The following is a 57,671-nucleotide window of genomic DNA, read 5'->3' on the forward strand; positions in this document are numbered from 1 at the left end:
CGCCTGAGGGACGAAGGCGGCACCCGCCCGCAGCGGTGGCGAAGCCCAGCGCGACCACGAAAGCGAGCGGCTGAGCTGAGCCGTAGCGGAGGGTGGGCGGCCGCTTTCTCCATTCGCCGAGCGCGTCAACCACCCCGCGTCCAAGCCGTGACCGAATCTCCCCCAGGATGTGACATACATCCCGGGGGAGTTTGTTTTCGCAGGTCAGGGCCGTTACGGGACTAAACACCCGGCCAAAATACCTGTCCGTTTCGTGACGTAATGCACTGACAGGGGGTCCCGGGGCGCGACAAGCTGATGTAGGAAGTCGGGGGATCGTCTCGAATCGGGAGTACGTCAGTGAGCGCCATGTCTCTTGCCCTGCTGCTGACCACGGCCGCTGCCACGGCCGTGGGCGCTGCTGCCCTGCATCACGTGCGGGGTCTCCGCAAGGAGGTCACCGCCCTGCGCACCGAGCTCGCCGCGGACCGCGGCGTGACGGTCCCCGCGGCCCGCACCTCGCCCGCCGCCGAGATACGGGCCGCGGTCGCCGAGGCGCTGGCCGAGGAGCGCGAGCGCGAGCTCGCCGAGGCGCGGGCCTTCTGGGCGGCGCAGGAGGCCCGGGACGCGGCCGACGCGCCCTCCGCCCTCCTCGGCGGACTGGGCGGCGAGGAGCCCACCGGGCTCTTCGTGCCGCGCCAGACCGACTTCGTGGGCCTGGAGGCGATGGCCCTGGAGGCCATGGAGGCCGAGGCGGCGGCGCTCGACGGCATCGCCGACCCGGTGGACGACTTCCCCGAGTACCCCGAGGACTCCGCGGAGCTGGCCGCCGCCCGCCGGCGGCACCCCTCGCACCCGGACTTCGTGCCGGTGCAGACGCCGGTCGTCACGGACCACGAGCGCACGGTGGCGCGCCTGGAGGAGCTGGCCGACACGGCCACGGCCCTCACGGACGTCCGCCCCGGCCCGCTCGGGACGCTGGACGTGTACGTCTTCGCCGACGGCACGACGCTCTGCATGACCCCCGGTCACCGCGAGACCGCCGAGCGCCTCGCCGACGCCCTCCGTGCCGGCCGCACCCCGATCCTCCTCGGCGGCTCCGGCGTCTCCGGCGCCTTCGCCCTGACCTTCTCCTACGGCGACACGGACGAGGAGAACGTCTACATCCTCGCGGATCGCGTCATCGCGTCCCTCTGATCCACCGCGCCCCTCGCACGGTGAGGCCCCGGGGCCTCACAGGCTTCGGGGCGCCGCGGCGGCCTCCGGCCGCCGGACGGGGGCCGGGGTGGCGCCCCGGCCGCGGATCCCGAGCAGGCCCGCCCGCGGATCCCCCGCCGCCGCTACAGCCCCGAGCGCTCCAGCGCCTCCCGTACCAGCCTCACGGCCTCGTCCAGCTCCCGTTCCGGGGAGGGGGACGGGGCCGTTCGCAGTGCCTCGGCGAGGTCCGTGCCGGCCACCGCCAGCTGGTCGGCGACCGCGAAGACCCCCGCGTCGGGGATGACGCGCGGCTCGGCCCCGGGCGTCTCGACCCGCTGCGACCGCACCGCGAGTTCCCGTGCCAGGGCCAGCCCCTCCTCCGCCGCGCCCCGCTGGAGGCGGCTCTGGGGGGCGGCCCGCAGCCGGTCGGCGAAGCGTTCCACGGCGGCGGTCAGTTCACTCGTATCCAGCACCCGGCCGACCCTACCGCCCCCCGCGCACGCGGAAGGGCCCGCCCGGCGGGTGCCGGACGGGCCCTTCCCCCGAGTCACGGGGTGCGTCAGTCGTCGCCCTGGAGGATCGACAGCAGACGCAGCATCTCCAGGTAGATCCACACCAGGGTCATGGTGAGGCCGAAGGCGGCCAGCCAGGCCTCCTCGCGCGGCGCGCCGTAGGTCACGCCGTCCTCGACCTGCTTGAAGTCGAGGGCGAGGAAGCAGGCGCCCAGGATGATGCCGATGACACCGAAGAGGATGCCGAGGCCGCCGCTGCGGAAGCCGAGGCCGTCACCGCCCGCGAAGACCGAGAACAGCAGGTTGACCACCATGAGCAGCATGAAGCCCATGGCCGCGGCCATCACGAAGCCGGTGAAGCGGCGGTTGACCCGGATCCAGCCCATCTTGTAGGCGATGAGCACACCGGCGAAGACCGCCATCGTGCCGAGCACGGCCTGGATGACGACGCCGTCGGCGATGTACGTCGAGACGGCGGCCGAGATCACGCCGAGGAAGACGCCCTCGAAGGCCGCGTAGCCCAGGATCAGCGCCGGCGACGCCTTGCGCTTGAAGGACTGCACGAGCGCCAGGACCAGGGCGACCAGGGCGGCGCCGATGGCGATGCCGTAGGACTTGCCCAGGTTCGCCGGGTCGACCGGCAGCAGGAACCAGGACAGGACGGCGGTGAGCACGACCGTGCCGAGCGTCATGGCCGTACGGCTCACGACGTCGTCGATCGTCATCACATTGCCGCGCGCCTGCTGCGGGGCGCCCGCCTGGACGTCCTGCGGCGCGTAGGGGTTGGTGGCGTACGGGTTGGTCGCACCCTCGGCGTACGGGTTGCCGGTCGCGTACGGGTTCGTTCCGACGGCGGGGCCCCCGGCCTGCGGCTGCTGCGCGTTGAAGCCCGCGTAGCCGTTGTCGCGGCTGAACCCCCGTCGCGAGAAGACCGGGTTGCTGCTCCTCATCTCACTCCTCCATGGACGGCCGCACTGCGCGGCCTTGCGTCAAGGGTAATGCGTAGGCAAAAGAAACTCTCTAGTGCTCGGGGAGGATCTTTTCGAGGAGACGGGGAAGGCGGGCGGAGAGGGAGGCGGGAGGGCGGGAGGAGGGGCGGTGCGTCCGGCCGCAGGATCCCCTGGGGCCGGGTGGTGCCCGGAACCGGACTTGAACCGGTACGGCCCGAAGGCCAGCGAGGTTTAAGCTCGCCGTGTCTGCTATTCCACCATCCGGGCGTTGCCGCGGTTGCTCCGCGTTAGCACAGGAGCCTATCGGGGCCCTTCCCCCGTTCAGCGGTAACGAGGGAGCGATGTTGTCTTATTTTATTGACGTCTGAGGGTGCGTCAGCGCAGGTGAGCGGGGTTTTCGCGAACTGCGGCCGAGGTCGCGGGCGCAAAGCGGCCACCCCTGGATTGACCAGATCTCGCCGCAGGTGTGTCACCTCCCGCCGCGGCCCCCTCGTCGGGGTCGCCGTCATACCAGAGGAGGAGGCGGGAGGGGCGCGGTCCGACCCGAGAGGGCCCCGGGAACGGGCACGTGGGCGGACGACCGCGACACGAACGTTCGAAACGATGGAGGGGTTCCCGGAGCTCCGGGTTTCCGCTCATCCGAACGACCGTCGTGACAGGAGTCCCCTCGTGACCACCACTCCCACCGTGCCCCGCGCCACCGCGGTGGCCGCCCGCGCCACGGAACTCACGAAGGTCTACGGCCAGGGCGAGACCCAGGTGGTCGCGCTCGACCGGGTCAGCGTGGACTTCCGCCAGGGCGAGTTCACCGCGATCATGGGCCCCTCCGGCTCCGGCAAGTCGACGCTCATGCACTGCGTCGCCGGCCTCGACTCCTTCTCCTCCGGTTCGGTCCGGATCGGCGAGACCGAGCTGTCCACCCTCAAGGACAAGCAGCTCACCCAGCTCCGCCGGGACAAGATCGGCTTCATCTTCCAGGCGTTCAACCTGCTGCCGACCCTCACCGCCATGGAGAACATCACGCTCCCCATGGACATCGCCGGCCGCAAGGCGGACCAGGCGTGGGTCGAGAAGGTCATCGACATGCTCGGCCTCTCCGGCCGCCTCAAGCACCGCCCGACCGAGCTCTCCGGCGGCCAGCAGCAGCGCGTCGCCGTCGCCCGCGCCCTCGCCTCCCAGCCGGAGATCATCTTCGGTGACGAGCCCACCGGAAACCTGGACTCCCGCTCCGGCGCCGAGGTCCTCGGCTTCCTGCGGAACTCGGTGCGCGAGCTCGGCCAGACCGTCGTCATGGTCACCCACGACCCCGTCGCCGCCTCCTACGCCGACCGGGTGATCTTCCTGGCGGACGGCCGGATCGTCGACGAGATGCTGCGCCCCTCCGCCGACGGCGTGCTCGACCGCATGAAGGCCTTCGACGCCAAGGGCCGTACGAGCTGACGCGGACGCGCCGGCCCCGCACCTGACTTCCGTCCCGCCTTCCTCCAGGACCTCACCCATGTTCCGTACCGCCCTGCGCAACGTCCTCGCGCACAAGGCGCGGCTGCTGATGACCGTGCTCGCCGTGATGCTCGGCGTCGCCTTCGTCTCCGGCACCCTCGTCTTCACCGACACCCTCTCCCAGGCCTTCCGGGGCCAGGCCGCGAAGAGCTACGACGACGTCGCCGTCGCCGTCAGCATGCGGCCGGACCCGGAGGAGGCCGCGAAGAACCCGGGCCTCTCCCAGGCCGTCGTCGACAAGGTCGCGAAGCTCGACGGCGTCACCGGCGTCCGGCCCCGCGTCGACGGCTTCGCCGGCGTGCCGGACGCGAAGGGGAAGCTGATCGGCTCCGGCTGGTCCAACAAGGGCACCAACTTCGCCCCCGGCTCCGACGGCAAGGACCCCGCCCTCGCCTTCACGACCGGGAACGGCCCCGCCCGGCCGGACCAGATCGCCCTCGACGAGGAGACCGCCGACAAGGGCGGCTACCAGGTCGGCGAGCGGGTCCGCGTCGCCACCAACGGCCCGGTGAAGGAGTACACCCTCGCCGGCGTCTTCACCACGGAGGACGGCGCCGTCAACGCCGGCGGCAGCCTCGTCGTCTTCGACGCCCCGGTCGCCCAGAAGCTCTACCTGAAGCCCGGCTACTACTCGGACCTGAACGTCTCTGCCGCCGCCGGCGCCGACGACGAGAAGCTCCGTGACGAGGTCCTGAAGGTCGTCCCGAAGGCCGCCACCGCGCAGACCGGCCAGGCCCTCGCCGACCAGCAGGCCCGCGACATCGAGGCCGGCCTCGGCACGCTCAACCAGATGCTGCTCGCCTTCGCCGGCATCGCGCTCTTCGTCGGCGTCTTCCTGATCTCCAACACCTTCACCATGCTGGTCGCCCAGCGCACCAAGGAGCTCGCCCTGATGCGGGCCGTGGGTGCCTCGCGCAAGCAGATCACCCGCTCCGTCCTCGCCGAGGCCGGCATCGTCGGCCTGGTCGCCTCCGCCGTCGGCTACGTCCTCGGCATCGGGCTCGCCGTGGGCCTGCGCTCCGGCATGGCCGCCTTCGAGATGAAGGTCCCGGACGGCGAGCTGGTCCTCGGCGCCACCCCGCTCCTCGCCGCCTTCGGCGTCGGCGTCGTCATCACCATGCTGGCCGCCTGGCTGCCCGGCCGCCGCGCCGCGAAGATCCCGCCGGTCGCCGCCATGAACAGCGTCCACGCCACCCCGAACGCCAAGTCGCTCGTCGTGCGGAACGCGATCGGTGCCGCGATCACCGCCATCGGCGCCGTCCTGATCGTGCTCGGCGCCGACGCCGGCGGCGACGAGGGCCGGATGACCATCGCGGGCGGTGCCTTCACCACCCTCATCGGCGTCATCATCCTCATCCCCTTCCTCTCCCGGCCCGTGATCGCCCTGATCCGCCCCTTCTTCGTGAAGGCCTTCGGGATCGCCGGCAAGCTCGCCGGCCTCAACGCGGTCCGCAACCCGCGCCGCACCGGCGCCACCGCCTCCGCGCTCGCCATCGGCCTCACCCTGGTCACCGGCCTCACCGTGATCGGCGTCAGCGCCGGCCAGGCCCTCGACAAGATGACCGTCGACCAGATCAAGGCCGACTACATGGTCTCCATGGCCAGCGGCGACGGCCTGTCGCAGGAGGCCCTGACGGCCCTGGAGAAGGCCCCGGGCGTCACCGCGGTCTCCCCGCAGCAGGCCGGTGCCTTCGACATCGGGGGGAAGTACGTCTCCGCCTCCGGCGTCACCCCTGGCGACATCGAGAAGGTCCTCGCGGTCGACGTGCTGCAGGGCTCGCTCGCCGGGCTCGCCGACGGGCAGATCGCCGTCGCCGAGAAGACCGCCGCCGGCCGCGGCCTGAAGGTCGGCGCCTCCGTCCCGGTCGAGTACCTGGACAAGAAGAAGGGCGAGCTGAAGGTCACCGCGATCTACAAGGACAGCGAGTTCCTCTCCCCCGTCCTCGTCGACGCGAAGGTGCTCGACGCGCACGACCCGCAGAAGTACATCGGGCAGATCTTCGTCTCCACCGACGGCGGCCCGAGCGGTGCGCACGAGCAGGCCCTGATCAAGGCCCTGGGCGACAACCCGGCCATCACCGTCATGGACCACAAGGACATCCGCGACGAGTTCGGCGGGACCATCAACCTGATGCTGAACATCATGTACGGCCTGCTCGCGATGGCCCTGATCATCGCCGTCCTCGGCGTCGTCAACACCCTCGCGATGTCCGTCTTCGAGCGGCAGCAGGAGATCGGCATGATCCGGGCGATCGGTCTCGACCGCCGCCGGGTGAAGCGCATGGTCCGCCTGGAGGCCGTGGTCATCTCGGTCTTCGGCGCGATCGTCGGCATCGGCCTCGGCACCTTCCTCGCCTGGGCCATCGGCAAGACCTTCGAGTCGAGCCTGCCGGGCTACGCGCTGGTCGTGCCCTGGGACCGGGTCGGGATCTTCCTCCTCCTGGCCGCCCTGGTCGGCGTGCTCGCCTCGCTCTGGCCGGCCCGCAGCGCCGCCCGCCTGAACATGCTCACCGCCATCAAGGCCGAGTAGGCACCCGCGGTACGAGAAGGGAGGGCCGGTCCCCGTGCGGGGACCGGCCCTCCCTTCTCCTCCTCCTACCGCTCCGTCCACTCCCGCGACCGCAGCGGCAGCCCGCTCGTCCCCACCACGGGCGTCCTCACCGCCAGGAACTGGTTCACGCCGATCCGGTTGCGCTCGAAGGAGACCGCCGAGGCCGCCATGTAGAGCCGCCAGATCCGGGCCCGCCCGGGCGAGGTGAGCCGGACCGCCCGGTCCCAGTCCTTCTCCAGGTTCGCCACCCAGCGGCGCAGCGTCAGCCCGTAGTGCTCGCGGAGCGCCTCCACGTCGCGGACCTCGAAGCCGGCGTCCTCCAGGGCCGTCAGGGTGCGGCCCATCGGGGCGAGTTCGCCGTCGGGGAAGACGTACGCGTCGATGAAGGGGTCCACCCGGTACGCCTCCTCGTCGGGCTCCGGGCGGCGCGAGATCTGGTGGTTGAGGAGCCGTCCGCCGGGCTTCAGGAGGCCGTACAGGAGGTCGGTGTACTCCCGGTACCTCGCCGCTCCCACGTGCTCGGCCATGCCGATCGAGGAGATCGCGTCGAACGGCCCGTCCGGCACGTCCCGGTAGTCCTGGACCCGGATCTCGATCCGGTCGGTGAGCCCCTCCTCGGCGATCCGCTTGCGGGCGAAGGCGGCCTGCTCGCGGGAGAGGGTGATGCCGACGACCCGGGCGCCGTACTCGCGGGCCGCGTGGATCGCCATCGAACCCCAGCCGCAGCCGACGTCGAGGAGCCGGTCTCCCTCCTTCAGGGCCAGCTTGCGGGCGACGAGGTCCAGCTTGTCGCGCTGGGCCTCCTCCAGGGTGCCGCCGTCCGTCCAGTAGGCGCACGAGTAGACCATCGACGGGCCGAGCACCAGCGCGTAGAAGTCGTTGCCGACGTCGTAGTGGTGGCTGATCGCCTGCCGGTCGCTGCGCCTGCTGTGCCGGCCGCCCCCGCGGCCCTTCGCCTCCTCGGCCGGCGGCTTCGGCGGCGGCAGCGGCCCGGCGAGCCGCAGCAGCTCGGCGGCGGCGGCCCGCGCCCGCGGATCGCGTGCGGCGTCGAGCAGGCCCCGGGTCTCCCCGCCGCGCTCCCAGATCAGTCCGGAGAGCCGGTCCAGGGCCTCGTACAGATCGCCCTCGACGTCGATCTCGCCGGCCACCCAGGCGCGGGCCAGGCCCAGTTCGCCGGGCTTCCAGATCATGCGGCGCAGCGCCTTGCGGTCCCGGATCACGAGCACGGGTCCGTCTCCCGCCGGCCCTGCTTCGCTGCGGTCCCAGGCGCGCAGGCGCACCGGCAGGGGACTTCCCAGCAGATCCTCGGCGAGGGTCGCGAGCCGCGTCGCGGCGTCGGCCATGGTGAAACACCTCCGTGGTCCTTGCCCCAGATTGGTTCGTCACCCAGGGAACACCGTCCGTAGGGGTTTGCCATCCCGCCGCGACGCAAGGAGTCCGCAGAACACGCCGAAGGGCCGCCCGCACCACGGATGACGGACGGCCCTTCGGTACTGCGGGGGTGTTACGACGCCTTGGCCTTCTCCGGGGCCTTGGCCGCGGCGGGGGCCGGGGCGGGCTTGGCGGCCTCGTAGAACTCCTCGCGCGGCGTCTCCATGGCGCCGAGCGAGACGACCTCGCGCTTGAGGAACATGCCGAGGGTCCAGTCGGCGAAGACGCGGATCTTGCGGTTGAAGGTCGGCATCGCCATGCCGTGGTAGCCACGGTGCATGTACCAGGCGAGACGGCCCTTGAGCTTGATCTTGAACTTGCCCATGACGATCATGGCGACGCCCTTGTGCAGACCGAGGCCGGCCACGGCGCCCTTGTTGGCGTGGCTGTACTCCTTCTGCGGGAAGCCGCGCATGCCGGACACGACGTTGTCGCCGAGGATCTTGGCCTGGCGCAGGGCGTGCTGGGCGTTCGGCGGGCACCAGGCGCGCTCGGCCGGGACGCCGGCCTTGATGGCGGCCAGGTCCGGGACCTGGGCGTTGTCGCCCGCGGCCCAGACGTAGTCCATGCCGTTGACCTGGAGCTTCTCGTTGCAGTCCACGTGGCCGCGGGGGCCGAGCGGGAGGCCGAAGCGGGCGAGCGCCGGGTTGGGCTTGACGCCGGCGGTCCACACGATGGTGCTGGAGTCGACCTCGAGGCCGTTCTTGAGCACGACGTGGCCGTCCACGCAGGAGTCCATGGAGGTCTCCAGGTAGATCTCGATGCCGCGGCTCTCCAGGTGCTCCTTGCCGTACTGGCCGAGCTTGGGGCCCACCTCGGGGAGGATCTTGTCCGCGGCGTCGACCAGGATGAAGCGCATGTCCTCGCGCGACACGTTCTGGTAGTACTTCGCGGCGTCGCGGGCCATGTCCTCGACCTCGCCGATCGTCTCGGCGCCGGCGAAGCCACCGCCGACGAAGACGAAGGTCAGGGCCTTGCGGCGGACCTCCTCGTCGGTGGTCGAGTCGGCCTTGTCCAGCTGCTCGAGGACGTGGTTGCGCAGGCCGATGGCCTCCTCGATGCCCTTCATGCCGATGCCCTGCTCGGCGAGGCCGGGGATCGGGAAGGTGCGGGAGACGGCACCCATCGAGATGACCAGGTAGTCGAACGGCAGCTCGTACGCCTCGCCGACGAGCGGCGCGATCGTGGCGACCTTGCGGTCCTGGTCGATGGTGGTGACCCGGCCGGTGAGCACCTCGGCTCCGCGCACGACGCGTCGCAGCGGGACGACGACGTGGCGCGGCGAGATGCTGCCGGCGGCGGCTTCGGGGAGGAAGGGCTGGTAGGTCATGTACGACCGGGGGTCGACGACCGTGACGGTCGCCTCGGCGTAACGCATCTTCTTGAGGATGCGCCGCGCGGCGTACAGGCCAACGTACCCGCCGCCTACGATGAGGATCCTGGGACGCTCCGTGGTGCTCATGCCATCGAGTATCCACCCACTCGGCGGGGTCACCTCGTGCGCCCCTTCACAAGCTTCCGAGGGCACTCTGCTACACTCCGCCGCCCACGTGATCCAGGTCATGGTCGTGCAAAGGAACCGGAATGCACTGGTGAACGTTGTTCACCCCTACTGAACTGGCCCGGAGAGCGCCCGTTAACGCTGAACCAGCAGGTGCGTTCACACGATGGAAACGTCGAGCGAAGAGGCCTCCGCACCTACGAAAGGGCCCTGAGGGCCCCCTCGGAGGGTCCGAAGACCTTCCTCAGGTGCCATCAGGGCGCTTTTCCTTGTGAAGAACTTCACGAAGCTTTTCCGACAGGCTGTCGCCGAAGCCTCGATAGCTGCCCGCTATGCCACGGATAGGGCGATCCCATCGAGGATGTCGTGCTCGCTGACGACGACCTCGGCGGCTCCGACCCGCTCGACGATCTCCTGGAGGACGAGCGCGCCGGCCACGATGACGTCCACCCGGCCGGGGTGGACGACGGGGATCGAGGCCCGCTCGTCATGGGTGGAGGCGAGCAGCCGGGCGGTGACCTCGGCGACCTGTCCGGCGGTGATCCGGGAGTGGTGGATCTTCGTGGAGTCGTACTCCGGCAGCCCGAGCGCGAGAGCGGCGACGGTGGTCACCGAGCCTGCCAGGCCGACGAGGGTCCCGGTCCCGGCGATCGGCACGGTCTCGGCGGCGAGGTCGAGGGCGGCGCGGACGTCGGCGCGGATCGCCTCGGCCTCCTCTGCGGTCACCGGGTCGTGGCGGACGTGCCGCTCGGTGAGCCGGACGCAGCCGATGTCGACGGAGCGGGCGGCCTCGACCTCCCGCGTGCCGACGACGAACTCGGTGGAGCCGCCGCCGATGTCCACGACCAGGCGGCGGTCGTCGCCGGGCAGCGAGCCGGTGGCGCCGGTGAAGGAGAAGGCGGCCTCCTGGTCGCCGGAGATGACCTCGGGCTCGACGCCCAGGATCGCCACGACCCCGTCGACGAAGTCCTGCCGGTTCTCGGCGTCGCGGGAGGCGGAGGTGGCGACGAAGCGGATCCGCTCCGCGCCCAGCTCCCGGACGACCGCGGCGTACTCGCGGCAGGCGGCGAAGGTCCGCTCCAGGGCCTCGGGGGCGAGTCGGCCGGTCTTGTCGACGCCCTGGCCGAGCCGGACGATCGTCATCCGCCGGTCCAGCTCGATCAGCTCGCCGGTCTCCGGGTGGACGTCGGCGACGAGGAGGCGGATGGAGTTGGTGCCGCAGTCGATTCCGGCGACCCGGGTCACTTGACGGACTCCTCGTCGTCGGCGCGGCCGTCCGCGCACGGATTCACGCACGGGCCCTTGGCCCACCACTCGGGGAGCATCGCGAGGGCCTCGTCGCCGAAGGGGTTCACGCCGGGGCCCGCCACGAGGGAGTGGCCGACGAGGACGTGCAGGCACTTCACGCGGTCGGGCATGCCGCCGGCGCTGGGGAAGCCCTCCAGGACCTCGATGGCGTCGCGGCGGGCGAGGTAGTCCTCGTGCGCGGCGCGGTAGGCGGCGGCGAGCTCCGGGTCGGTGGCGAGCCGGGCCTGCATCTCCTTCATGACCCCGTTGGCCTCCAGGGTGCCGATGGCCGAGGCCGCCCGGGGGCAGGTGAGGTAGTACGTGGTCGGGAAGGGGGTGCCGTCGGGCAGCCGGGGCGCGGTCTCGACGACGTCCGGGTTGCCGCAGGGGCAGCGGTGCGCGATGGCGCGCAGACCGCGCGGGGGGCGGCCGAGCTGGGCCTCGAAGGCGGCGACGTCCGCCTCGGTGGGCTCGGTGCGTTCGGTCTGCGGAGGGGGCGTGTCCATGTCTCGGATCCTGGGTCGGTTCAGTTGCGGTCGGCGTCGTCGACGCCGTCCCAGAGGTTGTCGTACCAGGGCCGGTCGGCCGTGCCCTGGTCGGCGCGGGGGCGGTCGGCCGCCCCGGGGTCGTTCACGGTGAAGCCGGTCTCGCCGGGGAGCACGTAGTGCAGGTGCTCGCGGGCGAGGCGGCGGACGTAGGCCGGGTCCTGGAGGCGGGCCTTCTCGTCCCGCAGCTCCTCGACCCGCCGGGCCGCCTCGGCGGCCCGGCGCTCCTGTTCGGCGATCTCGCCCTGCTGGGAGACGTAGCTCCTTATCGGGTAGGCGAGGGCGACGACGAGGGAGCAGACCACGAGGGCGAGGAAGGCGGCGCGGCCGGTGAGCCGGGAGCGCCGGGCCTGGCGGCGGGTCTGGGAGCGGTAGACACGGGCCGCGGTCTGCTCGCCGAGCAGCCTGATCCGGGTCGCGGTGGAGAACCGGTCCCCGTTCTTCACGGCCATGCCGTCTCGCCTCCCCTGTCGCCGGTGTCCCTCAAACGTGCGTCCCCGCACACGGTACGGGACCGGGTGCGGGGACGGACGGAAGCTGCCTGCGGTGAGGCTCAGCCCTTGAAGCGGGGGAAGGCGCTGCGGCCGGCGTAGACGGCGGCGTCGTCGAGGATCTCCTCGATGCGCAGCAGCTGGTTGTACTTGGCGACGCGCTCGGAGCGGGCCGGGGCGCCGGTCTTGATCTGGCCGCAGTTGGTGGCGACGGCGAGGTCGGCGATGGTGACGTCCTCGGTCTCGCCGGAGCGGTGGGACATCATGCACTTGAAGCCGTTGCGCTGGGCGAGCTCGACGGCGTCGAGGGTCTCGGTCAGCGAGCCGATCTGGTTGACCTTCACCAGGAGGGCGTTGGCGGACTTCTCCTCGATGCCGCGGGCGAGGCGCTCGGGGTTGGTGACGAAGAGGTCGTCGCCGACGAGCTGGACCTTGTCGCCGAGCTTCTCGGTGATGACGTTCCAGCCGGCCCAGTCGTCCTCGAACAGCGGGTCCTCGATGGAGACGAGCGGGTACGCGGAGACGAGCTCCTCGTAGTACTCCGTCATCTCGGCGGCGGAGCGCTCCTTGCCCTCGAAGAGGTACTTGCCGTCCTTGTAGAACTCGGAGGCGGCGACGTCCAGGGCGAGGGCGACGTCCTTGCCGGGCACGTAGCCGGCCTGCTTGATGGCCTCCAGGATGAGGTCGAGCGCCTCGCGGTTGGAGCCGAGGTTCGGGGCGAAGCCGCCCTCGTCGCCGAGGCCGGTGGAGAGGCCCTTGGTCTTCAGGACGGACTTGAGGGTGTGGTAGACCTCGGTGCCCCAGCGCAGGGCCTCGGAGAAGGACTCCGCGCCGATCGGCGCGATCATGAACTCCTGGATGTCGACGTTGGAGTCGGCGTGCGACCCACCGTTGAGGATGTTCATCATCGGAACGGGCAGCAGGTGCGCGTTCGGGCCGCCGAGGTAGCGGAAGAGCGGGAGGTCGCTGGCCTCGGAGGCGGCGTGCGCGACGGCGAGGGAGACGCCGAGGATGGCGTTGGCGCCGAGCGACGACTTGTCCGGGGTCGCGTCCAGGTCGAACATGGCCTGGTCGATCAGGCGCTGCTCGGTGGCGTCGTAGCCGACGAGCTCCGGGCCGATCTGCTCGATGACGGCGAGGACGGCCTTCTCGACACCCTTGCCGAGGTAGCGGTTCTGGTCACCGTCGCGGAGCTCCAGGGCCTCGAACGCACCGGTGGAGGCACCGGACGGCACGGCAGCACGGCCGGTGCTGCCGTCGTCGAGGCCGACCTCGACCTCGACCGTGGGGTTGCCTCGGGAGTCCAGGATTTCCCGGGCTACGACGACGTCGATGGACGGCACGAGCATCTCCTTCTGGGATGTGACGCTAGGTGTGACGCATGGGTCGCAAGGTCTCGTTCGCCTTGCGACAAGAGCCTAACCGGCTCCGGCGCTCCGGCCAGCCGACCGCCCGTCCCCTGGGACGAAAAAGGACCCAAGAGCATGCAGGAGGGGACGAAAGGCCCGTGAACTACTGGACGGTAACGGCAGAACCCCGGTCCCGAGCCACGGGGGAAGGGGCTCGGGACCGGGGTGGTCACCGCGGGAGGGTCGTCGGGCGCCGGTGAGCCGCCGGACTCACCGGTGCCGCGGGGCTCACTTCAGGTGGAGCTGCTGACCCGGGTAGATCAGGTCGGCGTTCTCGACGACGTCCTTGTTGAGCTCGAAGAGCTCGGCCCAGCCGCCGTCGACGCCCTGCGCCGTGGCGATCTTGCTGAGGGTGTCGCCGGCCACGACCTTGTACTCGCCGTCGCCCTTCTTGACCTTCTTGCCGGTCGGGGTGGTGACGGTCTTCTTGGCGGCGGCCTGCGGGGCGGCCTGGGTGCGCGGCTTCGGGGCCTGGCGCTGCTCGCTGCGGGTGGCGGGCTGCTCGGCGGAGCGCTTCGGGGCGCTCTGCTGCTGGGTGCTCTGCTGCTGCGGGGCGGCGGCCTCGGCGGCGCCACCGTCGTAGGAGGCGGAGGAGAGGCCCACGCCGCAGCTCGGCCAGGCGCCCTTGCCCTGGCCCGCGAGGACCTTCTCGGCGACGGCGATCTGCTGCGACTTGCTGGCCTGGTTGGCGGTGGGGGCGTAGGCGGTGCCGCCGTACGCGGCCCAGGTGGAGGCCGAGAACTGGAGGCCGCCGTAGTAGCCGTTGCCGGTGTTGATCGACCAGTTGCCGCCGGACTCGCACTGGGCGACGCGGTCCCACTCGGAGGCGGTGGCGGCGGAAGCGGTGCCCGCGGCCATCAGCGGGGCGGCGACGGCCGCGCCGGTGACGCCGACGAGGGCGACGACGCGGGTGGCCTTGGAGGGACGACGACGCTTGCCCGTGCCGGAGAACAGCATGGAGTTTCCTCTTCACCGACGCCTGTGAGGTGAGCTGTCGGGTTCGGGCTTGAAGAGTTCGCCCGGCCACACGTCCTTGCGTGCGGCTTCACCCCTAGCCGGTCGTTCCGTCCGTCTGGTCGACGGCCGGGACCGGCACGAACCTTGGGTCCCCCACTCCTGCCTGCGGCGCTTTCGCGACGACAGTTCCCGACGGCCGACGGCAGGACTCGGCGTTTCGGTCGACGGGGCCCGCGGTGGCGAGCGGTGACGACCGTAGACACACAGGTGCTCGAAGTTCAAAGAGGCTCACAACGGACAAAACGCCCTTACTTGCACTCCGTCAGACCTCGTTTGCGCAGGTGAGGCCTGACGGAAGCAAAGTTTGCGGACGTGACACGCCAGTTGGGGTGAAGAGATCCATGTCTCATTTTCCCAAAAGCGGACATACATCCCTGAAACGCACTCAGTTCTCCGCGGCGGAGGCCTTCAGTTCAAGGCTCTGACCAGGGAGGATGAGGTCCGGATCGGCCCCGACCGTCTGGCGGTTGGCGTCGTAGAGGGCGTCCCAGCCGCCGGCGAGGTCGTTCTCCTGAGCAATCTCCGACAGGCTGTCACCCGGCCGCACGGTGTAAGCGTCACGTGCGTCCGAGTTGACGGGGGTTGAGGAAATCTTGTCCGCAGCTGCGGCATGTCGCCCGGATTCCTGCTCGGTGTCCGTTACGCCACTTTCCTCCGGGGCGGCCTCACCCCGGTGCTTGCCCGTGCCCGGCGTCGCCGACGGCGCGTCAGCCGTGCCCTCCGTGCCGGGGGTCACCGGGTCGGTGGGCGCGAGGGGGGCGTCCGGGGCCTCCGGGGTCGTGACCGGGGCGTCCGGCGTGCCCGGCGTGCCCGTGGAGGCGTCCGGAGCGGTCGGCGCGGTGCCGGTCGGCGCGTCCGGGACGGCGCTCGCGGGCGGCGGCGTGACGGCGCCGGTGGCCGGCGCGGTCACGGGCGCGGCGGGGGCGGTCGGCGTCGCGGGGGCGGTGGTGCCGCTCCCCTTCTCCTCCACGGCCTCCGGGGCCTCCTGCGTCGCCTTCGCCGTCTCCCTCGCCTCCGCCGGCCCCTCGGCCCCGGCGGGCGGGGTGGAGACGGCGGTGCCGCCGGTCCAGTTGGACTCCGGCGCCACGCCGCCCTCGTCCTCCTGCTGGACGGCGGGGCCCGGCCGCACGCCCGTGGGCTTGCCGTCGTTCTCCAGGCCCGCGATCGGGGCGCAGGTGTCCCAGGCGGTGCTGCCGGAGGAGAGCGCCACCTCGGCGACGGCGATCTGCTGGGCGCGGCTGGCGAGGTCGGGGCTGGGGGCGTAGTCGAGCCCGCCGTGCCGCTCCCACGCCTCCTGCGTCATCTGGAGGCCGCCGAACGCGCCGTTGCCGAAGTTGGCGCTCCACTGGCCGCCGGACTCGCAGGCGGCGACCCGGTCCCAGGTGGCCGCGTCGGCGGCGGAGGCGGAGCCGGTGGCGAGCAGCGGCAGGGCCAGGGCGGATCCGGTCACTCCGGCGGTGACGACGAGTGCGGGAGCCTGGCGGGGTCGACGGTGTCGTCCGTTTCCGGAAAGCATGTCGGGGCCTTTCGCGTGACGGCGGTACGGCGGGGACGGCCGTGGTGGGGCCGAACGTTGGCGCGAACGTAGCCGCATTCGAACGTCCGTCACAAGTCGATGGCTTCGCGATCACGCGAAGATCACATTTCTGACACGCCGTCATCCGCCGTACGGGGGTGCGGAAGGGGTGAACTCGACCGGAAGCGTGCGCAATCCCCTCATGATGAGCCCCCCGCGCCACCGCAGTTCGTCCGGATCGACCGCGAGTCGCAGGTCCGGCAGGCGGGTCAGGAGGGTGGCGAGCGCGGTCTGCCCCTCCAGGCGGGCGAGCGGCGCGCCCAGGCAGTAGTGGATGCCGTGTCCGTACCCGAGGTGCTGGTTGTCCTTGCGGGCGAGGTCGAGGGTGTCCGGGGCGCCGAAGCGGTCCGGGTCGCGGTCGGCGGCGGCGAGCACGACGAGGACCGGGTCGCCGGCGGGGATCGGCTGTCCGCCGATCGTCAGGGCGGTGGTCGCGTACCGCCAGGTGGCCAGCTCGACCGGCCCGTCGTAGCGCAGCAGCTCCTCGACGCCCGTCTCCAGGAGGCCGGTCCCGCCGGCGGCGAGCGAGGCCTGGAGGAGGGCGCGCTGCTCCGGGTTCCGCAGCAGGGCGTAGGTGCCGTTGCCGATGAGGTTGATGGTCGTCTCGAAGCCGGCGAAGAGGAGGACGAAGCACATGGCGACGGCCTCGGCCTCGGTGAGGTGGTCGCCGTGGTCGGAGGCCCGGATGAGCCCGGAGATGAGGTCGTCGGCGCCGTCCTGCCGCAGGCCTTCGCGCTTGCGGTGGATGAGCTCCGCCAGGTACCCGCGGATCTTCTTCACCGACCGGGCGACGCCGCCGCGCGGGCCGCCGCCGTGCCGGATCATCATCCCGGCCCAGTCCCGGAAGTCGTCCTGGTCCTCGGCGGGCACGCCGAGCATGTCGCAGATGGCGTAGATGGGCAGCGGGAAGGCGAACTCGTGGATGAGGTCCGCGCTCCCCCGCGCCGCGAAGTCGTCGATGAGCCGGTCGGTGAGCTCCTGCACGCGCGGCGCGAAGGCGGCGACGCGGCGCGGGGTGAACGCCTTCGACACCAGCCGGCGCAGCCGGGTGTGGTCCGGCGGGTCGATGTTGAGGAGATGGGTCATGAGCCCGGCGCTGCGCTCGCCCGGGATGCCGGTCTTGCCCGGCTCGGCGTGGTGCACCGGGTTCTTCGAGAGGCGCTGGTCGGCGAGGGCCTGCCGGGCGTCCGCGTACCGCGTGACGAGCCAGGCCTCGACCCCGCTGGGCAGCGTGGTCCGCCGCACGGGCGCGTGCTCCCGCAGCCAGGCGTACGCCGGGTAGGGGTCGGCCGCGAACTCCCAGCTGAACAGGGCGGGTACGGGCCCCTCGCCGGCACCGCCCGGCGCACCTCCGGAGACGGGACAGCCGCCGGGCGCGGCGGTCGCGCCGGCGGCGGCGGATGGATCGGACGCTCCGGCCGCGGCGCGGGCGGCGGTCGTGTCCGGATCGGAGGGCGTCCCGGGCGCTCCGGGCGCTCCAGGCGGATCGAATAGATCGGGTGCTCCGGACGCTCCGTGCACTCCGGCCGCGGCGGTCGCGGCGGTCGCGTCCGGCTCGGAGGGCGTTCCGGGCGCACCGGGGGTTCCGGGTGTTCCTGGCTTCCGGGGCGTACCGGGCGTCGGGGCGGGTCCTTCACTCACTCCCCGACCGTACAGTCCGGCCCGGCACGCCCCTCCGGCTGACCTGACGTGATCACCGGCCGGTGATCACGCCGTGACGGGCCGTGCCCTACATTTCCCGCGTGGACCTCGCCTTGCTCAGAAGCACGTTCGCGGTCGTCGAGAGACGGGCCGAACACGCCGTCACGTACTTCTACTCGCACCTCTTCTGGCGCAACCCCGGCGTGCGCGCGCTCTTCCCCGAGGACATGGTCCCGCAGCGCGACCGGCTGTTCGCCGCCCTCACCCACGTGGTGACCGGGCTCGACGACCCGGGCCTGGCCGCCTACCTGGAGCGGCTGGGCCGCGACCACCGGAAGTACCTCGCCACCCCCGCCCTGTACGCGGCGGTCGGCGAGAGCCTGCTCGCCGCCTTCGCGCACACCGCCGGCTCGTCGTGGACGATCGAGGCGGAGAAGGCGTGGTCGGAGGCGTACGGCCGCGTCGCGGACCTGATGCTGCGGGGCGCGGACGGGGCCGCCCGCGCCGGGGAGCCCGCCTGGTGGGACGCGGACGTCGTCGGCCACCGGCGGCACGACGAGGACCTCGCCGTCCTCACCCTCCGCCCCCGGCGGCCCTACCCCTTCCTCCCCGGCCAGTACGCCGGCGTCAGCTCGCCGCGGGTCCCGCGGGTGTGGCGCACGTACTCGCTCGGCAACGCCCCCCGCGCGGACGGCACCCTCGACCTGCACGTGAGCCGGATCCCCGGCGGGGCCGTGTCCACGGCCCTGGTGGACGAGGTCCGGCCGGGCGAGGCGCTGCGGCTGAGCGCGGCCGGCGGGGCGGCGACCCGCCGGACGGCGCCGGGCGGACTCCGTACCTACATATGCGCCGGTACGGGCTGGGCGCCGGTCAAGGCGCTCCTGGAGGAGGCCGCCGACGCCGACCCGGAGGCCACGGGCCGGATCTTCGCGGTGGCCCGCTCCCGCGAGTACCTGTACGGGCGGGAGGAGCTGGAGCGGCTCGCCGCCCGGCTGCCCGGCCTGAGCGTCACGTACATCACCTCGGCCCCCCGCCACCCGCGCGACCAGGCGACCGAACGCCTCCTCACCGCGCTGCGGGCCTGCGGCCGCTGGCCCGACCACGACGTCCACCTGGCCGGCCCGCCCGGCTTCGTCTCCGAGGTCGCCGAGGTCCTGGCGGAGCTGGGCGCCGACCCGGCCCGCACCCGCCACGACCTCCTCCCGCCGGTGGGGGACTTCGCCGCCCGGCCCGCCACCCGCGCCGAATGGCTCCTGGAGCGCCCCCCGGTCCGCTGGCACGACCCCGCGGCCCGGGCCCCGCGCTAGGGCTTCTCTTCGGGAGACGACGGGAGTTCGACGACAGGGCCCAGGGCCGACTCAGACGCCCTCCGCCGCCCGGATCGCGTCCCGGTACGCCCGGGCCGCCGCGCGCAGCGCCGCCTCCGGGTCCACGCCCTCGGCCTCCGCGCGGACCGCGAGCGCCAGGAGCTCGTACCCGACGCCCTCGCCGTGCGGCGGCGGCACGTCGAGGCCCGCGGTGCGGACGCGGCTCGCGAGCTTGGCCGCGAGGGCGAGGCCGGGCTGGCCGACGGGAACGCCGTCCGTCACCGACTCCCGGCGCTTCTCTGCGGCCTTGGTGCGCAGCCAGTGGGCGCGGACGTCCTCGGGGGTCTCGGCGGTCTCGTCGCCGAAGATGTGCGGGTGGCGCTGGATCAGCTTCTCGACGAGCCCGGCGGCCACGTCGTCGACGGAGAACGGCTCCTCGGCGTCCTCCTCGGCGATCCGCGCGTGGAAGACGACCTGGAGGAGGACGTCCCCCAGCTCCTCGCGCAGCTCGTGCCGGTCGCCGTCCTCGATCGCCTCGACGAGCTCGTACGCCTCCTCGATGGCGTACTTCGCGAGCCCTTGGTGGGTCTGGAGCGAGGACCAGGGGCACTGGCGCCGGATGACGTCCATGATCTGCACGAGGTCGAGGAGGCGGGCGCCGGGGAGGTCGTACGAGCCGGGCAGCAGCTCCAGGTCGGGCATGGCGATCCGGCCGGAGCCGGCGAGCCGGGCGAGTCCGTCGGTGAGCACCCGGTCGCCCTCGCCGGAGGGCAGCACGAGGACGGTGCGGCCGCCGGCGCAGGCGGCGACCAGCTCCTCGGCGGTGGGGCGGACGTGCTCGACGGCGACGCCCGCCTCCCGCAGGTACGGCAGCTGGGGGTGGTGCTCGTCGGGGCAGAGCACCCGGTCGGCGTCCCGCAGCGCCTGCCAGGCGGGCCAGGACAGCAGTCCGGGCGCCACCCGGTGGCTGGCGGTGAGCAGGACGACGCGGCCGGGGTTCTCGGAAGTCACCCTCCGAACCTACCCCGGGGACGGGCTCAGCCCGGAAGCTGCTCCGGTCCCGCGGCCGCCGGGTCCTTGGAGACCTTCAGGAGCCAGGGGGCCGTGTCGGCGCCGGTGTCGAGCTGGACCTTGGTGTCGTCCCAGGCGCCGTAGCGGGGGTTCACGTCGATGTCGAGGGAGGCGGAGGCGTCGGCGAAGAGCGCCTGGAGCTTCTGCTGGCCCTCGGGGGTCTCGGCGATCCCCTGCTTCTCGATGATCTTCGTCATGAGGACGTTGCGCCGGACGACGTCGTCGACCTGGCCGGGGGCGACGCCCTGCTGCTGGAGCAGGACGGCCTCCAGCCCCTCCTTGCCGCCGTTCTCGCGGACGAAGGCCTCGCGGGTCTCCTGGAGCTCGGCGCGGCTGGCGGTGACGCCCTGGTCGGCGGCGACCTTGTCGAGGATCCGGTCGAAGATCATGCCGTTGAGCTTCTGCCGGCCGAGGTCGCCGGTGGCGGCGATCAGCTCGGCGGACTGCGGGGACTTCGCCTGGGCGTCCCGGGCGGCCTTCACCTGGGCCTGGAGGGCGGAGACGTCGATCCGCTCGCCGCCGACGACGGCCGCGGCCCCCGGATGGGCCTCGCCGCCGCACGCGGTGAGCAGCGGGGCCGCGGCGAGGAACGCGGCGGAGACGGCGAGCGCGGTGCGGGGGCGTGCGGGGCGGTCGTGGCGGCGGTCGCGGCGGTGCAAAGGAGCCTCCCGGGCTGGTCGTGCGTCAGTTGGACGACCTTGCGGTGATCGATGGTAGGGAGTCGCCGGGACCGTAGCCACTACTTCGCGGGGACAACTTCGCCGTCACCGCGTCACGGGGGTCACTTCCGGGCGACCGTCTCCCACAACGAGGCACCCGCCGCGCGGGTGTCGGCCCGGGCCCCCTCCGTCTCCGGGCCCGTGTGCGTCTCGGCGACCAGGTAGTGCGGCCGGCGCTTCACCTCGTAGTAGATGCGGCCGACGTACTCGCCGATCAGGCCGACCATGACCATCTGGACCCCGGCGAGGGCGGTGACGGCGACGAGGAGGGTGACGTAGCCGGGCGTGTCGACGCCGTTGGCGAGCGCGTCGGCGACGATCCAGGCCGCGTAGGCGAAGGCGAGCGAGACGAGGAGCAGGCCGAGGTAGACGGCGGCGCGCAGCGGCTTGTTGTTGAAGGAGAGGAGGCCGTCGAGGCCGTAGTTGAGGAGCTTGCCGAAGGTCCACTTGGACCGGCCCTCCTCGCGCACCGCGTTCTCGTAGGCGAAGGTCGTGGTCCGGAAGCCGACCCAGGAGAACAGGCCCTTGGAGAAGCGGTTGTACTCGCCGAGGCCGAGGACCGCGTCGACGGCGCGCCGGGACAGCAGCCGGAAGTCGCCGACGCCGTCGACGAGTTCGACGTCGACGAGCCGGTTGATCGCCCGGTAGTAGAGGCGGGCGGTGAGGGTGCGGGTGACCCGGTCGCCCTCGCGGGTGCGGCGGGCGACGACCTGGTCGTACCCCTCGGCGTGCAGCGCGACCATGCGGTGCACCAGCTCGGGCGGGTGCTGGAGGTCCGCGTCCATGATGACGACGGCGTCACCGGCCGCGTGCCGGAGTCCGGCCAGCATGGCGGCCTCCTTGCCGAAGTTGCGGCTGAAGGAGACGAAGCGGACCCGGACGGGGTCGGCGGCGGCGAGGTCCCGCAGGATCGGGAGGGTCCGGTCGCGGCTTCCGTCGTCCACGTACACGAGCTCGAAGTCGCCCTCCAGGGCGTCGAGTTCCTTGATCACATGGTCGTGGAAACGGGCGAGGACGTCCTCCTCGTTGAAGCAGGGGACGACGAGAGAGAGCAGCACATCGGTCACCCAAAGGCAGACCGGTGACCCTCCCGCCCCGCAGGGGTGACGACGGGGCGACCATTGCGTGAACTGCCCCGCGCCCGCCGCCTCCCGCCCCTCCGGCGCTGCGATATTCGACCCGCCATGCGAACTGTCTTGCGAATCCCGTCCCGTGTCGTCCCGGCCCCCGCGCGCCGCGCCACGGCCCCCGCCGCCCCCGTCCCGGCCCCCGCGCGCCGCGCCACGGCCCGCGCCGCCGCCCTGGCCGGCGTCCTCGCCGTCGCCGCCGTCTGCGCCGGGGACGCGGCGGCCCGCGTCTTCCCCTTCGGCCCGCGCCACCGGTCCGTGAACGACCTGGCCAACCAGTTCGTCCCCTTCCACGCGCACCTGTGGGACCTGCTGCGCGGCCGCGCCGACGGCGGCCTCCTGCTCGACTGGCGGGCGGGCTGGGGCACGAGCTTCCTCCCCGATCACGGCACCTACCTGTCGAGCCCGCTGGCACCGCTGGTGGCGCTGGCCCCGCGCGCGGACGTCGAGTACGCCGTCTACGCCCTGACCGTCCTCAAGGCGGCCCTGGCGGCGGCCGCGACCGCCTTCCTCCTCCGCCGCCTCTCGACCGCCCCCGCCTGGTGGTGGCCCGCCCTCCTCGGCGCCGGATACGCCCTGTGCGGCTGGTCCCTGGTGGAGGGCACCTACAACCCGATGTGGCTGGACGGCCTGATCGCCTTCCCGCTCCTCTGCCTGGTCGCCGAGTGGGCCCGCGAGGGCGTCCGCCCGCTGCTGTCGGTGCTGACCGTGGCGGTCTGCTGGACGGCGAACTTCTACACGGCGTACATGGCGACCCTCGGCGCCGCCCTCTTCCTCCTCGCCCGGCTCGCCACGACGGACGGCTTCCGTCCCCGCCCACCGCTCCGGGCCGCCGTCTCCACCGTCCTCGGCGTGGGGCTCGCCGCGCCCGTCCTCGCCCCCGTCCTCCTCTCGACGCGGCAGGCGCACCCGGGCGTCGTACGGGACTTCGAGGCGGCGGGCGCGGCGGACGCGCTGGCGCGGCTGCTGCCGGGGACGTACGGCTTCTCCACGCCGGCCGCCTTCGTCGCCACCCCGGTGCTGCTCCTCGCGGCGGCGCTCGCCTTCCGGCGGGACGTGCCGGGCCGGGAAAGGTGGGTGTGGACCGGGCTCGTCCTCGCCGTCGCCCTCTCCTTCCAGTGGGGCCCCACGCACCTGGTGTGGCACCTCTTCGCCACCCCCAACGGCAGCCCGTACCGCCAGACCTTCGTCCTCGCCGGGCTCCTCGTGATCGCCGCGTACACCGGCCTCGCCCACGGCCTGCCGGGCCGCCGGGCCCTCGCCGCGGGGTCCGCGGCGGTCCTGGCCCTCACCGCCGCCGCCCTCCCCAGCGACCTCGCCACCCGCCCCGCGCTGCTCCTCGCCCTCGCCGGCCTGGCCGCGACCGCGGGCGCCCTCGCCCTGCCCCGCCGGCGCCGGTACGCCGCCCTCACCGCGCTGCTCGTCACCGGCGCGCTCCTCGGCCAGGCCGCCGCGACGACCGCGTACGCCGACCGCCGGCGCCTCGCCCACCTCGACGACTACCCGCCGTACGGCCCGGAGCAGGAACGCCGGGCGGCGGCCCTCGCGGCGGCCGACGGCTGGCCCGCGTACCGCACCGACTCCGGTCTCCCCCGCGTCGCCGGGAACGACCCGCTGCTCCTCGGCGGCCAGGGCGCCGCCTACTACAGCAGCCACACCCCCGCCGTCCTCACCGAACTGCTCACCGCCCTCGGCGGCGGCTGGACCTCCCGCGGCCGCAACCTCCAGAGCCTCGACAACCCGGTCGTGGACGCCCTGTTCGGCGTCGGCGCCCGCTGGCGGGACGGCGAGGTGGTGCGCACGGACACGGCACTGCCGCTGGTGACGGTACGGCCCCCGGGCCCGGCACCGGCCCTCGGACGGTCCCCCTTCCGCAACCAGGAACTCCTCCTGGGCGCCCGGGTGTACACCGCCCCGTCCGCCGGAGCCTGCCCGGTCGGCGCGGAGGTCTTCCTCTGGGCGCCCGAGCGCACCGGCCCGGCCCGCCTCGGCGGCGGCGCCCCCGTGCGGCTCCTCGGCGGCGGGCCCAAGCGCCGGGCCGCGCTCGCCTCCCTGGGCGTCCAGAACGCGCCCGGCGTCCGCCCGGAGGTGCCCGGCGGACGAGGCCCGGCGGAGCTCGGCTGCCTGGACCGGAACCGGCTGCGGACCGCCGTGGACGCGCTGCGGAGCTCGGCGGCGGTCTCCGTCGCCCCCACCACGACGGGCCTCACGGCCCGCTTCCCGCGCCCGGTGACCGGCACGGCGGTGGTCGCCGCCCCCGCGATTCCCGGCTGGAGCTGCGGGGGCCGGGCGGTGGAGCCGTACGCCGGTCTGCTCGCCGTCCCGGTCACCGGCGCCACCACCCTGAGCTGCGCTTTCCGCCCGCCGGGGCTGCTGTCCGGCCTCGCGGCGGCCGGCGTCTCCGCGCTGGTGCTCGCGGGTCTGGCGGTGGCGCGGCGGGGTCAGCGGCGGCGGGCCCTGCGGACCAGCAGCACGCCCCCGGCGGCGCAGAGCGCGGCGAGCGCGGCGGCGGCATAGCCGGCCGGGCCGGCGCCGCTGTCGGCCAGCTCACCGCCGCCGCCGTATCCGCCGTCGTCGTCGCCGTAACCCCCGGGCTCGGTGGTGGAGGGCTCCGGGGTCGGTTCGGTCGTGGGGTCGGTCGTGGGGTCGGTCGTGGGGTCGGTCGTGGGGTCGGTGGTCGGATCGGACGTGGACGGCTCGGGGGTGGGCTCCGGGGTCGGTTCCGTCGTCGGTTCGCTCGTCGAGGGCTCCGGGGTCGGTTCCGTCGTCGACGGGCTCGGGGTGGGGGTGGGCGAGCCGCCGTCCTCGCAGCTCAGCTCGGCCGCGAACGGGAAGTGGTGGATCTCGCCGGCGTTGACGTCGGCGGCGCGCGCGGCCTCCAGCGGCCCGGCGGTGAGGGCCTTGGCGATGACGTCGCCCTCGATGTTGGCGGGGTCGAGGTCGGTGACGTGGGCGCGCGGGGCGTAGACCGTGCCCTCGATCGAGTCGCCCGTGGCGATGGTGACCGCCGTCGCGTCGGAGAAGTTCCACAGGATGAAGGGGGCTTCCTCGCCGCTGACGCCCGCGAGGTTGGGGACGTCCCAGGTGAAGACGGAGCCGCTCGCACGGGTGTCGACGTCGATGACGAGGGGGCCCCCGGCGGTCGGGCGGTCGAGGAAGGTCAGCTCGGACAGGGCGTTCAGCTCCTCGCCGGTGAGGCGCAGGACGTTGGTGCGGGAGGCGTCCAGGCTGATGCGGCCGGGGTCCTCGACCTCGACCGTGGCGGCGCAGGAGGCGAGCGCGTCGGCGCGGTCCCGGTAGGCGGCGAAGAGGCCGGTGAAGTCCATGAGGCCGGGGTGGGGGCCGACGGAGAGGGCCGGCTGTTCGACGGTGAGCTCGATCCGCGGCGTCGAGCCGTGGCCCTGGCCGGCGGCGACGACCTGGGTCTTCACGGCGGCGTCGTTGGCGTCCCTGGTCACGACCTCGCTGCCGCCGAGGTCGCCGACCTTCACGTAGCCGTCCTGGAGGACCTTGAGGACGCCGGCCGGGCTGCCGGCGGCGTAGTCGATCCGGCCGCCGACGAGGAGCGCGGTGGGCCGGGCGTCGGTGCCGTCCCTGAAGGTGCCGGGGGTGTGCAGCGCGACGTTGTACCCGGCGCCGTAGGAGAGGTCGCCGCCGATCGCGACGGGCCCCTCGGACTCGGTGGAGCCGAGGAGCGCGTCGGTCTCGACGACGACGCCGAAGCCGTTGCTGCCGGAGACGGGATTGCCGACGTCGACGCCGGCGGCGACGGCGGGGTGGACACCGGTGGCCAGCGCGGCGGCGACGGCGCAGGCGGCGATCCCGAGGAGCGGGTACGGCTTCGTCATATGAGCAGATTGCGCCGGGCCCGCGCGCGGCCCCCGCTGACACGCCCGGGTCCGCCGCCGAATGCAGTAGCGGAGCGGCGGTGCGCGGCTACGGGCGGGCGTACGGCACCGTCATGATCTCCATGTTGTGGCCGTCCGGGTCGTCGAAGTACGCGCCCCGGCCGCCGAAGAGGCCGTTCACCTCGTGCGGCTGCCGGTGGGCCGGGTCCGCGTAGTAGGTGACGCCGGCCGCCTCCAGACGGCCGATCATCGCGTCGAAGTCCTCGTCCCGCACGAGGAAGGCGTAGTGCTGGCTCTGGATGGGGCCCTCGGGCGCCTGGTAGAAGTCGAGCGTCACGCCGTTGGCGAGGTCGACGGGGAGGAACGGGCCGAAGGGGGCGCCCACCCGGAGGCCGAGGATCCCGGCGAGGAAGTCGGCGGAGGCCGAGCGGTCGGAGGAGAAGACGACGGTGTGGTTCAGCTGGACGGAAGGCTGGTCGGAAGGAAGTGTCACGCCTCCGACCGTACGTGACGCCTTCCGTCCGCGCCCAGCGCTTATCCACCGGAACGGTCAGGCGTGGCGGTCCAGTTGGCGCTGGTGCTCCAGGGTGCGGCGCAGCTCCGCCGCGAGCGGGTGGTACGCCCCGTAGAGCCGTTCCGCGTCCGGCAGGAGCCGGCTCAGCTCCGCCTGCCCCTCCGCGTGCCGCCCGGTCGCCAGGAGCAGCAGCCCGGTGCGGCGCCGGATGTCGAGGGCCCGGCCCGGGTCCTGCGCCGCGCCCCGCTCGAAGGCCGGGAGGACCGCGCGGAAGGCGGCGAGGGCCTCGGCGGTCTCGCCGAGCTGCTCCAGGCAGAGCGCGATGTCGTAGCCGAACTGGGCGTTGCCCGGGTCGTCGGCGGCGAGCCGGCGCAGCTCGGGCAGGGCCCGCCGGTACTGGCCGTCGTCGAGGAGCGTGGAGGCGTACTGCTTGCGCAGGATGCGGACGACCGGGGAGCCCTCGCCGTGCTCGGCGGCGGCGGCCGGGAGGATCCCGCCGAGGACGTCGACGGCCTGGGTGAGGGCGCCCTCGCCGAGGAGCCGCTTCACCTCCTCCACGGCGCCCGCCACGTCCGCGCCCCGGGGCGCGTGGGCGGGGGCCGGGGGCCGGACGGGGACGGAGACCCGGGGGTCCGCGACGGCGGGCGGGGCGGACGGGGGCCGGGCCGGCGCCTGGACCGGCGACCGGACCTGCGGGGGCCTGGGGGTGGCGGGCCAGGGCGCGTGCGGGCGCAGGAAGGGGCGGGTGGGGTCCATGGGGCCGGAGGGGGTGCCGCGCGCGGGGAGCAGCGGCAGCAGCGCCTCGTACACCTCGTGCGCGCCGGACGGGCGGTCGGCCGGGTCCTTGGCGAGGAGCCGCAGGACGAGGGCTTCGAGGGCCTCGGGGACCTCGGGGCGGACCTGGCGGAGCGGGAGCGGCGGCTCGTGGAGGTGGCGGTGGAGGACGCCGAGGGCGGTGGAGCCGGCGAACGGCACGTTCCCGGAGAGGAGTTCGTGGAGCAGCACGCCGAGCGCGTAGAGGTCGGTGCGCGGGCCGACGGCGCCGCCCATGGCCTGCTCGGGCGCCATGTAGGCGGGGCTGCCGATGGGTTCGCCGGTGTGGGTGAGGCGGGTGGTGTCGGTGTCGAGGACGGAGGCGACGCCGAGGTCGAGGACGGTGAGGGAGCCGTCGGGGCGGATCATCACGTTCCGCGGCTTGAGGTCGCGGTGGACGATCGGCACGGCGTGGACGGCGGCGAGCACCGAGCACACCTGGGCGGCGACGCAGACCGCCCACTCCCAGGGGTACGGGTCGTGTTCGGCGAGGTGGTCCGCGAGGTCGGCGCCGTCGACGTACTGCATGACGAGGTACAGGTCGTCGCCGTCGCTGCCGGCGTCGTGGACGGTGACCAGGCCGGGGTGGTCGACGTGGGCGGTGACCCGGCACTCGCGGACGAAGCGGCGGCGCAGCTCGTCGGCGGCGGTGCGCGGGCCGGTGAGGGCGGCCGGGCTGAGGAGCTTGACCGCCACCCGGCGGTCGAGGCGGGTGTCGTACGCGGTCCACACCTGGCCCATGCCGCCCTGGCCGAGGACGGTGGCCAGCTCGTACCGCCCGCCGACGACCCGGCCGTTCACCTGTCCTCCTCCTTGCGGAGGAGGTCGCTCAGCTCGTCCAGTTCGGCGCGGACCTGGTCGATGCGGGGGGACGGCGGGGCGGCGGCCGGGGCCGGCGGGGTCTGCGCGTACGGGTTGACCACTTGTTGCGGCTGCTGCGGCTGCTGCGGCTGTGCGTACGGATTCGGGTGCGGGGGCGGGCCCGGGGCCGTGGTCGCCGTGCCCGGGTGCGCGGGCGGGTGGCCGTAGCCGTACCCGGGTACGGGCGCGGGCGCGGGCGGGACGAGGGCGGGGGCGTGGTGGTGGCGGGTGTCGACGATGAGGTAGTAGCAGACCACCGCGACCATCTGGACGAGCAGCACGATCATGCCCGTCGTGTTCATCCACGTGTCGGCGAAGCGCTGTTCGAGCGGGATCACGCACCCGACGTTGAGGACGAGCTGGGCCCAGAAGAGGGCCCAGTCCCGTCCCGTGCGGCGCATGATCGCGATCCGGAGCATCGCGACCCAGGCGAGGAGGCCGAGGGAGACGACGACGAGGACGGTGAGGAGCACGCGGACGGCGATGGCCCCGGCGGACGAACCGCCCGGTCTCGGCGCGGGAGCGGGCGACGGTCCGTACATGCGTTTCCCCCCAGGAAGCTGATCAGGCTACGAGGGTAAGGGACCGGGCGGAGGCCGTCACTCGAACCGGACGGGTCGTCACCCGGACCGGACGCTCCCGTCGGCGAGGCCGTCGTAGAGGCCCTGGACGAGCTGTTCGCCCAGGCGGGCGGCGAGCCGCAGGGCCTCCTCGAAGTCGGCGAGGGCGCGGTACTGGACGCCGTGCCGGCGCTGGTCCGCGAGCGGGAGCCGGGGCAGTTGGAGGCGGCGGACGTCGAGCCGGGTCGCGGTCGAGGCGAAGCTGCTGGCCTGCCGGTTGTTGGCGGTGCCGCGCAGGAAGCCGGCGAGGAACCAGGGGTCGAGGGCGGCCGGGTCGGGCCGGAGCAGCTGGAGGCTGCGGCCGAGGGCGGCGCCGGCGGTGGCGGCGTCGACGACCCGGGCGGACGGGCCGCCGCCGAGGACGGGCACGACGACGTCGCCCTCGGCGACGAGGACGGGTTCCTCGGCCTGGCCGTCGGCGGCCTCCGGGAGGGTGCCGGAGGGGGCGGCGCCGGTGAGGACGTCGTGCTCGGTGAGGACGGGGACCTCGCGTCCCGCGGGGGCGGTGCCCTGGCCGCCGGTGTGGAGCCGGAGGGCGCCGGTGCGGGCCAGTTCGCCGACGGTGGTGAGGGGGCGCGGCTCGGGAGGGGTGGGCACGGGCCGGGGCACGGCGCCCAGGGTGCGGCGCAGGGTCTCGTCCAGGCGGTCGCGGACGGCGGCGAGTTCGGTGGCGGAGCCGCCGGCGTCGGGGGCGGCGAGGTAGCGGGCCGGGGCCAGGTCGACCTCGTCGTCGAGGAGTTCGATGACGGGGACGGCGCGGGCGACGGACCCGTCGGCGGCGCGGCCGGCCCAGGCGTCGAGGACCGCGTTCTGCAGGGTGGTCCAGGGGAGCTTGTCGCGGCCCGCGTCGGGGGCGAGCCCGGCGGTGTCGACGAAGAGGGCCTCGGCGGGGGGCCGGCGGTCGGGGGCCGGTCGGACCAGGACCCACAGGTGCAGCGGGATGCCGTACGGGGGCGCGGCGCCGGCCGGGAGGGCGACGACGGCCCGCAGGGCGCCGCGGCGCAGCAGGTCGGCGCGGACGCGGCGGCCGGAGCGGCGGGAGGCGACGGCGGGCGGCATGAGGAGGACGGCGGTGCCGCCGTCGCGGAGCCGGGCCAGGGCGTGCTGGACCCAGGCGAGCTCGGACTCGGTGCGGGCCGGGAAGCCGTACTCCCAGCGGGGGTCGTAGGCGAGTTCGTCGTGGCCCCAGGCGCGCTCGTTGAACGGCGGGTGGGCGAGGACGGTGTCGGCGCGCAGGGCGGGGAAGGCGTCGCCGCGGAGGGTGTCGCCGGCGGCGGAGCGGATGTCGGCGTCGCCGTGGAGGGCGAGGCGGAGCGCGGAGAGCGCGGCCAGTTCGGGGTCGGCGTCCTGGAGGGCCAGTTCGGCCGGGTGGGCGGCGGCGCGGAGCAGGCCCCCGGTGCCGGAGGCGGGGTCGAGGAAGACGGTCGCGGGCGGGTCGCCGGCGTCGGCGGTCGCGGCGGCGGCGAGGGTGGCCATCAGCTCGGCGAGCGGCGGCGGGGTGAGCGTGTACTGGCGCGGGTTGGCGTCCAGGTGGCGGCCGAGGAGGAACTCGAAGCACTGGCGGGGTCCGCCGAGCTCGGCTGCGAGCTCGGCTGCGGCGCGCAGCAGGGGCACGGCGGGGGCCAGTTCGGCGGCGGTGGGGGTGCGCACGGCCCGCGGAACGCCGAGGCGGACGGTGAGGACCTCTTCGAGGGCGCCGGGCAGGGCGTCGGCGAGGCGCTCGTCGGGCAGGGCGGTCAGGGCGGCGAGGCCGGGGGCGCGCTCGCGCAGGAGCAGCAGGACGCAGCCGGTGTGGACGAGGCCGGCGACCGTGCCGGCGGGGTGACCGGCGAGCTGCTGCCAGACGCGCTCGCGGAGCGGGACCTCGGCGAGCTTCCCCTGGTCGCGGAGCCACCGCTCGACCTCGGCGAGGGAGAAGGAGGGGCTGGTGTCGGTGCCGCCCACCGGCTTGGGGAAGTCGGCGTGGCGGCGGCGCCAGTTGCTGACGGCGGCCCTGCCGACGCCCGCGAGCCGGGCGATGCCGGCGGCGGTGACCTCTGTAGCGCTGTCCTCGGGCACCTGCACCCTCCGTCCTGTGGGAACACCGAGCACACCGAGCATACCGACGAACCCCGTTCACGGTGTGAGTCGATTCGAAAATCGCGAACATGGTTGACTCGGTTCACAAGCTCTGCTGTGATTACGTCATCGCAGCACGGAGTTCACAGGAACCCTCCTCGACACCTGAAAGGTGTTCACAGCCATGTCGAAGTCGCAGACGCAGCAGCGCAACTGGTTCGCCCGCCACAAGGTCCTCACCGCGGCCGGCGCGGTCGTGGTCGTCGTCGCCATCGGCGCGGCGATGGGCGGGGGCGGCGAGGACGCCAAGGCCCCCGAGGCGAAGTCCTCCGCCCCGGCGGCCTCCGGCGACAAGGCCCCGGAGTCCAAGGCCCCGGAGAAGCCGAAGGCCGCCACCGTGGACGGCGACGGCGACTTCGAGGTCGGCTCCGACGTGAAGCCCGGCCTCTACCGCTCGACGGGCAACAAGGACGCCGAGTGCTACTGGGAGCGGGCCAAGGACGCGAGCGGCGAGGTCGACTCGATCCTCGCGAACGACAACGTGACCGGCACGGCCTACGTCGAGATCAAGGCCTCCGACAAGCTCTTCACGTCCACGGGCTGCGGCACCTGGGAGGCCGTCGACCCCAAGGCCGCGGGCACCCCCTCCGGCACCACCCTCAAGGGCTCCGCCGGCATGCTCAAGGTCGGCGTCGACATCGCCCCCGGCACCTACAAGTCCACCGGCAACAAGGACGCCGCGTGCTACTGGGAGCGCGCCAAGGACGCCACCCACGGCGTCGACTCGATCCTCGCCAACGACAACGTCACGGGCACGGCCGTCGTCAAGATCACCGCGAAGGACGCCTACTTCAAGACGGCGGGCTGCGCCGACTGGACAAAGACGGGCTGACGCCGGCCCGGCACGGTCCGCACCCCCGGAAAGCTTCCGAGGGCCGCGATAGCGTGACACGCACCGGCGCGGACCTGCGGGAGGACGAACGATGGCGCTGACCCTGACAGAGGCGGTCGCTCAGTTGGGCGACAAGGCTTCGGCGAAGCGCCGTTCGGCCGCGAAGCGACTCGGCGCACTGGCCGACGCGGCGGCGGGGCCCGCCCTGCTCGACGCGCTCCGGCGCGAGGTCGGCATGCGCCGGACGTGGGAGACCCAGTACGAAATGATCATGGCTCTCGGGGCCTGCGGTCACCTCCCCGCCGCGGACTTCCTGGCCGAACTGGCCTTGCGCCCCACCGAGGACGACGCGGTGCACCTGGCCCTGGGCGACGCCGTCGTGCGGCTGCGGAGCCCCGAGGACGGCTTCGCGGCTCCCCTGGAGTGGTGCCTCGACCAGGGGGATCCGTCACTGACCGACGGCGCCCTGCGGGCCGTCGCCACCCTGGACGGGGTTCCCGACGCCAGGACGGTCGACCGGGTCCTGGACCTCCTGGAGCCGCTGGATCCCTACGACGGGCTGCGCTACTGGGCCGCGGTCGCGGGCGCGAAGTGGCCCGGTGAGCGGGTCCGCGCGTTCCTGGAAGCCTGCGCGGCCGGCCCCCGGGCGGACGTGGCCGAGGCCGCGGCCACATCGCTGGAGGGCCGGTGACCCAGGACCTGATGATCAGGCCCTGAGTCACCGGCCCCGGTCACTCATATGTCAGGCGATCCCCACCCACCAGGAGAGGGGCTCACCCTGTTCATCGAACACGTTTCCGTATTCCCATTCCACTCCCTCGTCGGGGAGCTCGGCTAGGACCGATTCGATCGTCGGAAAGCCGATCTCGATCGGGAAGGTCAGGACGACGAGCGTCTCCAGCTCACCGTCGACCCGTCCGCCGACGCCCACCGCTCTTCGCTTCAGGGACGCGACGGCCTCGGCCGGGATTCCGCTGTGGAACACCTGCACCGCGACGTTTCCGCCCCTCGCGACGACCTCCGCGTTCTTGGCGCGCTCGTCGTAGGCGATCACGTCACCGGCCGCGATCCCCCGGAAGAACCCGGGGGACAGCCGGACGAGGTAGTGACCGTCGCTCATCGGGGTGACCGCGACGACCTCGTCGGCAGTGGCTCCCTGCTGGGACTCGACCCTCAGCCGAATCCCGGTGAAGCCGTCGCCGTCAGTCCCATCTCTTGTATCCGGCACCGCAGCCTCCCCTCTCCGCACAGGACTTGCCCTTCGTCGGAGCCCCTCGGTTCTGGGCGCTGCTGTTGCACGCCGCACCCTCGATGCAGAGGTTCTCCGGTTCCAGGTTGCCACCCTTGCTCCGGGCGACGTTGACATGGCCGATCTGGACGTTGTCCGGGTTCGTGGTGGTCATGCCACAACGCCAGCACTGGAGCACGCCGTCCCCGTCGGCCTGGGCCTTGGCGACCATGGCGTCCCGGATCGAGGTGGGAACGGTCTTCTTCGCCGTCTTTCCACCGCGACTCGCGGCCATCTGCCGCGGCGAAGCGGTCTCGCCGTCCCGCAGCACGAAGAGCGGAAGCTGGCAGAACTCCGCCGGTCCCGCATTGTCGTTGTGGACCAGGATGGCGATCGAACCGGCCAGCACGAAGTACGTGTGCAGGCCCTCGATGCTCAGGTCGTACGTGGTCCGGTCGGCCTTGTACGACTTGACCTCGACGATCGCGGTCGGGGCGCCCTCGCCGTTCTGGAGCTTCTGGCCGACCTGGAGGTCGCCCGCCTGCGTCCAGGCGTTGCGGGTGGACTCGTAGAACTGGTGGTGCTCGGTGGTCTCGATCGTCTTCCGGCCGGACTTCGTCGCGATGGAGACGTCGACGTAGTCGCGGTCGGTCTTGGTGACGATCACCTCCTTGACCTCGTGGACCTCCTTGGTCTTCTTGCCGGGCTCGGCCGTGAGGACCTTGTCGCCCTTCTTGACCTCGGAGATCTTCTTGGTCGTGCCGTCGGCCATGAGGACCGGCGTCGCCGCGGTGAAGCTGTGCGGCGTGCTGCCACGACGGACCGGGCAGCCACCGCCCGAACCGCCGTCCGGAGACGGGGAGTCCTTCGTCTTCGGACCGTTGCCCTTGCCCTTCGCTCCGAACGCGCCGCCCATGACCGCGCCGATCGTCGCCGCCTTCGCGGCGCCGGCGACCGAGCAGCCCTCCTCGCTGTTGACGCAGGAGGTGCCGTATTCGACCGCGCCCGTGAGGGCCTCCGAGCCTGCTTCCTCCGCGGCACCGGTCGCGATCTTGCCGGCCGTGCCGGAGAGCAGCTTGCCCGCGGCGCTCGCCGCGAGGCGGCCGCCGACGCCGCCGGCCGCGCCGGTCACGGCGCCGATGGCGACCGCGCCGAGGAAGCCGCCGACCGACTTCGGACCGTCGCTCATCATGTAGCCGACGCCGTTGGCCGCCGCGCCCGCGAGGGCGGCGCAGCCGATGGCACCCACACCGGCCGTGATCGCGGTGCAGCCCGCGAAGACGGCGATGCCGGTGGCCACCGAGGCGATGGTCGAGGCGTGTTGCTTGACGAAGTTGGCTGTCGCCTTCGCCGCCTTCTTGACGGCCCGGCCGACCTTCTTGGCTGCCTTGACCACCTTCTTGGCGACGTGCTTGACGGCCTTCGCTACCTTTCGGACCGCCTTCTTGACGTGCTTGACGACCTTGTGGGCGACACGTTTGACGCGCTTGTAGACGCGTTTGACGTATCTCTTGACCTTCTTGACGCTGTCGGCGACGTACCGGACGGCCTTCCGTACCGCCCGCTTGGCGCGCTTGACCGCCTTCTTGACGGCGCGCTTGACCTTCTTGGCGGCCTTCTTGACGACCTTGGCGACCTTCTTGACGGCCTTCTTGACCTTCTTGTAGGCCGACTTGACGGTCTTCTTGACCTTCTTCTTGACCTTCTTGACGATCTTGTCGGCCCAGTCCGGCCAGTGGCCGGTCGGGTCCATGCCCGTCATCGGGTTGCCGTCCGCGTACGCGTACCGGTTCGCCGAGATGGAGCTCGGGATGCCGCTGAGGCCGACGGTGTCACGGCTGTTGAACTGGCCGGTCTCCGGCGAGTACCAGCGCGCGGCCATGTTGACCTTCGCCGTCGCCGGGTCGGTCCAGCCGGACTGGTAGCCGAGCGCACCGGCCATTCCGGCGGTCTGGAGGACCTTGCCGAAGGGGCTGTACGTCGTCGAACCGGTCAGCGCCTCGCCCGTTGTGGTGAACTGCGCCACCACGTCGGTGTGCAGGTCCGTGAGGGCCAGCACCGCCGAGGCCGCCGTCTTCACGCCGACCAGACCGCCCGCCGCGTCGCGGCTGTAGGACGTCACGCCGTCCGAGGCCACGTCGTTGCCGGCGCCCGCGTACTGGAACGAGTAGAGCGCGCTGCCCGTCTCGTCCTTGGCGTTCAGGACCCGGTCGAGACCGTCGTAGGTGTAGGTGCGGTTTCCTTCCTGGATGACCCGGTTGAAGGCGTCGACCTTCATGTTCGTGACGCGGCTGGCCTCGTCCGTCACCGAGCTCAGCGTGCCGCGCGCGGTGTAGGTGTAGGCGCTGTGACCGTCCGACGTGAGCCGGTTCCGGGCGTCGTAGGTGTAGGTGTCGCCGCCCACCCGGGTCCGGTTGCCGGACGCGTCGTAGCCGTAGACCTCGGTCGTCGTCCCGTTGTTCCAGGACGTGACGCGGTCGGCCCAGTCGTACGTGTACGTGTTGGCCGTCGAGCCGGTGAGCCCCGTCGTCGTCTTCGACGTCAGGTTGTCGTTCGCGTCCCACCCGTAGGTGAAGGACGCGAGCGTCTTCCCGGTCGGCGAGGTCAGCGTGTCGGTGGTCGGGCGCTGGAGCTTGTCGTACCCGAAGGTGCGCTTCGCCTTGCCCGTGCCGTAGTCGATCGACGTCACGTTGCTGTTGACGTCGTAGCCGTACGTCGCCGTCGAACCGGTGACACCGTCGTTCAGCGTCTTGAGGCGCCCGGCGGTGTCGTAGCCGAAGGTCGACGTGCCCGAGGCGTCGGTGCGGGAGGTCATCCCGCCGTCGCCGTCGTACGCGAAGGACGAGGCGCCCGACGGGCCGTTCGCCGCCAGCAGCAGACCGCGGTCGTCGTAGGAGAAGGTGTTCTTCTCCGTGCCGAGCCCCGCGACCTCGATGATGCGGTCGTCGGCGTCGTACGCGTACGTGTGGTCGGCCGTGGCGGCCTCCGCACCCGTGCCCGACTGGCGGACCAGCCGGCTCTTCACGTCGTACTCGAAGGAGATCGCCACCCCGCCCGGGGAACGCGACTCCTTGATCCGGCCGGCGCCGTCGTAGACGGCCGTGAACGTCCGGTCCGCGAGGTTCGGATGCGCCGGCGTCGACGGCTCGATCTGGTTCTCCGGCAGCCCCCACGTGTTGTACGTCGTCAGGAACGGGTTGCCCCGCCCGTCGGTGAAGCGGGTCTGGTTGCCCGCCGCGTCGTACCCGTAGGTCGTGGTGATCGACTCGGTCGCGGAGACCGGCTCGACGACCTTGGTGATCTGCCCGGCGGCGTCGTACGCGAAGGTCTTGGTGTGACCGCGGTGATCGGTCGCCGAGACCATGTTCCCGGCCCGGTCGTAACCGGTCCGGGCCGTGCGCAGCACGGCACCCGTCTCGTCCAGGTCCTCCGTCGCCACCAGCTGCCCGTAACCGTCGTACGTGTTGCGGGTGCCGGTGCCGTCGGGCTCGGTGGACGTGAGGGGCTGGCCGTCCATGTCGTAGGTGAAGCGCGAGACCTTGCCCGCGCTGTCCGTGACCTCGGTGACCTCGCCCACGGCGTTGTACTTGTACGACTCCGAGACGCCCTGCGGCGAGACCACGCGGGACAGCTCGCCGCCCGGCGCGTTGTACTCGTTGATCGCCGTGTAGGCCCGTGCCGTGGGCTGGCGCACGATGTCCGTGCTGGTCAGCTCGCGGCCCAGGTAGTCGTAGGTCGACTCCTGGCGGGCGCCGTTCGGCCGGGTGGCCGACAGCTGGTCTCCGTTGGCGTCGTACGTGTACCTCGTCGTGCCGCCGCCGGGTTCGGTGACCGAGGCCAGGTCGCCCAGCTGCGTGTACGCGTACGTGGTGCGGTTGCCGAGCGGGTCGACCTCGGCCGTGACCTGCCCGAGCTTGTTGTACTCGTTGTAGGCCGTGGCCCGGATCGGCGTGGTGGCGCCCGGCGCGAGGTAATCCGGCATGGTCGTCGAGGACTCCTGGCCCTCGGCGTCGTACGCCGTCGTCACCACGTTGCCGAGCGGGTCCGAGGACTCGGTCTGCTCGCCGAAGGTGTTGTACCCGGCCATCGTGACGGGCCGGACGGAGACCGCGGTCCCGCCGTTCTGCTCCGCCATCACGGCCGGCTCGGTGACCGAGGTCTGCTGGCCGATCTCGTCGTAGCCGTAGTCGGTGACGTTGCCCGCGGTGTCCGTCTGGGACAGCGGGAGGCCCCGCTGGTCCAGCTTCCAGGACGTGGTGCGGACCGAGCTGCCCGCGGCCGGCAGGGTGCCGCCCTTGAGCGCGGTGATCTGCGCCGGGGTGAGGGCCTCGGAGTAGACCTGGACGTCGTCCAGGCCGCCGAGGTGGTTCTCCGCGTAGGCACCCTTGTACCAGCGGCGGCCGAGCTGGAGCGGGCCGGTGGCCTCCCACGGGGTGCCGAAGGTGGCGGCTGTTCCGGTCTCGACGCCGTTCACGTACAGGCGCAGCTTGGAGCTCGCCTGGTCGTACACGCCGACCAGGTGGGTCCAGGTGTTGACCGCGACCGCGGCCGTGCCCGAGGACACCCGGACGATCGCCGGGTCGTACGTGTCGGTCGCGTGCCGGTTGAAGGTCCAGCCGAACCCGGTCGAGTAGTACAGCTGGAAGCCGGAGGCCTCCTGGCCGTCCTGCGCGAGGAAGGTCCGGTTGGCGGCCGTCGACGTCAGCTTGACCCAGGCGGAGACGGTGAAGCTGCCCGCGGTGTTCACCACGGGGCCGTTCGTCTGCGCCCACGACTCGGCGTTGCCGTCGAAGACGGCGCTGCCGCCCCGGTCGGTGTTCCAGTGCATGCCGGTGCCGTGGCTGCCGGTGTTGTTGGCGCCGGAGGAGTCCGCGAGGCCGAAGCCCGTGGTCTCGTCCAGCTTGTAGCGGGCCACCGGGGCCGTGGTGCCGTCGTGGACGGTGGTGCCGGTGATGTTGCCCAGGGCGTCGTACCGGGTGTCCGTGGTGGACACGTCACCCGTCGCCGGGTCGCGGTCCGTCTCGGTCACCACGTTGTCGTCCGGGTCGTAGCCGACCGTCGTCGTCCGGGCGAGCCCGTTCGGGTCGAGGACCTCGGAGACGGTGCGGTCGGCCGCGTCCACCGTGAAGGTGGTGCGGGTCTGCCCGTCGTTGGTGACCTGCTCGATCAGGTTGCCCGCGGCGTCGTAGGTGTTCGCCTGCTCCGTGAAGGACTTGCCGGTCGCGGGGTCCTTGCGGACCACGGTGGCCGACAGGCCGTCGTCGGTGTAGGTGTACGCGGTCACCCAGCCCATCGGGTCGGTGATCGACGCGAGGCGGCCGGCCGGGTCGTAGGCCCGGGACTCCTGGACGAGCGTGGTCGCCGGCGAGGGGTCGTACGGGTCGCCGGTGTAGTTCAGCAGGCTGGTGGTGAGCGGTCGCTGCTCACCGTCGTAGGTGTAGACGTTGACCGTCCCCGCGGGGTCGGTCTCCTTCACCTTGTTGCCGTAGGCGTCGTACTCGAACGACGTGGTGTCGCCGCCCGGGTCCGTCCGGCTCGCCAGCTGGTTGTGGGCGTCGTACGTCATCGACGTGACGCGGGCCGTGTCACCGCCGGTGAGGTCCTCGACCGACTGCGACAGGATGTTGCCGTCGGGGTCGTAGGCCGTCGTGGTCCTCGCCTGGTGCTTCGCGCCGGTGACCCGGTTGGTGACCGCCGGAGTGGTCTCGGTGAGGACCTGGTCGTTCTTGTCGTACGTCTGGGTCGTGACGAGCCCGGCCGGGTTCGCGTCCGAGATCTCCTTCTTGGAGATCTCGCGGCCCAGGTTGTCGTACGTGTACTCGACCTTGGCGCCGTTGGCGTCGGTGATCCGGGCCAGGTCGCCGTTGGCGTAGTAGGTGTACGTGGTCTTCCGGCCGCCCGGGGTCACGACCTGCGCCACCAGGCCCGCCGGAGCGACCGCCGTGCCGCCCTCCGCCGCCGGGGTGGTGGCGGTGGTGTACGTGGTCGTCGCGGTCCGGCCGTTCGGGTGGCCGGCCACCGGGGGCGTGGTCACCGACAGCAGGTTGCCGCCGGCGTCGTAGCTGTAGCTGGTCAGGTACGCGTTGTCCGTCGGGCCCGAGGAACGGCCGTCGCGCTCGGTGAGCATCAGGTCGTTGCGCAGGTCCATCGGCGGGAAGGCCGTGGTCGCGTCCGGGTAGTAGGTGAAGTACTCCGTCGAGCACTTGTTGGCCGCGGTGTTCTGGCAGGTGGTCTGGGAGACCGCGTTGCCGCGCACGTCGTGGCCGGTGATCGAGCGGTTGCCGTTGGCGTCCGTGACGGTGTGCAGGAAGCCGCCGGTGTCGTACCCGTAGGTGGTGCGGGCGCCCTCGGTGTCGATCGCGGCGAGCAGGCGGTTGCCCATCTCGGCGTCGTACACGTAGGTGAGGGTCTTGTCCGTCGGGTCGGTCAGCTTGACCGTCTTGACCGGGGCGACGCCGGAGGAGGCCTTGTAGGCCGACCAGTGGGCGGCCACGTCCGCGTCGGCCAGTCCCTTGGCGTAGACCGCGACGTCCGCGAGGGAGCCGGTGAAGTAGCCGATGCCCGTCGGAGCGTTCGTCCAGTTGCTGGAGAAGCCGGCGCCCACGTAGGTGCGGCCGGTCGTCTGGCTGTTGGCGGCGCCGGTGCAGGTGCCCTGCTTCACGCCGTCCAGGTAGAGCGTCTGCGTGGTGCCGGTGGCGGACAGCACGGCGTGGTGCCACTTGTCGTCCGTCACGACGCCCGTGGACGCCATCGTGGTGTTGTTGCTGCCGCAGGTGCTGGCCCACCAGTGGCCGCGCAGCTTGCCGTCGGTTCCGACGTACAGCAGGTCGCTGTACGCGCCGCCGACGCCCAGCGGATCGTTGATCGCGCGGGCCTGCTCGGCCATGATCACGCCGGCCTCGGTGGTCTTGAACCAGGCCTCGACCGAGCGGTCCTGCGTGTGGTGCCACGTGCTGTGCGGCACCTCCAGGTAGGAGCTGGTGCCGTCGAAGAGCGCCGCCGGGGCGTCGTCCGCGCCGAAGGGGCCCTCCGCGCCCTGGATCACCGAGTTGTAGGTGCCGAACCCGGTGTTCACCTGGTTCGCGGCCTGCGCCGCGCCCTGGGTGTCGTCCAGGCGCCAGTAGCCGGCCGGGGCGGAGCCCATGACGGCGGAGCGGTAGACCTGGGACGAGCCGGTGATGGTCGGCGGGTTGAGCTTCCAGGTGCCGCCGTTGCCGTCGGTGGCCTGGAGGACGCGGTCGTCGGTGGTGTCGTAGACGACCGACGCCTGGGTCTTCAGGTTGGGCGTGGTGATCTTCTGGAGCAGTCCGGCGGACCGCTTGGCGGCCTGGAACTGCGCGGAGATCACGTCGGCCGGCAGCGGCTCGGCGTGGATGGCGACCTCGCCCAGCTGTCCGGCGAAGTGGCCGAGCTGGTCGGCGGTGTTCATCGCCGGCCAGCCGCGGTTGTTCACACCGGCACCGAGCGAGATGTAGGTGCTGTCCATGGACTTGATCTCGCCGGCCTTGCTGCCCTGCGCCACACCGTCCAGGTAGAGCGTCTGGGTGCTGCCCGCGCCCGTCAGCACCGCCTGGTGCCACTGGCCGTCGTTGACCGAGGCGGCGGACGTGATGGTGGTGCCGCAGGCGCCCGTCATCAGGCAGCCGCGCAGCTTGCCGTCCGTGCCCACGTACAGCGCCGGCGTGTTCTTGGTGGTGTTGACGACCGGGTTCGGGTCGCTCAGCGGCTTGTCACCGTAGTAGAAGAGGACGCCGCCGGCCTGGGTGGTCTTGAACCACAGCGAGACCGTCGTGTACGACGGCATCGCTCCCGGTGCCACCGGCATCTCCACGTACGAGGTGGTGCCGTTGAAGGTGGCCGTCTTCTGCGTGGAGCCGGCCAGCACGGAGCTGCCGCCCAGCGTCACGTTCTTGTACGTGCCGTTGTACCGGCCCTGGTTGGCGTCGATGGCGTCCTTCGTCACCGTGCCGGAGGTCTCGCCGAGGCGCCAGTACGCGAACGGGTCGGCGTCCAGGACCGTGGTGCGGTAGTGGTTGCCGGTCGCGTAGGCGTAGGTGGTGCACTTCGACCAGTCGGCCGGCGGGCACACCTTGGTGAGCTGGTCACCGGTGTAGGTGTACTGCCAGGTCTGGACGGAGTTGGCGTCGCCGACGGTGGCCTGGTCGGTGAAGACCGTCTGGACGTGCCAGGCCGACGTGGGGGTGGGCTGGTACCAGGTGAGGCCCAGGCTCCGCTTGGACGTGACGTTGGTGATCTTCGTCAGGCGCTTGTTCGCGTCGTAGGTGAAGTTCTCCGTGCGTCCCGCGTAGTCCTTGATGGTGCTCAGCGCGTAGGTGCCGGCCTTCGCGGTCGCCTGCTTGAAGGCGTACTCCGTGAAGTCCTTGTCCGTGAGCGTGTAGCCGCCGGTGACCGCCGCGAGGCGGGCGTAGCGGCCCAGCGGGGGCACGAAGGTGCCGTCGGAGTTGCGGCCGAAGGCGACCTGCTCACCACCCGGGTAGGTGATGATCACGCTGGTGACGGCACCGGCGCTGTCCTTGACCTCGACGGCCTTCATGTCGGCGATCGTCGACCAGCCGGCGCCGAACGCGGAGTCCACGCGCGGGTCGAGGCTGTTGTAGGAGCGGTCGATCTCCAGGGACGGGCCGATGACCGGCACGTCGGCGTCGGTGTCCTCGGTGGTGTAGTTGCCGTCCGAGGGGTCGAACTCGTGGCCGTCGGTGTTCATCGACAGGCCCGAGGTGACCGGCGGCTGCGGCACGGCCGTGGTGAGGCTGCTGGCCTCCACGACCTCCGTCATGCCGTCGGCGGCGGCCGCGTACCAGGTGTAGCTCTTCGCCCACTTCAGCTTGCCGGCGGGCACCTTCCAGCTGTTCTTGGCGATGGCGCCGGAGCTGACGACCAGGGCGTTGGTCTCGCCGTCGTAGACCTCGAAGGTGTACGAGAGCGGGCTCGGGCCGTTGTCGGCGTCGCTGGCGTAGACCAGCAGCTCCGGCTGGAGGGTGTTGGCCTGGAAGTTCGCCGGCGGGTACTGGGCGTTGATCTGCGGCGCCGTGTTCGGCGTGTAGGTCAGGACCAGGGCCGGGCGGAAGCCGGCGGTCGCCGAGTTGTCCGAGTGGAACTTCTTCCAGTGGAGCATGTCGTTGGTCGGCGCGGTGAGCGCGAGGCCGTGGTTGGCCGCGCCCGCGGCGACGTTGTTGAACCAGGTGGTCGACAGCGTCACCGGCATCTTGACGCCGACGCTCGCCGAGCCCGAGCTGTTGGAGCAGGAGGCTCCGGGCGCCGGGGTGGCCGAGCCGATCGCGGCGCCGAAGGCCGGGCCGGGGTACGACGTGACGCCGGACGGCGTCCACGCCTGCGTGATCGGGTGGACCGAGAACGACTGGGCCGAGCAGGTCGAGGACCACAGGGCGTACACGTTCAGGCTGGCGGCGGTGACCCGCTGCCCGGCGAGCGTGGTGCCCAGGGTGTTGAACTGCAGGAACGAGTTGGTCTTGTTCGTGCCCGAGTCGTACGAGCCGACCTTGATCTGGGTCTCGGTGGAGTGGTCCCCGCCGATGGTGTTCTGCGCGTACGTGGAGTTCGACGCGGTGATGGTCGGGTCGACGGTCACCGGGTAGACGCGCGCCGGGTCGTCGAGCCAGGCGCGGTCGGCGGTCATCCGCAGGGCGGGCCGCCCGTCGGCCTTGCCGTCGACGGTGGTGAGCTCGTAGGTGACGTTCCGCGACTGGGCGGCGTCGCCGGAGCGCGGGTCGACCTTGGAGTCCTCCATGTACGCGTGCGGGATGGTCGCGGTGACCTTCCCGTCGGCGTCGGTGAACTCGACGTCGCCGTCGGCGGTGACGCGCGGGGTGAGGCCCTTCACGTCGAGCGGGAAGGTCCAGGAGTTCGCGGCCCGCGGCGAGCGCAGGACGACGTTCTCCTTGAAGCCCTCGGCGAGCGGCACGAGCTGCACGTCGGTGTCGGGGAGGACGCCGGCGTAGGTGACCGTGCCGTTCCCGTCGACGACGGGCTCGCTCTTGGCCGCGTCCCGCAGGGCGTAGGCCAGGGTGCGGCCCTTGCCGAAGTCGACGGAGGCGAGGGCCTTGTCGGCGGCGGTCGGCGCGAACTCGACGTCGAGGGAGTTGGCCGTCTGCTGGAGGCGGCCGTCCTTGTCCTCGGTCAGGGTCGTGTCGATCGGCTTCCAGGTGCCGTCGGCGGTCTTGAAGTTGGTCCGGCCGGTGTAGTGGCGGACGCTGGTGGAGCCGTCGGCGTTGACGTAGTAGTCCGAGGTGGCCGTGGACTTCTTGGCGTCCCGCTTGCTGGTGCGCTCGTCGAAGCTCTTGGCGTTGCCCGGCGCCTTGCCGGTGCGGGTCTCGGCGGGGTCGTCGGTCTCGCGCTGGAAGGGCGCGAGCTGGCCCTTGCCCTTGCCGGGCTTGCGTCCGGCGCCGCCGTCGGCGCTGGTGGCGTCCGCGGAGGCGTCGTGGCTCTTGCCGCGGGCGGTGCCGCCCTGCTGGTCGGGGGTGTCGAGGGGATCGTCGCTCTTCAGCCACTTCCACAGGCCCGAGAGGGACATCTCGGGCATGCGCACCGGTTCGAGGACGGCTCCGGTGGCCATCGCCGTCTCGGTGGTGAGCATGAGGAAGAACGCTATGAGCGTGGAAAGAGCCGTAGCCCTCAGCCTGCGTCTGCCAGTTCTGCCTGGCGGAAAGAGGCGAGGGCCACGGACCCGGCGTGTCTTCATGGGTCGGCCTTTACTTACGCGTTGCTTACAAAGCCTCGCGAGCTTTCCCGATGGCCGATCGCAGGCGCGAACCAGGGGCGCCTTTTTTACCTTCCCTTTAGGAAACGGAGAGGGAACGTCCGCTTGGTGCGGATCCGTCCCCGCCACCGCCCCCTCCCCGCCGGGTCAGTCCTCCCGCGCGAACCGCGCCACGACCGCCTCGACCTCGCCGCCGGCCTTCTCGCCGGCCGCGATCCGCGTCACGTTCTCCGGCAGCCCGCCGGAACCGGGACCCTCGTCGACCACGACGAACCGGACGCCGCCGTTCGCCGCCGCGGCCTCCGTCGCCGCCGCCACCTGGGCCGGGCCCGAGGCCACGACGACCTCGCAGTCGCGCTGCACCAGACCGTTGAGGAACGGGCGCGCGTTCGCCGCCGTCCGCTCCCCCATCACCGGCACGTACGTCACCCGCACCCGCCCGTCCGCCGACGCGCGCTGCATGCCCTCCCACAGGGGCGCCGCGGGCCCGCCCGACACGATGCCCCGCTCGTCCGTCAGGAGGCAGGCGTCCCGGTCCGCGTAGGCCCGGGCCCGGGTGTCCGGGGGCGTGCCCCCGCCGTCGCCGAGGGCGTCCGAGACCAGCCGGGCCGCGACCAGCCCCACCAGCACGAGGAGGACCGAGCCGACCGCCCAGCCGGCCCGGCCGCGCAGCAGCCGGGCGGCCGCCGCGAGCACGTCGGGCGTGGCGGAGCGGGCCTCCGCCTTCCGCGCGCGGGCGCGCCACGTACGCCTGGTCTTCACGCGACCCGCCCCTTCCCGCGCGCCAGCAGGACGTGGACGGCCGCGCCCACCGTGGAGAGGGCGAGCAGGGCCACGTCGAGGAGGAAGGCACTGCCGGAGGTGTCGACGGGGGTCAGCGCGACCTGGAAGCACCAGCCGACCGAGACGGCGGTGAAGAGCAGCGCGGCCAGCCAGTCCGCGCGGGTCCCCCGGTACAGGGCGAGCGCCAGCGCGGGCACCCAGCCGAGGACGCCGAGGCTGCACACCGGCACGGCGGCCAGCGCCGCCCGGGCGGGCAGCCGGGGCGGCCCCTCGCGGCGCGGGACGGCGCCCTTCTCCAGGACGACGGACTGGTTCACGGTCGGGACCTCTCACGGTTGCGGGCGCGGCGCGTTGCACACGCGTACGACGGGGACGCCGTACGGTACAGCGCCCGCCCCGAAGATCACCCCGCGGGGGCGGCTCGGCCGCCCCGGGTCAGGAGGCGGCGACCGCGTGCCGCACCCACACGTTGGGCTCGACGTAGACCGCGTAGTCGCGGGCGGCCTCGCAGTGCACGGGCACGAGCGCGCCCGGCACCTCGACCGGGCCGTCCGCGTCGAAGGGGAGCCCCGTCCACGCCCGCCACTGCTCCAGGGAGCCCGAGACCGTCATCGACGCGGGCGCGACCGCCTCGATCCGGCCACCGGCGCGGACGTGGACCCGCAGCCACGGGTCGTGCGGCAGCCCGTCGGCCTCCCGGGTGCGGAGGGCGTACTCGTGGATGGAGGCCCCGGCCTCCAGGTGCTTGCCGTTGGGCCGGACCGGCGCGACCAGCTCGGAGAAGCCGAGCCGGCGCACGTTCTCCCGCATCGCGGCGAGCATCCGGTGCGAGATCCCGCGCCCGAGGGCGCCGGTGTCGACGGTGATCTCGATGGCGCTCACCGTGTCGGGGGCCTTCCCGTGCCGCAGGTCGGAGAAGGCCCACAGCAGCACCTCGTCCCAGCCCCGCTCGGGCAGCGCCCGCCGCCCGTCGGCGTCGAGGCGGAACGGCACGCTGAAGCCGCGGGCGACGACCGTGCCGGCCGGATCGGTGGCCACGAGCACGTACGCGGGGAACTCCCGCACGATCCGGCCCATGTGGGACCAGCCGACCGGGTCGTACATCATGAACTCGGGCCAGAGATCCTTCATGGACCACATCGGCCCTTCGAGTTCGGGGCGCTCCGCGAGCGTGGTGATCGTCAGTTCCTGGTCCATGACCCGCAGGCTAGAGACCTGCCGGGGCCGCGCCAACCGATTGTCGGACCGGCCGGTTCAACCGCCGCACTGCCGCAGCATCGCCGTCCGGTCCGGGCCGGTCACCGCCAGCTCGTACTTCTCCGCCACCTGCGCGAACCGGACCGCGTAGGCGCAGCGCACGCCCTTGGCCGGCGGCAGCCAGGAGGCCGGACCGGAGTCGCCCTTGGCGGAGTTGGCGCGGCCCTGGACCGGGAGGAGGTTCAACGGGTCGTTGGCGAGCCGCTTCCGCTTCGCGTCCGTCCAGCGGGAGGCGCCCATCTGCCAGGCGTACGAGAGCGGCACGACGTGGTCGATCTGGACCTCGGCGGCCTTCTGCTTGCGCCAGTCGATGGTGGTGCCGGTGTACGGGTCGTCCAGCGTCATCGCCACGACCACGCAGTTCGACCCGTCCCGGAAGCGGAGGTCGCGGCCGTCGCGGCGGAGCAGGTCGTTGCGGGTGTCGCAGCCGTTGCGCGCGAACGGCACGCCGTCCGCCTTGTCCAGCCACGCGTGCCCGAACTCGTCCCGCGCGTACCCCGTGCGCGGCCCCCGCCCCTGGGTGGCGAGCCCCCCGATGAGCACCCGGGCCCGCGCCCGCTCCCCCTCCGCCACCGGCGCGAGCCCCGGCTTCGTCCCGTCCGGGTTCCCGAAGGGACTCGCGGCCCGGGCGGACGCGGACCCGCCGGAGGACTCCCGCCCCCCGGACGGCTCCTGCCCGCCGGTCCCGGACGGGGCGCACCCGGAGAGGAGGACGAGCCCGGACAGCACGACGGCGGAAGCGGGGGCGCGACGGAGCCTTCGACGTATCAGCACCCGGGAATCCTAGGCACGAAAACCGCCGATAGCGCTCCTTTCGTACTGCCCGGGTGCCGTCAGTCCAGGATCGTCGTCAGGAACTCACCCGTCCACGCCAGGAGTTCGCGGCCGACGAGCGGCTTGCCGCCGATGGGCCGGGGGGCCGGCCGGGGGACCAGGATCTGGTGGACGGCCGGCTTGATGACGGACTTGGGGTGGAGGCGCTTCAGGCGGAGCTCCTGGGACTCGCGGAGTTCCACGGGCGCGAAGCGGATGTTGGGGCCCTGGAGGACGATCTCGCCGACGCCGCAGGCACGGGCCAGCATGCGCAGGCCGGCGACGAGGAGGAGGTTCTCGACCGGCTCGGGCAGCTTGCCGTAGCGGTCGGTGAGCTCCTCCCGCACGGCCTTGACGTCCTCCTCCGAGTTCGCGGAGGCGATGGCGCGGTAGGCCTGGAGGCGGAGGCGCTCGCCGGGCGCGTAGTCGTGCGGGACGTGGGCGTCGACCGGCAGCTCGATCTTGACCTCCAGCGGCGGCTCCTCCTGCGCACCGCCCTCCAGGGAGGCGCGGTAGTCCGCGACGGCCTCGCCGACCATGCGGACGTACAGGTCGAAGCCGACGCCCGCGATGTGGCCGGACTGCTCGCCGCCGAGGAGGTTGCCCGCGCCGCGGATCTCCAGGTCCTTCATCGCCACGTACATGCCGGCGCCCATCTCGGTGTGCTGCGCGATGGTCGCGAGCCGCTCGTGGGCGGTCTCCGTGAGGGGCTTCTCCGGCGGGTAGAGGAAGTAGGCGTAGCCGCGCTCGCGGCCCCGGCCGACGCGGCCGCGCAGCTGGTGGAGCTGGGAGAGGCCGAAGTTGTCGCCGCGCTCCACGATGAGGGTGTTGGCGTTGGAGATGTCGATGCCGGACTCGACGATCGTCGTCGAGACGAGCACGTCGAACTTCTTCTCCCAGAAGTCGACGACGACCTGCTCCAGGGCGCTCTCGCCCATCTGGCCGTGGGCCGTCGCGATCCGCGCCTCGGGGACGATCTCGCGCAGCCGGGCCGCCGCGCGGTCGATGGAGTCGACCCGGTTGTGGATGTAGAAGACCTGCCCCTCGCGGAGCAGTTCGCGGCGGATCGCCGCACCGATCTGCTTCTCCTCGTACGGGCCGACGAAGGTGAGGACCGGGTGCCGCTCCTCCGGCGGGGTGGTGATCGTCGACATCTCGCGGATGCCGGTGACCGCCATCTCCAGCGTACGGGGGATGGGGGTGGCCGACATGGTGAGGACGTCGACGTTGGCGCGGAGCTTCTTCAGCTGCTCCTTGTGCTCGACGCCGAAGCGCTGCTCCTCGTCGACGATGACCAGGCCGAGGTCCTTGAACCTCGTCTCGGACGAGAACAGGCGGTGGGTGCCGATGACGACGTCGACGGAGCCTTCCTTCAGCCCCTCCAGGGTCGCCTTCGACTCGGCGTCCGTCTGGAAGCGGGACAGGGCGCGGACGTTCACCGGGAACTGCCCGTACCGCTCGCTGAAGGTGCCGAAGTGCTGCTGCACCAGGAGGGTCGTCGGCACCAGGACGGCGACCTGCTTGCCGTCCTGGACCGCCTTGAAGGCGGCCCGCACCGCGATCTCCGTCTTGCCGTAGCCGACGTCGCCGCAGATCAGCCGGTCCATCGGGACCGTCTTCTCCATGTCCTCCTTCACCTCGGCGATCGTCGACAGCTGGTCGGGCGTCTCCGCGTACGGGAAGGCGTCCTCCAGCTCCCGCTGCCACGGGGTGTCGGGGCCGAAGGCGTGCCCGGGGGCCGCCATCCGGGCGCTGTACAGCTTGATCAGGTCGGCGGCGATCTCCTTGACCGCCTTCTTCGCCCGCTGCTTCGTCTTCGTCCAGTCCGCGCCGCCCAGCCGGTGCAGGGTCGGCGCCTCGCCGCCGACGTACTTGGTGACCTGCTCCAGCTGGTCCGTCGGGATGTACAGGCGGTCGCCGGGCTGGCCGCGCTTGGCGGGGGCGTACTCGACGAGGAGGTACTCGCGGGTCGCGCCCTGCACGGTCCGCTGCACCATCTCCAGGTAGCGGCCGACGCCGTGCTGCTCGTGCACGATGTAGTCGCCGACCTCCAGGGTCAGCGGGTCGATGGTCTTGCGGCGCTTGGCCGGCATCCGCTGGCCGTCCTTGCCGGCCGCCTTCTGACCGGAGAGATCGGTCTCGGTGAGGACGGCGAGCTTCAGCGCCGGGTCGACGAAGCCGAAGTCGATCGAGCCGCAGGCCACGTGCACGACGGCCGGGTCCACCTGGGTCAGGTCGGCCGTCAGACGGGCCGCGATGCCCTCGCCGCCCAGCACCTCGACGGTGCGGGACGCCGGGCCGTGGGCCTCCGTGACGTACACCGTCCGCCAGCCGTCGGCCAGCCAGCCCTTGGTGTCGGCGAGCGCGCGGGCGGTGTCGCCGCGGTACGACTCCGGGGCGCGCATGCCCAGCGCGAGGGTGTCGCCGTCGGTCTCGGCGTCCGCCGCGAACGGCGACACCGACCACCACATCATGCCGAGCTCCCGCGCCCGGTCGCGGACGTCCGCGATCCCCCACAGGGAGGCCGCGCCGACGTCGATCGGCGCCTCGCCGCCGCCGGCCGTCGCCGCCCACGAGGCCTGCAGGAACTCCTGGCTGGTGGCGACCAGGTCGGCGGCGCGCGTCCGCACCCGCTCGGGGTCGCAGACGACGGCCATCGCCCCGGCCGGCAGGACGTCGAGGAGCAGCTCCATGTCGTCGACGAGGACCGGCGCGAGGGACTCCATGCCCTCGACGGCGATGCCCTCGGCGATCTTGTTCAGCATCTCGCCGAGCTCCGGGTGCTCCTCGGCGAGGGCCGCGGCCCGGCCGCGCACCTCGTCCGTCAGCAGCAGCTCGCGGCAGGGCGGCGCCCACAGGCCGTGCGCGGCGACCTCCAGCGACCGCTGGTCGGCGACCTTGAAGTAACGGATCTCCTCGACGTCGTCGCCCCAGAACTCGATCCGGAGCGGGTGCTCCTCGGTCGGCGGGAAGACGTCCAGGATGCCGCCGCGGACGGCGAACTCGCCGCGCTTCTCGACCAGCTCGACCCGGGAGTACGCGGCGGCGGCCAGCCCCTCGACGACGTCGTTCAGGTCCGCGGTCTGCCCGGTCCTGAGCGCCACCGGCTCCAGGTCCCCCAGCCCCTTCACCTGCGGCTGGAGCACGGAACGGATCGGCGCGACGACGACGGAGACGGGGCCCGCGGCCGGGTCGTCCGGGCTCGGGTGGGCGAGCCGCCGCAGCACGGCGAGGCGGCGTCCGACGGTGTCCGAACGGGGCGAGAGCCGCTCGTGCGGCAGCGTCTCCCAGGACGGGTACTCGGCGACGGTGTCCGGGTCGAGGAGCGACCGCAGCGCCGCCGCCAGGTCCTCGGCCTCGCGGCCGGTCGCCGTCACCGCGAGCACCGGGCGCCCCGAGTCCCTGGCCAGCGCGGCCACGGCGAAGGGGCGGGCGGCGGCGGGGCCGACCAGGTCCACGTGCGGACGCTTCCCGTCCGACGCGGCCGCCACCGCCTCCGCGAGGGCCGCGTCCTTGACGACGAGGTCGAGCAGACCGTGCAGGCTCATGGAGCTTCCATCCCGGTACGTACGAGGGTGAACGGACAAGCGGCAACGCGAACCACCCGACACGTGAACGGGCCGGGGCCTCCACCCTACGACGCGCCGCGCCGTTCCGTTGCGGGCGATCGTTCCGCCGGGCGGTGCCGCCTGCCGTTCCGTTGCGGGCAGGCGCTCCGTCGGGGCGGCGGGGGTCCGCCCGCGGGGACGGCGGGTGGGCCTCACCCGATGGGGTGAGGCCCAGGGGGGCGTGCCGCCGCGTCCGGCCTAGTCGCTCGCGATCGCGTTCAGGACGTTCATGCGGCCCGCCCGGAACGCCGGGACCAGCGCCGCGAAGAGCCCCACGAAGGCCGAGCCCACGAAGACCGTGAGGATCGTCGGCCAGGGGATCTCCAGGACCCCGAAGCCCTCCAGGGCGAGGAGCCGCTGCGCGGCCGTGCCCCAGCCCATGCCGAGCCCGAGGCCGAGCAGCGCGCCGAAGAGGGCGATCACCACCGACTCCAGGCGGATCATCCTCCGCAGCTGCCGGCGGGAGAGGCCGATGGCCCGCATGAGGCCGATCTCGCGGGTGCGTTCGACCACGGACAGGGCCAGCGTGTTCACCACGCCGAGGATCGCGACGACGATCGCGAGCGCGAGGAGCCCGTAGACGATGTTGAGGAGCTGCCCGACCTGGTCCTGGAGGTCCTTCTTGTAGTCGGCCTGGTCGGAGACCGTGTACTGGGGGTACGGGGCCAGCGCCTCCTTCAGCGCGGCGTACGCCGCCTCCTCCTGCCCGTCCTCCGCGCTGGCGAGCAGCAGCCCGCTGGCCGGCAGCCGCTCGGCCGGCAGGTGCGCCCGGGCGGTGGTGACGTTCGTGTACATCGCGCCGTTGTCGACGTTCCCGGTGTCCGCCGTGATCGCCGCGACCTTCAGCTTCGCCGTCGAGCCGTGCGCGAAGGCGACGGTGAGGGTGTCGCCGACCTCCACGCCGTGCGCGGCGGCGTAGTCGCTGCCGACGGACATCGCGCCGGGGGCGTACGCGGCCGCCAGGTCGCCGGCGGTCACCTCGCGCCTGAGGTCGCCGGTGTACGAGGGTTCGGTCGCCGCCAGCCACTCCTCGGTGACCGTGCCGGCCGGGTCGGTGATCCGCACGTCCACCGGGCGGTACTCGGTGACGTGGTCGAGGCCGGCCGTCTTCTCCACCGCGGCCTGCGCCTGCGGCACGATCGGCGCGCCCATCCGGTTCTGCACGATGTAGTCGGCGCCGACGGACCGGTCGAGCTCGTCGGTGGCGGAGGCGACCATCGAGGAGCCGACGACGGACAGGCAGGCGACGAGCGCGAGGCCGATCATCAGGGCGGCGCCGGTCGCTCCGGTGCGGCGCGGGTTGCGGAGCGCGTTCCGCTCGGCCATCCGGCCGACGGGCCCGAAGACCCGCAGGACGACGGCGCCGAGGACGCGGACGACGCCGCCCGCGAGGACCGGGCCGATGACGACGAGGCCGAGCAGCGACAGCACGACGCCGACGCCGAGCCACAGCGAGCCCGTACCGGCCTTCTCGGCCTCGGCCGCCGCCCACAGCGCCCCGCCGCCGGCGAGGGTGAGGAGCAGGCCGGCCGCGCCGCGGACCCGTCCCGCGCGGCCGTCGGCGGGGGTGCCGGCGTCACGGAGGGCGGCCATCGGGGAGATCTTGCCGGCCCGGCGGGCCGGGACGTACGCGGCGAGGACGGTGACGAGGACGCCGAGGGCGAGGCCCACGACGGGGGTGGTCCAGGCGACGGTGAGGTCGCGGGTGGACAGCTCCATGCCCATGGTCGACATGAGCTCCATCAGGCCGACGGCGAGCCCGACTCCGGCGGCGACGCCGGCGACCGAGCCGATCAGGCCGAGGAGGACGGCCTCGACGAGGACGGAGCGGTTGATCTGCCGGCGGCCGGCGCCGATGGCCCGCAGCAGGCCGATCTCGCGGGTGCGCTGGGCGACCAGCATGGAGAAGGTGTTGACGATGAGGAAGATGCCGACGAGGAACGCGATCCCGGCGAAGCCGAGCATCGCGTACTTCATGACGTCGAGGAAGCCGGCCAGGTCCTCGGCGCCCTCGTCGGCGACCTCGGCGGCCGTCTGCACCTTGTAGCCGTCGCCGAGCGCGGCGGCGACGTCCGCCTTCAGCGCGGTGTGGGCGACGCCGGGCTCGGCCTCGACCATGACCTGCGTGAACAGGCCTTCCTTGCCGAGGAGTTGCCGCTGCGCGGTGGCGGTGTCGAAGTAGACGAGGGTGGCGCCGGGGTTGGTGACCTTGAACTCGACGATGCCGGAGACACGGGCGGTGAAGTCGCCGTCGGCGGTGATCGTGCGCAGCGGGGCGCCGAGCTCCAGGCCGTGCTTGTCGGCGGTGCCGCGGTCGACGACGACGTCGGTGGGGCCGCGCGGCTCGTGGCCCTCGACGAGCTCGACCGTGCGGAGCTCGTACGGGCTCCAGTCGGCGGCGATCGTCGGGGCGCCGCTGGTCGGGCCGACGTTCTCGTTCTCCCCGTCGACGACGGTGACGCCCAGGGAGCTGACGGAGCCCCGCGCCTCGGCGACGCCCTTCGCGCCGCGCACCTCGGCGACGACGGAGGCCGGGAGGGACTCGGGGCGGCCGGTGTCCGGGGTCTCGTCCGCCGTGTCGGCCGACGCCGGGGAGACGGTGACGTCGGAGGCGGTGACGGCGAAGAGCTTGTCGAAGGTCGTGTTCATGGTGTCGGTGAAGACGAGGGTCCCGGACACGAACGCGACGGAGAGGAGCACGGCCACGGCGGAGAGCGCCATCCGGCCCTTGTGCGCGAGGAGGTTGCGCAGCGAGGTTCTGAGGACGGTCATGACGTCCGCCCGCGCGCGTCGAAGTCCTTCATTCGGTCGAGGACGGCTTCCGCGGTGGGGTGCTCCATCTCGTCGACGATCCGCCCGTCCGCGAGGTACAGCACCCGGTCCGCGTAGGAGGCGGCGACCGGGTCGTGGGTGACCATGACGATGGTCTGTCCCAGCTCGTCCACGGAGCGGCGCAGGAAGCCGAGGACCTCGGCGCCGGCCCGCGAGTCGAGGTTGCCGGTCGGCTCGTCGCCGAAGATGATCTCCGGCCGGGCGGCGAGCGCCCGGGCGACGGCGACGCGCTGCTGCTGGCCGCCGGAGAGCTCGGCCGGCCGGTGCCCCAGGCGTCCGGCGAGGCCGACGGTCTCGACGACCCGGTCCAGCCACTCCTTGTCGGGCCTGCGTCCGGCGATGTCCATGGGCAGCGTGATGTTCTCCAGCGCGCTCAGCGTCGGCAGCAGGTTGAACGCCTGGAAGATGAAGCCGATCCGGTCCCGGCGCAGCCGGGTGAGCTTCTTGTCCTTGAGCCCGGTGATCTCGGTCTCGTCGAGGAAGATCTGCCCGCCGGTGACGGTGTCGAGGCCGGCGAGGCAGTGCATCAGGGTCGACTTGCCGGACCCCGAGGGGCCCATGATCGCGGTGAACCGGCCGCGGACGATGTCCACGTCGACGTGGTCGAGGGCGAGGACCCGGGTCTCCCCCGTGCCGTACGCCTTGACGACCTGCCGCGCCCGCGCGGCGACGGCCGTCTTCCCTCCGGTACCCCCGTGCCTGGGAATGGTCACAGCCGAAGTCACGGTCTTCTCCTCAACGGAAGCGGGTGGTGGTGTCAGCCCCGAGCGGGGTGAGGTAAGACCAAGCTAAGAACCGCGCCCGTCCCTTCTCGTCCTCCGCCGGGACGACCGTCCCCTGGCTCGCATGGGGGAGGTCCCCTTAGGGGTTCCTCCGCCCGTGGTCGGAGTGAGACCCTGTCCGCGCACATTTAGGTGTACGAAGAAAGGAAGCGGCGGTGGCAGCGGACGGGAGAACGGCTCCGGGACGGACCGGCCAGGAGAGGGCGCCGGCGGACCGCCGCCGCGGTCCCGTCGTCGCCGCGCTCATGCTCTGCATGGCGCTCGCCGCCCTCGACGGCACCATCGTCGCCACCGCCGTCCCCCAGATCGTCGGCGACCTCGGCGGCCTCTCCGTCTTCTCCTGGCTCTTCTCCGGCTACCTCCTCGCCGTCACCGTCACCCTCCCCGTGTACGGCAGGCTCAGCGACACCTACGGCCGCAAACCGGTCCTCGTCGCCGGCACCGTCCTCTTCCTCCTGGGCTCCCTGCTCTGCGCCGCCGCCTGGAACATGGCCGCGCTCATCGCCTTCCGCGTCGTCCAGGGCCTCGGCGGCGGCGCCCTCCAGGGCACCGTCCAGACCATCGCCGCCGACCTGTACCCGCTCAAGGAACGCCCCAGGATCCAGGCGAGGCTCTCCTCGGTCTGGGCGACCTCCGCCGTCGCGGGCCCGGCGGTCGGCGGACTCCTCGCCGGCTACGCCGACTGGCGCTGGATCTTCCTCATCAACCTGCCGCTCGGCGCCGCCGCCCTCTGGCTGATCGTCCGCCACCTCGAGGAGCCCGCCCGGCCCCCGCGCACGGCGCCGGTCCGCGTCGACTGGGCCGGCGCGCTCGGCGTCTTCGCGACCGGCGCGCTGCTGCTGACCGCGCTCGTCCAGGGCGGCGTCGCGTGGCCGTGGCTCTCGCCCCCGTCCCTGGCCCTCCTCGGCGGCGCGGCCGTCCTCGCCGCCGTCACGGTGGCCGTCGAACGCCGGGCGGCGGAGCCGATGCTGCCCGGCTGGGTGTGGCGCCGCCGCACCATCGCCGCCGTCAACGTGGCCCTGGGCGCCCTCGGCCTCCTCATGGTCGCCCCGACCGTCTTCCTGCCGACCTACGCCCAGTCGGTCCTGGGCCTCGGGCCGATCGCCGCGGGCTTCGTCCTCTCCGCCTGGACCCTGAGCTGGCCGATCTCCGCGGCCTTCTCCAACCGCGTCTACACCCGCATCGGCTTCCGCCTGACCGCCGTCCTCGGGATCTCCGGCGCGCTCGCCTGCCTGCTCGCCTTCCCCTTCCTCCCCTACCCCGGGGAGGCCTGGCAGCCGGCCCTCCTGATGCTGGCACTGGGCGCCTGCCTGGGCCTCTTCCAGCTCCCCCTGATGGTCGGCGTCCAGTCGACCGTCCCCTACGGGGAACGCGGCACCACCACCGCCTCCGTGCTCTTCTGCCGCCAGGTCGGCCAGAGCGTCGGCGCCGCCGCCTTCGGGGCGGTCGCCAACACGGTCCTCGCCGCCCGCCTCGGCACCGACACCGACCTCGACGCCCTCGCCCGCTCCCTCGACACCACCGACGCCGTCCGCCGCGCGGTCGACGCGGCCGTCGACCGGGTCTACTTCGGCGCCGCGGCCGCCGCCGCCCTCGCCCTGCTCGCCCTCCTCGTCCTGGCCCCCCGCCGCTTCCCGGTCCTGGAGGAGGCGCCGGAGGACGAGAAGGAGGGGGACCGCCCGGGCCTCAGGCCGTGAGGGCGGGGGCGAAGTCGTCCGGCAGCCGCGGCGGAGTGCCGCGGGTCCACACCACCCGCAGCGCCGAGGCGGCGATCCGCCACCCGTCGGCCGTCCGGACCAGTTCGTCGTCGACGTGCCCGGCGGACACGAACAGGCCGCCCGACCCGTCCGCCAGGACGTGCGTGCTCAACTGGGCGCCCTTCGCGGTGGCCCGGTCGCCGTCGACCTCGACGACGAGGTCGGTACCCATGTGCACCGTCCGCTCGAACAGCGCCATGGCCTCCCGGACATGGGCCAGGAGGGCGTCCCGCCCGCGCACCGTGCCGATGGGCATCTCGGCGGTGACGTCCTCGGTGTGGAAGGCGTCGACCCACTCCTCGTCGAACACCCCCACGTCCAGGGACCGCAGGTAGCGGCCCATCAGGTCGGCGATCTCGGCACGGTCGGCCAGGGCCCGCAGCTGTCGCTGCATCTCTTCGATGTCCATGCCGAAACCCTCGCCCCTCAAGTCCACTTGAGGTCAAGCGCCGAGAGGAAAGGAGGCCGGTACCCGTGGAGGAACGGACACCGGTCGAGCAGGCCCTGAGTCGCCCGTACGTCACCGCCGACGGGCTCCGGTTCGACGTCACCGGGCTGTCGGTCGAGCACCGTCCGGACCGCGGCGCGACGCTGACGTACCTGCTGACCGTGGGTCGCCGAGGCCACCCGGACGAACGATGGGTGGTCGCCCTGCCCTGGCCCGACAAGTCCTGGGCGGACGTGTTCGCCTCCCCCGCGCCCCCTCCCGACCGACTGGATCGACTCGTGCGCCTCGTCCACGCCCATCTGGACGAATGGTGGGCCACGAAGGCGCGCGACCGCCGGTCGGTGAAGCTGGGGCGGCGGCTCGGCTGACCTCCCACGGCACACACGGGGGCGTGGGGCCCTGCCGCGGGCGCAGACGACGGGCCTGGCGGCGCACCGGTACCGCGCCTTCGGCCTGGAGGGGCTCACCGAGGAACCGGGCCCCGCCCCCGGCTGGACCGTCGTGTCGGCGGTCGCCCTGGGCAGGGCCGCCGGCACCCCGGCCGAAGGCCGGGGGCGGCGCGGCGTCGCGGAGTTGCCGGCCGCCCCCCGGTCGCCGGCGGAGCAGGGCTCAGAAGGCGGAGTCGTACGCCGCGTCCTGGGTGAGGTTCGTCCGCGCGCCCCGCTTGAACGGGGCGGACCAGTCGCCGGTGCCGGCGTAGAAGGTCTCGTCGCCGTTCCAGGCGACGAGGTCGGCGCGGCCGTCGCCGTTGGCGTCGCCGACGGCGGTGAGGCCCTTGAAGGTGCCCCAGCCGCCGCCGACCTGCTTGCGGGCCGCGAAGGTGCCGTCGCCCTTGCCGAGGTACAGCCACAGGACGCCGGAGCGGTCCCGGGCGAGGAGGTCGCCGGCGCCGGCGCCGCCGAGGTTCCCGGCGGCGGTGATCTCGTTGTAGACCTGCCAGCCGCCGCCGATCCGCTTGCGCGTCGAGAAGGGCGCCTTGGCGTTCCCCGTGCCCGCGTAGAGCCACAGCACGCCGGTCTTGTCGGTGGCGAGGACGTCGGGCCGCCGGTCGCCGGTGACGTCGCCGCCGCCGGTGATCCGGTCGTACGTCTGCCAGCCGCCGCCGATCTGCGTCCGGGCCGCGAGCGGCGCCTTCCGGTCGCCGGTGCCCTGGTACAGCCAGAGCACGCCGGAGCGGTCGCGGGCGACGCTGTCGGGGGCGGAGCTCCCCGCCACGTTCCCGACGGACACCAGCCGGTCGTACGCCTGCCAGCCGCCGCCGACCCGCGAGGCACCGGTGCCGGTGAGCGAGCCGCCGGGGGCGGTGGGCCGGGTGCCGTGGCGCCACAGGACGCCCTGCGGGTCCCGGGCGAGGAGGTCGGCGGTGCCGTCGTCGTCGTAGTCGTGCGCGGCGGCGGGCCGGGTCACGAGGAACCGGCCGGTGGTGACGAGGTCGGGGCCGATGCCGTCGTCCGGGCGGGCGGTGAGCTTCCACTCGTACCAGCCGTTGCGGGCGGGGCTCGCCCACGCGGCGTTCTCCAGGTCCTTGCCGTCCCAGTGCCAGGTGATCCGGCGCGGCTCGCCGGCGGCGCCCTCCGCGGGCCAGGCCTGCGAGACGCTCTTTCCGCTGGGCAGGTGGGTCAGGGTCATCGTGACCCGGGCGTCCCCCCGGGACAGGCCCCAGCCGAAGTCGACTCCGCGCGCCACCCGTTCACCGGTCATCTCGTTCGGGGTGGCGTGGTCGGTGAGGGTGACGGTGGTCGACTGCCCGGTGGACGCGACGAGTTCGACCGTGGGCCGCCCGCCGTCGGCGCGCGGCGCGATCCGGTACAGCCCCTCGCCGTGCTCGGGCGTGCCGCCGCGCACGAGCAGCGAACCGCCGGGGCCTGCGACGGCGGAGGAGAACGCGGTGAGGGCGACGGACTTGTCGGCCGGGTTGTCGATCGACTGGAGGGTGAAGGGGCGGACCGTCGGCGCGTCCGTGCCCTGGGCCGCGTCGACGTGGGCCTTCTGTCCGGAGGCCACCCAG

General features: G+C 72.8%; 39 protein-coding genes, 1 tRNA gene and 1 riboswitch (1 of these 41 running past the window's edge). Of the genes, 9 read left to right on the top strand and 31 right to left on the bottom strand.

The window, feature by feature from the left end:
- Positions 1-348 precede the first annotated feature (348 nt).
- Complete coding sequence (locus IE245_RS22935) at positions 349-1,176, top strand: hypothetical protein (RefSeq protein WP_444545741.1); 828 nt, start codon at positions 349-351, stop codon at positions 1,174-1,176.
- A gap of 143 nt (positions 1,177-1,319) precedes the next feature.
- Here IE245_RS22935 and IE245_RS22940 read toward each other — a convergent pair whose 3' ends face one another.
- The 3 genes from IE245_RS22940 to IE245_RS22950 all read right to left on the bottom strand — a co-directional run bounded on the left by IE245_RS22940 (position 1,320) and on the right by IE245_RS22950 (position 2,905).
- Complete coding sequence (locus tag IE245_RS22940) at positions 1,320-1,649, bottom strand: hypothetical protein (RefSeq protein ID WP_189950577.1); 330 nt, start codon at positions 1,647-1,649, stop codon at positions 1,320-1,322.
- Between the two features lie 86 nt (positions 1,650-1,735).
- Complete coding sequence (locus IE245_RS22945) at positions 1,736-2,638, bottom strand: Bax inhibitor-1/YccA family protein (protein ID WP_189950579.1); 903 nt, start codon at positions 2,636-2,638, stop codon at positions 1,736-1,738.
- Positions 2,639-2,819: 181 nt separating this feature from the next.
- Positions 2,820-2,905: transfer RNA gene (locus tag IE245_RS22950), tRNA-Leu, on the bottom strand.
- A 402-nt stretch (positions 2,906-3,307) separates the two neighbouring features.
- On the opposite strand from IE245_RS22950, the gene IE245_RS22955 reads away from it, so the two are divergent.
- Positions 3,308-4,078, top strand: a complete 771-nt coding sequence (locus IE245_RS22955; protein ID WP_189950581.1) for an ABC transporter ATP-binding protein — start codon at positions 3,308-3,310, stop codon at positions 4,076-4,078.
- Between the two features lie 58 nt (positions 4,079-4,136).
- Complete coding sequence (locus IE245_RS22960; RefSeq protein ID WP_189950583.1) at positions 4,137-6,668, top strand: ABC transporter permease; 2,532 nt, start codon at positions 4,137-4,139, stop codon at positions 6,666-6,668.
- Between the two features lie 65 nt (positions 6,669-6,733).
- Here IE245_RS22960 and IE245_RS22965 read toward each other — a convergent pair whose 3' ends face one another.
- The 9 genes from IE245_RS22965 to IE245_RS23005 form a co-directional block, all read right to left on the bottom strand.
- Positions 6,734-8,032, bottom strand: coding sequence for an SAM-dependent methyltransferase (locus tag IE245_RS22965; protein ID WP_189950584.1), 1,299 nt, complete (start codon positions 8,030-8,032; stop codon positions 6,734-6,736).
- Positions 8,033-8,193: 161 nt separating this feature from the next.
- On the bottom strand, positions 8,194-9,582 hold the full coding sequence (locus IE245_RS22970; RefSeq protein WP_189950587.1) for an NAD(P)/FAD-dependent oxidoreductase: 1,389 nt from the start codon (positions 9,580-9,582) through the stop codon (positions 8,194-8,196).
- Positions 9,583-9,951: 369 nt separating this feature from the next.
- Complete coding sequence (locus IE245_RS22975) at positions 9,952-10,866, bottom strand: Ppx/GppA phosphatase family protein (RefSeq protein ID WP_189950589.1); 915 nt, start codon at positions 10,864-10,866, stop codon at positions 9,952-9,954.
- On the bottom strand, positions 10,863-11,414 hold the full coding sequence (locus tag IE245_RS22980) for a DUF501 domain-containing protein (protein ID WP_189950591.1): 552 nt from the start codon (positions 11,412-11,414) through the stop codon (positions 10,863-10,865). The genes IE245_RS22975 and IE245_RS22980 overlap by 4 nt, the downstream gene beginning before the upstream one ends.
- Positions 11,415-11,434: 20 nt before the next feature.
- Positions 11,435-11,905: an FtsB family cell division protein gene (locus IE245_RS22985; RefSeq protein WP_189950594.1), complete on the bottom strand. Its 471-nt coding sequence runs from the start codon at positions 11,903-11,905 to the stop codon at positions 11,435-11,437.
- 101 nt (positions 11,906-12,006) lie between these two features.
- On the bottom strand, positions 12,007-13,293 hold the full coding sequence (gene eno / locus IE245_RS22990; protein WP_031013622.1) for a phosphopyruvate hydratase: 1,287 nt from the start codon (positions 13,291-13,293) through the stop codon (positions 12,007-12,009).
- Positions 13,294-13,581: 288 nt separating this feature from the next.
- A complete protein-coding gene (locus IE245_RS22995; protein WP_189950596.1) occupies positions 13,582-14,310 on the bottom strand; it encodes a LysM peptidoglycan-binding domain-containing protein in 729 nt (242 codons plus the stop codon).
- Positions 14,311-14,314: 4 nt separating this feature from the next.
- A riboswitch (cyclic di-AMP (ydaO/yuaA leader) is annotated at positions 14,315-14,491 on the bottom strand.
- Positions 14,492-14,755: 264 nt separating this feature from the next.
- Positions 14,756-15,886 (bottom strand): LysM peptidoglycan-binding domain-containing protein, encoded by a 1,131-nt coding sequence (locus IE245_RS23000; RefSeq protein ID WP_189950598.1) that lies wholly within the window; start codon positions 15,884-15,886, stop codon positions 14,756-14,758.
- A gap of 141 nt (positions 15,887-16,027) precedes the next feature.
- Entirely contained in the window at positions 16,028-17,257 is a 1,230-nt protein-coding gene (locus IE245_RS23005; protein ID WP_189950833.1) for a cytochrome P450 family protein, read from the bottom strand.
- 431 nt (positions 17,258-17,688) lie between these two features.
- Here IE245_RS23005 and IE245_RS23010 point away from each other — a divergent pair, with 431 nt between their 5' ends.
- On the top strand, positions 17,689-18,894 hold the full coding sequence (locus IE245_RS23010) for a globin domain-containing protein (protein ID WP_189950600.1): 1,206 nt from the start codon (positions 17,689-17,691) through the stop codon (positions 18,892-18,894).
- Between the two features lie 51 nt (positions 18,895-18,945).
- Here IE245_RS23010 and IE245_RS23015 read toward each other — a convergent pair whose 3' ends face one another.
- From IE245_RS23015 to IE245_RS23025, 3 genes are all read right to left on the bottom strand, one after another.
- Positions 18,946-19,905 carry a nucleoside triphosphate pyrophosphohydrolase gene (locus IE245_RS23015; RefSeq protein ID WP_189950602.1) on the bottom strand — a complete coding sequence of 320 codons (960 nt, stop codon included), beginning with the start codon at positions 19,903-19,905 and terminating at the stop codon, positions 18,946-18,948.
- 26 nt (positions 19,906-19,931) lie between these two features.
- Positions 19,932-20,624 (bottom strand): SurA N-terminal domain-containing protein, encoded by a 693-nt coding sequence (locus IE245_RS23020; protein ID WP_189950604.1) that lies wholly within the window; start codon positions 20,622-20,624, stop codon positions 19,932-19,934.
- A 122-nt stretch (positions 20,625-20,746) separates the two neighbouring features.
- Positions 20,747-21,742 (bottom strand): glycosyltransferase family 2 protein, encoded by a 996-nt coding sequence (locus IE245_RS23025; protein ID WP_189950606.1) that lies wholly within the window; start codon positions 21,740-21,742, stop codon positions 20,747-20,749.
- A 126-nt stretch (positions 21,743-21,868) separates the two neighbouring features.
- Between IE245_RS23025 and IE245_RS23030 the strand changes: the two genes are divergently transcribed.
- Entirely contained in the window at positions 21,869-24,328 is a 2,460-nt protein-coding gene (locus IE245_RS23030; RefSeq protein WP_189950609.1) for a YfhO family protein, read from the top strand.
- Here IE245_RS23030 and IE245_RS23035 read toward each other — a convergent pair.
- The 5 genes from IE245_RS23035 to IE245_RS23055 form a co-directional block, all read right to left on the bottom strand.
- A complete protein-coding gene (locus IE245_RS23035) occupies positions 24,253-25,659 on the bottom strand; it encodes a choice-of-anchor A family protein (protein WP_189950611.1) in 1,407 nt (468 codons plus the stop codon). The two genes, IE245_RS23030 and IE245_RS23035, sit on opposite strands and share 76 nt — an antisense overlap.
- An 88-nt stretch (positions 25,660-25,747) precedes the next feature.
- On the bottom strand, positions 25,748-26,152 hold the full coding sequence (locus IE245_RS23040) for a VOC family protein (protein ID WP_189950613.1): 405 nt from the start codon (positions 26,150-26,152) through the stop codon (positions 25,748-25,750).
- Between the two features lie 57 nt (positions 26,153-26,209).
- A complete protein-coding gene (locus tag IE245_RS23045) occupies positions 26,210-27,787 on the bottom strand; it encodes a serine/threonine-protein kinase (protein ID WP_189950616.1) in 1,578 nt (525 codons plus the stop codon).
- A complete protein-coding gene (locus tag IE245_RS23050) occupies positions 27,784-28,389 on the bottom strand; it encodes a hypothetical protein (RefSeq protein WP_189950618.1) in 606 nt (201 codons plus the stop codon). Before IE245_RS23050 ends, IE245_RS23045 begins: the two co-directional genes overlap by 4 nt.
- Before the next feature lie 78 nt (positions 28,390-28,467).
- Positions 28,468-30,567: an N-6 DNA methylase gene (locus tag IE245_RS23055; protein WP_189950620.1), complete on the bottom strand. Its 2,100-nt coding sequence runs from the start codon at positions 30,565-30,567 to the stop codon at positions 28,468-28,470.
- 142 nt (positions 30,568-30,709) lie between these two features.
- On the opposite strand from IE245_RS23055, the gene IE245_RS23060 reads away from it, so the two are divergent.
- Positions 30,710-31,417: an Rv1352/Rv1906c domain-containing protein gene (locus tag IE245_RS23060; RefSeq protein ID WP_189950623.1), complete on the top strand. Its 708-nt coding sequence runs from the start codon at positions 30,710-30,712 to the stop codon at positions 31,415-31,417.
- Between the two features lie 91 nt (positions 31,418-31,508).
- On the top strand, positions 31,509-32,108 hold the full coding sequence (locus IE245_RS23065) for a HEAT repeat domain-containing protein (RefSeq protein ID WP_189950625.1): 600 nt from the start codon (positions 31,509-31,511) through the stop codon (positions 32,106-32,108).
- Positions 32,109-32,159: 51 nt separating this feature from the next.
- Here IE245_RS23065 and IE245_RS23070 read toward each other — a convergent pair whose 3' ends face one another.
- The 9 genes from IE245_RS23070 to IE245_RS23110 form a co-directional block, all read right to left on the bottom strand.
- On the bottom strand, positions 32,160-32,645 hold the full coding sequence (locus IE245_RS23070; RefSeq protein ID WP_189950627.1) for a DUF4265 domain-containing protein: 486 nt from the start codon (positions 32,643-32,645) through the stop codon (positions 32,160-32,162).
- Entirely contained in the window at positions 32,620-43,260 is a 10,641-nt protein-coding gene (locus IE245_RS23075; RefSeq protein ID WP_229851449.1) for a LamG-like jellyroll fold domain-containing protein, read from the bottom strand. The genes IE245_RS23070 and IE245_RS23075 overlap by 26 nt, the downstream gene beginning before the upstream one ends.
- A gap of 270 nt (positions 43,261-43,530) precedes the next feature.
- Positions 43,531-44,145 carry a type 1 periplasmic-binding domain-containing protein gene (locus IE245_RS23080; protein ID WP_189950629.1) on the bottom strand — a complete coding sequence of 205 codons (615 nt, stop codon included), beginning with the start codon at positions 44,143-44,145 and terminating at the stop codon, positions 43,531-43,533.
- On the bottom strand, positions 44,142-44,483 hold the full coding sequence (locus tag IE245_RS23085) for a hypothetical protein (RefSeq protein ID WP_189950630.1): 342 nt from the start codon (positions 44,481-44,483) through the stop codon (positions 44,142-44,144). Before IE245_RS23085 ends, IE245_RS23080 begins: the two co-directional genes overlap by 4 nt.
- Before the next feature lie 118 nt (positions 44,484-44,601).
- Positions 44,602-45,363 carry an N-acetyltransferase gene (locus IE245_RS23090; RefSeq protein WP_189950633.1) on the bottom strand — a complete coding sequence of 254 codons (762 nt, stop codon included), beginning with the start codon at positions 45,361-45,363 and terminating at the stop codon, positions 44,602-44,604.
- 57 nt (positions 45,364-45,420) lie between these two features.
- Positions 45,421-46,191: an HNH endonuclease family protein gene (locus tag IE245_RS23095; protein WP_373305386.1), complete on the bottom strand. Its 771-nt coding sequence runs from the start codon at positions 46,189-46,191 to the stop codon at positions 45,421-45,423.
- 65 nt (positions 46,192-46,256) lie between these two features.
- Complete coding sequence (mfd, locus tag IE245_RS23100; RefSeq protein WP_189950635.1) at positions 46,257-49,784, bottom strand: transcription-repair coupling factor; 3,528 nt, start codon at positions 49,782-49,784, stop codon at positions 46,257-46,259.
- A gap of 258 nt (positions 49,785-50,042) precedes the next feature.
- The gene (locus IE245_RS23105; RefSeq protein WP_189950637.1) at positions 50,043-52,616 is read right to left on the bottom strand and encodes an ABC transporter permease; all 2,574 of its coding nucleotides are present in this window, start codon (positions 52,614-52,616) and stop codon (positions 50,043-50,045) included.
- Positions 52,613-53,401 (bottom strand): ABC transporter ATP-binding protein, encoded by a 789-nt coding sequence (locus IE245_RS23110; RefSeq protein WP_189950639.1) that lies wholly within the window; start codon positions 53,399-53,401, stop codon positions 52,613-52,615. The genes IE245_RS23105 and IE245_RS23110 overlap by 4 nt, the downstream gene beginning before the upstream one ends.
- A 212-nt stretch (positions 53,402-53,613) precedes the next feature.
- Here IE245_RS23110 and IE245_RS23115 point away from each other — a divergent pair, with 212 nt between their 5' ends.
- Positions 53,614-55,155 (top strand): MFS transporter, encoded by a 1,542-nt coding sequence (locus IE245_RS23115; RefSeq protein WP_229851451.1) that lies wholly within the window; start codon positions 53,614-53,616, stop codon positions 55,153-55,155.
- Here the strand turns inward: IE245_RS23115 and IE245_RS23120 are convergent.
- Entirely contained in the window at positions 55,145-55,624 is a 480-nt protein-coding gene (locus IE245_RS23120) for a nuclear transport factor 2 family protein (protein WP_189950641.1), read from the bottom strand. The two genes, IE245_RS23115 and IE245_RS23120, sit on opposite strands and share 11 nt — an antisense overlap.
- 65 nt (positions 55,625-55,689) lie before the next feature.
- Between IE245_RS23120 and IE245_RS23125 the strand changes: the two genes are divergently transcribed.
- A complete protein-coding gene (locus IE245_RS23125) occupies positions 55,690-56,031 on the top strand; it encodes a hypothetical protein (protein ID WP_189950643.1) in 342 nt (113 codons plus the stop codon).
- A gap of 241 nt (positions 56,032-56,272) precedes the next feature.
- Here IE245_RS23125 and IE245_RS23130 read toward each other — a convergent pair whose 3' ends face one another.
- Positions 56,273-57,671 carry the 3' portion of an FG-GAP repeat domain-containing protein gene (locus tag IE245_RS23130; RefSeq protein WP_189950645.1) on the bottom strand. The gene runs 863 nt beyond the window's last position, so 1,399 of the gene's 2,262 nt are visible here — the last part of the coding sequence; the start codon falls outside the window, past its right edge — the gene reads right to left on this strand; its stop codon occupies positions 56,273-56,275.

Origin of the sequence: Streptomyces roseolus, assembly GCF_014649855.1 — a bacterium.
Classification (GTDB): Bacteria; Actinomycetota; Actinomycetes; order Streptomycetales; family Streptomycetaceae; genus Streptomyces; species Streptomyces roseolus.

Coding starts and splice junctions, on each gene's coding strand:
- IE245_RS22935 (WP_444545741.1), top strand. CDS start 349: ATGTCTCTTGCCCTGCTGCTGACCACGGCCGCTGCCACGGCCGTGGGC.
- IE245_RS22945 (WP_189950579.1), bottom strand. CDS start 2,638: ATGAGGAGCAGCAACCCGGTCTTCTCGCGACGGGGGTTCAGCCGCGAC.
- IE245_RS22960 (WP_189950583.1), top strand. CDS start 4,137: ATGTTCCGTACCGCCCTGCGCAACGTCCTCGCGCACAAGGCGCGGCTG.
- IE245_RS22965 (WP_189950584.1), bottom strand. CDS start 8,032: ATGGCCGACGCCGCGACGCGGCTCGCGACCCTCGCCGAGGATCTGCTG.
- IE245_RS22970 (WP_189950587.1), bottom strand. CDS start 9,582: ATGAGCACCACGGAGCGTCCCAGGATCCTCATCGTAGGCGGCGGGTAC.
- IE245_RS22980 (WP_189950591.1), bottom strand. CDS start 11,414: ATGGACACGCCCCCTCCGCAGACCGAACGCACCGAGCCCACCGAGGCG.
- IE245_RS22985 (WP_189950594.1), bottom strand. CDS start 11,905: ATGGCCGTGAAGAACGGGGACCGGTTCTCCACCGCGACCCGGATCAGG.
- eno (WP_031013622.1), bottom strand. CDS start 13,293: ATGCTCGTGCCGTCCATCGACGTCGTCGTAGCCCGGGAAATCCTGGAC.
- IE245_RS22995 (WP_189950596.1), bottom strand. CDS start 14,310: ATGCTGTTCTCCGGCACGGGCAAGCGTCGTCGTCCCTCCAAGGCCACC.
- IE245_RS23000 (WP_189950598.1), bottom strand. CDS start 15,886: ATGCTTTCCGGAAACGGACGACACCGTCGACCCCGCCAGGCTCCCGCA.
- IE245_RS23030 (WP_189950609.1), top strand. CDS start 21,869: ATGCGAACTGTCTTGCGAATCCCGTCCCGTGTCGTCCCGGCCCCCGCG.
- IE245_RS23035 (WP_189950611.1), bottom strand. CDS start 25,659: ATGACGAAGCCGTACCCGCTCCTCGGGATCGCCGCCTGCGCCGTCGCC.
- IE245_RS23050 (WP_189950618.1), bottom strand. CDS start 28,389: ATGTACGGACCGTCGCCCGCTCCCGCGCCGAGACCGGGCGGTTCGTCC.
- IE245_RS23055 (WP_189950620.1), bottom strand. CDS start 30,567: ATGCTCGGTGTGCTCGGTGTTCCCACAGGACGGAGGGTGCAGGTGCCC.
- IE245_RS23060 (WP_189950623.1), top strand. CDS start 30,710: ATGTCGAAGTCGCAGACGCAGCAGCGCAACTGGTTCGCCCGCCACAAG.
- IE245_RS23065 (WP_189950625.1), top strand. CDS start 31,509: ATGGCGCTGACCCTGACAGAGGCGGTCGCTCAGTTGGGCGACAAGGCT.
- IE245_RS23075 (WP_229851449.1), bottom strand. CDS start 43,260: ATGCTCACCACCGAGACGGCGATGGCCACCGGAGCCGTCCTCGAACCG.
- IE245_RS23090 (WP_189950633.1), bottom strand. CDS start 45,363: ATGGACCAGGAACTGACGATCACCACGCTCGCGGAGCGCCCCGAACTC.
- mfd (WP_189950635.1), bottom strand. CDS start 49,784: ATGAGCCTGCACGGTCTGCTCGACCTCGTCGTCAAGGACGCGGCCCTC.
- IE245_RS23105 (WP_189950637.1), bottom strand. CDS start 52,616: ATGACCGTCCTCAGAACCTCGCTGCGCAACCTCCTCGCGCACAAGGGC.
- IE245_RS23120 (WP_189950641.1), bottom strand. CDS start 55,624: ATGGACATCGAAGAGATGCAGCGACAGCTGCGGGCCCTGGCCGACCGT.